This window comes from Streptomyces sp. MMG1533, from assembly GCF_001279775.1.
In the GTDB taxonomy this organism is placed as follows: Bacteria; Actinomycetota; Actinomycetes; order Streptomycetales; family Streptomycetaceae; genus Streptomyces.
In genome coordinates, this window is sequence record NZ_LGDG01000255.1 from 1 (window position 1) to 56,189 (window position 56,189).

General features: G+C 71.7%; 45 protein-coding genes. 11 read left to right on the forward strand and 34 right to left on the reverse strand.

Annotated elements, in window-relative coordinates; genetic code table 11:
- Nucleotides 1-1,095: serine/threonine-protein kinase (locus ADK57_RS37090; RefSeq protein ID WP_159050213.1), on the reverse strand; the 1,095-nt coding region annotated here is incomplete at its 3' end.
- Nucleotides 1,096-1,444: 349 nt separating this feature from the next.
- Here ADK57_RS37090 and ADK57_RS37095 point away from each other — a divergent pair.
- Nucleotides 1,445-3,430: a glycosyltransferase family 2 protein gene (locus ADK57_RS37095; RefSeq protein ID WP_078973550.1), complete on the forward strand. Its 1,986-nt coding sequence runs from the start codon at nucleotides 1,445-1,447 to the stop codon at nucleotides 3,428-3,430.
- A 104-nt stretch (nucleotides 3,431-3,534) separates the two neighbouring features.
- On the opposite strand, the gene ADK57_RS37100 is transcribed toward ADK57_RS37095, so the two are convergent.
- The 6 genes from ADK57_RS37100 to ADK57_RS37125 all read right to left on the reverse strand — a co-directional run bounded on the left by ADK57_RS37100 (nucleotide 3,535) and on the right by ADK57_RS37125 (nucleotide 15,597).
- Nucleotides 3,535-5,226, reverse strand: a complete 1,692-nt coding sequence (locus ADK57_RS37100; RefSeq protein WP_053754080.1) for a LamG domain-containing protein — start codon at nucleotides 5,224-5,226, stop codon at nucleotides 3,535-3,537.
- Nucleotides 5,227-5,310: 84 nt separating this feature from the next.
- Nucleotides 5,311-6,954, reverse strand: a complete 1,644-nt coding sequence (locus ADK57_RS37105) for a serine/threonine-protein kinase (RefSeq protein WP_078973548.1) — start codon at nucleotides 6,952-6,954, stop codon at nucleotides 5,311-5,313.
- 164 nt (nucleotides 6,955-7,118) lie between these two features.
- The gene (locus ADK57_RS37110; protein ID WP_053754082.1) at nucleotides 7,119-8,252 is read right to left on the reverse strand and encodes a serine/threonine-protein kinase; all 1,134 of its coding nucleotides are present in this window, start codon (nucleotides 8,250-8,252) and stop codon (nucleotides 7,119-7,121) included.
- A gap of 81 nt (nucleotides 8,253-8,333) precedes the next feature.
- A complete protein-coding gene (locus ADK57_RS37115) occupies nucleotides 8,334-10,031 on the reverse strand; it encodes a serine/threonine-protein kinase (protein WP_053754083.1) in 1,698 nt (565 codons plus the stop codon).
- 173 nt (nucleotides 10,032-10,204) lie between these two features.
- The gene (locus tag ADK57_RS37120; RefSeq protein ID WP_234390529.1) at nucleotides 10,205-13,219 is read right to left on the reverse strand and encodes a protein kinase; all 3,015 of its coding nucleotides are present in this window, start codon (nucleotides 13,217-13,219) and stop codon (nucleotides 10,205-10,207) included.
- A gap of 188 nt (nucleotides 13,220-13,407) precedes the next feature.
- Nucleotides 13,408-15,597, reverse strand: coding sequence for a serine/threonine-protein kinase (locus tag ADK57_RS37125; protein WP_053754085.1), 2,190 nt, complete (start codon nucleotides 15,595-15,597; stop codon nucleotides 13,408-13,410).
- Nucleotides 15,598-15,767: 170 nt separating this feature from the next.
- On the opposite strand from ADK57_RS37125, the gene ADK57_RS37130 reads away from it, so the two are divergent.
- On the forward strand, nucleotides 15,768-16,811 hold the full coding sequence (locus ADK57_RS37130; RefSeq protein ID WP_053754086.1) for a serine hydrolase domain-containing protein: 1,044 nt from the start codon (nucleotides 15,768-15,770) through the stop codon (nucleotides 16,809-16,811).
- Between the two features lie 141 nt (nucleotides 16,812-16,952).
- Here the strand turns inward: ADK57_RS37130 and ADK57_RS37135 are convergent, their stop codons facing one another.
- On the reverse strand, nucleotides 16,953-18,659 hold the full coding sequence (locus ADK57_RS37135) for a glycerol-3-phosphate dehydrogenase/oxidase (RefSeq protein WP_078973549.1): 1,707 nt from the start codon (nucleotides 18,657-18,659) through the stop codon (nucleotides 16,953-16,955).
- Nucleotides 18,660-18,951: 292 nt separating this feature from the next.
- On the opposite strand from ADK57_RS37135, the gene ADK57_RS37140 reads away from it, so the two are divergent.
- On the forward strand, nucleotides 18,952-20,160 hold the full coding sequence (locus tag ADK57_RS37140) for a nucleotide sugar dehydrogenase (protein WP_053754088.1): 1,209 nt from the start codon (nucleotides 18,952-18,954) through the stop codon (nucleotides 20,158-20,160).
- 655 nt (nucleotides 20,161-20,815) lie between these two features.
- On the opposite strand, the gene ADK57_RS37145 is transcribed toward ADK57_RS37140, so the two are convergent.
- The 4 genes from ADK57_RS37145 to ADK57_RS37160 all read right to left on the reverse strand — a co-directional run bounded on the left by ADK57_RS37145 (nucleotide 20,816) and on the right by ADK57_RS37160 (nucleotide 25,206).
- Complete coding sequence (locus ADK57_RS37145; RefSeq protein ID WP_053754089.1) at nucleotides 20,816-21,940, reverse strand: GuaB3 family IMP dehydrogenase-related protein; 1,125 nt, start codon at nucleotides 21,938-21,940, stop codon at nucleotides 20,816-20,818.
- Nucleotides 21,941-22,056: 116 nt separating this feature from the next.
- Complete coding sequence (gene guaB, locus ADK57_RS37150) at nucleotides 22,057-23,565, reverse strand: IMP dehydrogenase (protein ID WP_053754090.1); 1,509 nt, start codon at nucleotides 23,563-23,565, stop codon at nucleotides 22,057-22,059.
- 175 nt (nucleotides 23,566-23,740) lie between these two features.
- Nucleotides 23,741-24,328: a sigma-70 family RNA polymerase sigma factor gene (locus ADK57_RS37155; protein WP_053754091.1), complete on the reverse strand. Its 588-nt coding sequence runs from the start codon at nucleotides 24,326-24,328 to the stop codon at nucleotides 23,741-23,743.
- A 266-nt stretch (nucleotides 24,329-24,594) separates the two neighbouring features.
- Nucleotides 24,595-25,206 carry a response regulator transcription factor gene (locus ADK57_RS37160; protein ID WP_003948568.1) on the reverse strand — a complete coding sequence of 204 codons (612 nt, stop codon included), beginning with the start codon at nucleotides 25,204-25,206 and terminating at the stop codon, nucleotides 24,595-24,597.
- Between the two features lie 381 nt (nucleotides 25,207-25,587).
- Here ADK57_RS37160 and ADK57_RS37165 point away from each other — a divergent pair, with 381 nt between their 5' ends.
- A complete protein-coding gene (locus tag ADK57_RS37165) occupies nucleotides 25,588-25,917 on the forward strand; it encodes a WhiB family transcriptional regulator (protein ID WP_053754092.1) in 330 nt (109 codons plus the stop codon).
- Nucleotides 25,918-25,998: 81 nt separating this feature from the next.
- Here ADK57_RS37165 and ADK57_RS37170 read toward each other — a convergent pair whose 3' ends face one another.
- Entirely contained in the window at nucleotides 25,999-26,895 is an 897-nt protein-coding gene (locus ADK57_RS37170; RefSeq protein ID WP_053754093.1) for a LysR family transcriptional regulator, read from the reverse strand.
- Nucleotides 26,896-26,975: 80 nt separating this feature from the next.
- Here ADK57_RS37170 and ADK57_RS37175 point away from each other — a divergent pair, with 80 nt between their 5' ends.
- Together ADK57_RS37175 and ADK57_RS37180 are read left to right on the forward strand one after the other, a co-directional pair.
- Entirely contained in the window at nucleotides 26,976-27,641 is a 666-nt protein-coding gene (locus ADK57_RS37175) for an MOSC domain-containing protein (RefSeq protein WP_053754094.1), read from the forward strand.
- A gap of 97 nt (nucleotides 27,642-27,738) precedes the next feature.
- Nucleotides 27,739-28,512 carry an SDR family NAD(P)-dependent oxidoreductase gene (locus tag ADK57_RS37180; RefSeq protein WP_053754095.1) on the forward strand — a complete coding sequence of 258 codons (774 nt, stop codon included), beginning with the start codon at nucleotides 27,739-27,741 and terminating at the stop codon, nucleotides 28,510-28,512.
- On the opposite strand, the gene ADK57_RS37185 is transcribed toward ADK57_RS37180, so the two are convergent.
- Nucleotides 28,475-31,861: a hypothetical protein gene (locus ADK57_RS37185; protein WP_053754096.1), complete on the reverse strand. Its 3,387-nt coding sequence runs from the start codon at nucleotides 31,859-31,861 to the stop codon at nucleotides 28,475-28,477. The two genes, ADK57_RS37180 and ADK57_RS37185, sit on opposite strands and share 38 nt — an antisense overlap.
- Before the next feature lie 95 nt (nucleotides 31,862-31,956).
- Between ADK57_RS37185 and ADK57_RS37190 the strand changes: the two genes are divergently transcribed.
- Nucleotides 31,957-32,652, forward strand: a complete 696-nt coding sequence (locus tag ADK57_RS37190; protein WP_053754097.1) for an ester cyclase — start codon at nucleotides 31,957-31,959, stop codon at nucleotides 32,650-32,652.
- Nucleotides 32,653-32,714: 62 nt separating this feature from the next.
- Here the strand turns inward: ADK57_RS37190 and groL are convergent, their stop codons facing one another.
- The 4 genes from groL to ADK57_RS37210 form a co-directional block, all read right to left on the reverse strand.
- Nucleotides 32,715-34,337, reverse strand: coding sequence for a chaperonin GroEL (groL, locus tag ADK57_RS37195; protein WP_053754098.1), 1,623 nt, complete (start codon nucleotides 34,335-34,337; stop codon nucleotides 32,715-32,717).
- 130 nt (nucleotides 34,338-34,467) lie between these two features.
- A complete protein-coding gene (groES, locus tag ADK57_RS37200; protein ID WP_003998759.1) occupies nucleotides 34,468-34,776 on the reverse strand; it encodes a co-chaperone GroES in 309 nt (102 codons plus the stop codon).
- 198 nt (nucleotides 34,777-34,974) lie between these two features.
- On the reverse strand, nucleotides 34,975-35,829 hold the full coding sequence (locus ADK57_RS37205; RefSeq protein WP_053754099.1) for a polysaccharide deacetylase family protein: 855 nt from the start codon (nucleotides 35,827-35,829) through the stop codon (nucleotides 34,975-34,977).
- The gene (locus ADK57_RS37210) at nucleotides 35,826-36,767 is read right to left on the reverse strand and encodes a polysaccharide deacetylase family protein (RefSeq protein WP_199830769.1); all 942 of its coding nucleotides are present in this window, start codon (nucleotides 36,765-36,767) and stop codon (nucleotides 35,826-35,828) included. Before ADK57_RS37210 ends, ADK57_RS37205 begins: the two co-directional genes overlap by 4 nt.
- Nucleotides 36,768-36,857: 90 nt before the next feature.
- On the opposite strand from ADK57_RS37210, the gene ADK57_RS37215 reads away from it, so the two are divergent.
- Complete coding sequence (locus ADK57_RS37215; RefSeq protein ID WP_053754100.1) at nucleotides 36,858-38,030, forward strand: class I SAM-dependent methyltransferase; 1,173 nt, start codon at nucleotides 36,858-36,860, stop codon at nucleotides 38,028-38,030.
- On the opposite strand, the gene ADK57_RS37220 is transcribed toward ADK57_RS37215, so the two are convergent.
- Genes ADK57_RS37220 through ADK57_RS37230 form a run of 3 tightly spaced genes read right to left on the reverse strand, consistent with a single transcriptional unit; the run spans nucleotide 38,031 to nucleotide 41,236 of the window.
- Nucleotides 38,031-39,290, reverse strand: a complete 1,260-nt coding sequence (locus ADK57_RS37220; RefSeq protein WP_053754101.1) for an RNA polymerase sigma factor — start codon at nucleotides 39,288-39,290, stop codon at nucleotides 38,031-38,033. It abuts the gene before it with no gap.
- A 56-nt stretch (nucleotides 39,291-39,346) separates the two neighbouring features.
- Complete coding sequence (locus ADK57_RS37225; protein ID WP_053754102.1) at nucleotides 39,347-39,703, reverse strand: YciI family protein; 357 nt, start codon at nucleotides 39,701-39,703, stop codon at nucleotides 39,347-39,349.
- 45 nt (nucleotides 39,704-39,748) lie between these two features.
- Nucleotides 39,749-41,236, reverse strand: a complete 1,488-nt coding sequence (locus ADK57_RS37230) for an MFS transporter (protein ID WP_053754103.1) — start codon at nucleotides 41,234-41,236, stop codon at nucleotides 39,749-39,751.
- Between the two features lie 61 nt (nucleotides 41,237-41,297).
- Between ADK57_RS37230 and ADK57_RS37235 the strand changes: the two genes are divergently transcribed.
- The gene (locus tag ADK57_RS37235) at nucleotides 41,298-41,972 is read left to right on the forward strand and encodes a TetR/AcrR family transcriptional regulator (RefSeq protein ID WP_053754104.1); all 675 of its coding nucleotides are present in this window, start codon (nucleotides 41,298-41,300) and stop codon (nucleotides 41,970-41,972) included.
- Nucleotides 41,973-41,999: 27 nt separating this feature from the next.
- Here the strand turns inward: ADK57_RS37235 and ADK57_RS37240 are convergent, their stop codons facing one another.
- The 3 genes from ADK57_RS37240 to ADK57_RS37250 all read right to left on the reverse strand — a co-directional run bounded on the left by ADK57_RS37240 (nucleotide 42,000) and on the right by ADK57_RS37250 (nucleotide 45,664).
- A complete protein-coding gene (locus ADK57_RS37240) occupies nucleotides 42,000-43,055 on the reverse strand; it encodes an LCP family protein (RefSeq protein ID WP_053754105.1) in 1,056 nt (351 codons plus the stop codon).
- Between the two features lie 94 nt (nucleotides 43,056-43,149).
- Nucleotides 43,150-44,502 (reverse strand): endo-1,4-beta-xylanase, encoded by a 1,353-nt coding sequence (locus ADK57_RS37245; protein WP_053754106.1) that lies wholly within the window; start codon nucleotides 44,500-44,502, stop codon nucleotides 43,150-43,152.
- 91 nt (nucleotides 44,503-44,593) lie between these two features.
- Nucleotides 44,594-45,664: a LacI family DNA-binding transcriptional regulator gene (locus ADK57_RS37250; protein WP_053754107.1), complete on the reverse strand. Its 1,071-nt coding sequence runs from the start codon at nucleotides 45,662-45,664 to the stop codon at nucleotides 44,594-44,596.
- 122 nt (nucleotides 45,665-45,786) lie between these two features.
- Between ADK57_RS37250 and ADK57_RS37255 the strand changes: the two genes are divergently transcribed.
- Nucleotides 45,787-48,108, forward strand: coding sequence for a glycoside hydrolase family 3 N-terminal domain-containing protein (locus tag ADK57_RS37255; protein ID WP_053754108.1), 2,322 nt, complete (start codon nucleotides 45,787-45,789; stop codon nucleotides 48,106-48,108).
- Between the two features lie 87 nt (nucleotides 48,109-48,195).
- Here the strand turns inward: ADK57_RS37255 and ADK57_RS37260 are convergent, their stop codons facing one another.
- From ADK57_RS37260 to tsaB, 4 genes are read right to left on the reverse strand one after another with little or no spacing between them, the layout of a single operon-like run.
- Nucleotides 48,196-48,453: a hypothetical protein gene (locus ADK57_RS37260; RefSeq protein WP_053754109.1), complete on the reverse strand. Its 258-nt coding sequence runs from the start codon at nucleotides 48,451-48,453 to the stop codon at nucleotides 48,196-48,198.
- Nucleotides 48,450-49,541 carry a tRNA (adenosine(37)-N6)-threonylcarbamoyltransferase complex transferase subunit TsaD gene (gene tsaD / locus ADK57_RS37265; protein ID WP_053754110.1) on the reverse strand — a complete coding sequence of 364 codons (1,092 nt, stop codon included), beginning with the start codon at nucleotides 49,539-49,541 and terminating at the stop codon, nucleotides 48,450-48,452. Before tsaD ends, ADK57_RS37260 begins: the two co-directional genes overlap by 4 nt.
- Nucleotides 49,534-50,019, reverse strand: coding sequence for a ribosomal protein S18-alanine N-acetyltransferase (gene rimI, locus ADK57_RS37270; RefSeq protein ID WP_420711956.1), 486 nt, complete (start codon nucleotides 50,017-50,019; stop codon nucleotides 49,534-49,536). The genes tsaD and rimI overlap by 8 nt, the downstream gene beginning before the upstream one ends.
- A gap of 20 nt (nucleotides 50,020-50,039) precedes the next feature.
- The gene (tsaB, locus tag ADK57_RS37275) at nucleotides 50,040-50,696 is read right to left on the reverse strand and encodes a tRNA (adenosine(37)-N6)-threonylcarbamoyltransferase complex dimerization subunit type 1 TsaB (protein ID WP_053754112.1); all 657 of its coding nucleotides are present in this window, start codon (nucleotides 50,694-50,696) and stop codon (nucleotides 50,040-50,042) included.
- A gap of 123 nt (nucleotides 50,697-50,819) precedes the next feature.
- On the opposite strand from tsaB, the gene ADK57_RS37280 reads away from it, so the two are divergent.
- On the forward strand, nucleotides 50,820-51,371 hold the full coding sequence (locus ADK57_RS37280; RefSeq protein ID WP_053754113.1) for a hypothetical protein: 552 nt from the start codon (nucleotides 50,820-50,822) through the stop codon (nucleotides 51,369-51,371).
- 20 nt (nucleotides 51,372-51,391) lie between these two features.
- Here ADK57_RS37280 and ADK57_RS50675 read toward each other — a convergent pair whose 3' ends face one another.
- The 6 genes from ADK57_RS50675 to ADK57_RS37305 form a co-directional block, all read right to left on the reverse strand.
- Nucleotides 51,392-51,562, reverse strand: coding sequence for a hypothetical protein (locus ADK57_RS50675; RefSeq protein WP_199830770.1), 171 nt, complete (start codon nucleotides 51,560-51,562; stop codon nucleotides 51,392-51,394).
- Between the two features lie 139 nt (nucleotides 51,563-51,701).
- Entirely contained in the window at nucleotides 51,702-52,214 is a 513-nt protein-coding gene (gene tsaE / locus ADK57_RS37285; RefSeq protein WP_053754114.1) for a tRNA (adenosine(37)-N6)-threonylcarbamoyltransferase complex ATPase subunit type 1 TsaE, read from the reverse strand.
- Nucleotides 52,180-53,436, reverse strand: a complete 1,257-nt coding sequence (locus tag ADK57_RS37290) for an alpha/beta fold hydrolase (RefSeq protein ID WP_053754115.1) — start codon at nucleotides 53,434-53,436, stop codon at nucleotides 52,180-52,182. Before ADK57_RS37290 ends, tsaE begins: the two co-directional genes overlap by 35 nt.
- 116 nt (nucleotides 53,437-53,552) lie before the next feature.
- Nucleotides 53,553-54,722, reverse strand: a complete 1,170-nt coding sequence (gene alr, locus ADK57_RS37295; protein ID WP_053754116.1) for an alanine racemase — start codon at nucleotides 54,720-54,722, stop codon at nucleotides 53,553-53,555.
- 45 nt (nucleotides 54,723-54,767) lie between these two features.
- Nucleotides 54,768-55,655, reverse strand: a complete 888-nt coding sequence (locus ADK57_RS37300; protein ID WP_053754117.1) for a L,D-transpeptidase family protein — start codon at nucleotides 55,653-55,655, stop codon at nucleotides 54,768-54,770.
- 235 nt (nucleotides 55,656-55,890) lie between these two features.
- Nucleotides 55,891-56,189, reverse strand: a 299-nt coding sequence (locus ADK57_RS37305; protein WP_324612256.1) for an ADP-dependent NAD(P)H-hydrate dehydratase, incomplete at its 5' end; no start/stop codon positions are given.

Sequence of the window (56,189 nt, forward strand, 5' to 3'; positions counted from 1 at the left end):
CGATTCGAGTGCGGGTTCGGGGGATTCGGATGCGGGGGAAGCGGGTGCGGGTTCGAGTTCGGGGGATCCGGGTGCGGGGGATCCGGCTGCGGGTTCGGGTTCGGGTTCGGGAGATTCGGGTGCGCGTGGTTCGGGCTTCGGATCAGGCGGCCGTACGGCCTTCCCCAGCCGCGCCGTCCCGACGTCCTCCGCCAACTCCCTGAGCCCAGAGGCGTCCTGTTCGCCCTCCCCGGAGGGCCCCGGCACCGGCCACCCCTCCGCCACCGCCTCCAGCACCGCGGCGACCTCCGCAGCGCCCGGACGCCGCTCGGGGTCCTTCTCCAGCAGCCGTACGACGAGCGGCCCGAGCGGTCCGGCCTGCTTCGGCTCGGGGGTGTCGGCGGCGAGGATCGCGGCGAGGGTGGACTCCAGAGTCGTACGGCGGAAGGGGGACCAGCCCTCCACGGCGGCGTACAGCAGCACACCCAGGGACCACAGGTCGGAGGCGGGGCCGGCGGCGCCCCGGCCGGACATCCGCTCGGGCGCGATGAACTCCAGCGAGCCGACGAACTCCCCGCTGACGGTGAGGGATTCCTCGCCCTGGATGTGCGCGATGCCGAAGTCGGTGAGAACCACCCGGCGGTGCGGGCCGAGCAGGACGTTCGCGGGCTTGACGTCCCGGTGCACGATGCCGACGGAGTGCGCGGCGCGCAGGGCGCCGAGAACGGCGAGGCCGATACGGGCGGACTCGGCGGGTTCGACGGGCCCGCGCTGCAGCACTTCGTGCAGCGACTCGCCACGGACCAGCTCCATGACGATCCAGGGCAGTCCGTCCTCTTCCTCCACCACGACGTCATGGATGGAGACGGCGGAGGGATGGTCGACGCGGGCGGCGGCGCGAGCCTCGCGGTAGAGGCGGTGCGCGGCCCGCTGGTGGCTCTCGCTCTCGGGGTCCCAGGGCAACCGCGGTTGCTTGACGGCGACCTCCCGCTCGACCAGCTCGTCATGGGCCCGCCATACGGTGCCCATCCCGCCGGACCCGATCCGCTCGACCAGCCGGTAACGCCCGCCGACTATCCGGCCCTTGCCGCCTCCGGAGCCACCGTCGTTGCTCATGCCCCATGAGTACCGTGCGGGGCGGCTGCTTGTCGACGCGGCCCAGCCAGGCGCGGTGGGCGACGGGACTCACCGTGGGGCACGTCACCTCCCTCACCCTTCGCCCGCGGCGTTCCGGAACGCAATATGAGCGCAAACGCCGGACAAGTCGGGTGCCCCTCGTACGTGCTCCCCATCGTGTTCCGATCAAGGCGTTTCAACGCCTGAACACCGGACACTCATGGGTGGCACATGGTATCTTCACAACTCCTTTCGGCACCTTCCCCAGAGCAAACCGGGGCCGCGCAACGACAGTTGGGGCCGTCCATGAAGCCGGGGCGTGCCCCGTTCTGCCATGGAGAGCGTGACGATGGCCGACCCCACTGTTTCGGTGATCATCGCTGCCTACAACGCGATGCCTCATCTGACCCGCTGCATCACGTCCGTCGCCGAACAGACCATCGGCCGGGACGTGCTGGAGGTCATCGTCGTCCGCGACGGATCGACCGACGACACGGCGAAGGAACTCGACCGGCTGTCCGAGCTCCACCCGGGGCTGCTGCGGATGGTCCACCAGGAGAACTCCGGCGGCCCGTCGGCCCCTCGCAACAAGGGGCTCGACCACGCCCGGGGAGAGTACGTCCTCTTCCTCGACGCCGACGACGGCCACCTGGGGCCGGAGGCCCTGGAGCGCATGGTCGCGATGGCCGAGGAGAACGGCACGGACATCGTCCTGGGGAAGACGGTCGGCATCGGGGGGCGTGCGGCGCCCAAGTCGATGTTCCGGAAGAACCAGCCGAAGACGGATGTGTTCTCCTCTCGGGTGTACTGGACGCTCAACCCGATGAAGCTGATCCGCCGGAGCCTGGTGGAGCGGCTCGGACTGCGGTTCGCGACGGATCTGCGGTACGGCGAGGACCAGTTGTTCATGGGTCCGGCCTACATCAACGCGTCGGGCATATCCGTAGTCGCCGACTACGACTGCATCTACTGGGTCAGCCGCGACGACGGCAGCACGGCGACCGCGGACATGGAGTCCCGCGTGAAGTTCATCCCGCGCGTGGCCGACATGCTCCTCGAGAACGTGCCGCCCGGACCCGGCCGCGACCACCTGGCCCACCGGCACCTGACCGTCGAAGTGGGGTTCTTCCTCGAGCACCTGGTGCACGAGCCGCGCCCGGAACAGGAGAAGTTCCTCGCCCTCCTCGCCGAGGTGACCGCCTCCCTGTGGCACGAGGGGATGAACGATCACCTGTCGGCGGCGGCCCGGCTGCGACTGCATCTCGTACGGCACCGGATGCTGGACGAGGTGCTCGAACTGGTCCGCTTCCAGGAGAAGTCGGCGGCGAGCAACCTCTCGACACCGCTCCTCGTCGAGAACGGCCGCGCCTACGCCCGCTACCCCTTCCTCCGCGACCCCGCCCGCGCCGTCCCGGACAGCTGCTACGACGTCACGGACACGCTGAGCATCCGCCACCACGTCGGCCGGGCCGAACTGCGCGGCAGCACCCTGCGCCTGACGGGCCACGCCTACCTCCACGGCGTGGAGACCGAGGACGTCACCACCGAACTCGTCCTGCGCGAGCGCGACAGCAAGCAGGAGTTCCGGCTGCCCGTCACGCACACCGCGACGCCGGGCCTCGGTGCCGGTGAGGATGCGGGACGCCTCTCCTACGACCACGCCGGGTTCGACGCGAAGGTCGACACCGCCACCGCCCCCGACGGCATCCCGCTGACCGACGGCCTGTGGGACATCTCCCTCGCCGTCGGCGCCCAGGGCCTGTCGCGCGAGGTCCGCATCGGCAGCAAGCGGGCCGGCACCGTCTCCGCGGCGGCCCGCACCCGCGTCGTGGCCACGGCCGGTCGCCTCCGCGCGGTCACCCTCTACACCACCAAGCCGTACGGCAACCTCACACTCGACCTCGGCGAGCAGAAGCACAAGGTGACCTCGTGCCTGCGCCTCGACCCGGTCCGCTGGTCGGCGAGCTTCCCCACCGAACTGGTGATCAGCGGGCAGAGCAGGTTCGACGCGTACCCCGACGGCGACCTGACCGTCGCGCTCACCAGCGACACGGGTGTGACGGCCACCTTTCCCGCGGTACGCGCCCCGCACTCCGACCTCTTCACCGCCCGCGTCCAGGTCCCCGACCTGCCCCCCGGCCTGTGGACCGGCCAACTCCACCTGGCCGACTGGTCGGTGCCCCTTCCGGCCCTGCCGAAGAACTCCCCCACGGCCAAGTGGCGCCGCCGCGGCCTGCCCTGGTACGCGAAGCCGTCGCCGGGTGCGGACGAGCGGTTCGCGTTGCGGGTGGAGAAGACGGCGCTGGTGAAGGCGGTCACCGGCAAGCTGCGATGACGCGTGCGGCGGCGCGTCCTTGCCGGTGCGGCGGTGCGGCGGTGCGGTCCTCGTTCGGGCGGCACGGCACACCACTGGGCCGTGCCGCCCGACCGGCTTGGGCGTCAGACGTCGCTTCCGCCCAGTCTCAACATGGCGAGCTGCGTGCCGCTGACCACACCAGCGTACGTGTGGATCTCGTCGACCTCTCCTGCGAGGTGCTCCGTGCCGCCGTCCGCGGTGAGGGTGCGGCCGATCTGGAGGGCACCTGCCGGCGTCCAGGTGTCGGCGCCCGCCACGCTCGCGGTGTCGGCGGCGTACACGTCACCGACGTAGAGCCGCAGTTCGTCGGTCTTCTCGTCGTAGACCACGGCGAGGAACTGGTCGCCCGCGGGGGCGTTCAGATCGACGGGTGCGCTGACCGTCGTGGTCGGCGCGTCGGCCCGGTCCTCGTGGGCCACCACGGCCCGCCAGGTCTGCGAGGCCGCGACGTAGCTGAGAGTGAGCAGGTCGGTGTGCTCGCCCGGCTGGGACAGCACCGTCATGTCACGGGTGGCGGAGTCCTCGTCGAGGCGCACATGGGCGGCCACCGAGAAGCCGGCGTCGGTCGGGGTGACCGCGGTGGGCGTGGTGGCGTAGTCGCCGTCGCCGTCGAGGAGCAGGTCGCCGTTGCCCACCAGGGGGTACGCCGGCGTGCAGTCGGGGTCCCAGGTGCAGTCGTCGTCGACCGCGTAGACCGACGCGTCGCCCGCCAGGGTGAGCGGTGCGCCGCCCGCGTACGCCGGGCTCTTGCCGTCGGCCGCCGTCTCCAGGTCCCAGTAGCCCAGGCGCTGGGCGGCGCGATTCGCCGTGGCCGTGATCTCCCCGGGCACGAACACGCGGTCCCAGACGTTCACATCGGTGAGCAGCCCCTGCCAGTGGCCGCCGTGCCCGTCGGCGCCGAGGCGGAGCGTTCCGGCGCCGCCCGCCGCGACGGCGTCCTCGGCCGTGCCCGTGAGCACTCCGTCGACGTACAGCTTGGCCGTGTCCCGCTCGGCGTCGTACACACCGACGAGGTGCGCCCATTCGCCCGGCTCCGGGGCGCCGCCGCTGAGGCGGACCGTGCCGCCGTCCGCGGTCGGGAGCGTGAAGGACCAGACGGGGTCGCCCGTCGAGCCGTCCACCGTGCCCAGTGAGAAGCCCGCCTGGCTCACGGCGGTGGAACCGGCCGAGAGCTCGTCCGGCCGCACCCAGGCGTCGACCGAGAAGTTCTGCGCGGAGTCCACCGACGGGTCGAGGGCCGCGTACGCCTCCTCCGTGCCGTCGAAGGCGGCGGCCGAGGCGATGCCGGTGCCGGACGGGCCGGAGGCGCCGAGGGTGACGCCGGGTCCGGTGACCGCGCCGGACTGGTCGTCCGGGTCCCAGTGGGCCACGGCCGCGCGGCCGTCCTGGACCCGGACGTAGTGGGTCGTCCTGGCACTGACGTTGCCCGCGGCGTCGATCGCCTGGACCTGAAGGTAGGTGGGCCCCTCCTTCTCCGGCATCCAGCGCAGCGACACCGGGGCGCCGGGCTCGGGCGCCGTGAGGGTCTGCGGCAGGCCGCCGAGCCACTCGTAGCGGTAGGTCACCACGTCGTCGGACGCAGAGTCGATCAGGAACGTTCCGTAACTGCCCACTCCGTCGTGCCAGTTGTCGTCGTCCGGATACTCCTGCGACGTGACGACCGGAGCCTGCGGCGCCTCGTCGTCGGCCGCGGCGGCCGCACCGGCCGGCCCGGCGACGCCGAGTCCCACGGCGGCGCACACCATCGCGGCGCGCGCCCACACGTACTGGTTCAAGGTTCCCCCCAAGATTGGTCCCAGAGGAGAATGACCTTAACCGCCGCCACTGACAAGGGAATTGAGCTGCGTGACGGCTGCGCCTCAGAGCTTGTCGATCTCCAGGTTCGCGATCGCCGTCCTGGCCACCTCGCGCCCGCGCTCCGTGAAGTCGCCCTTGCCCGGGTAGCTGACGGAGAGCTTGTACATGTCACCGGCGGCGGTCTTGTAGTAGAAGATCCGCAGCTCGCGGGGGCGGGGGTTCTGGGTGTCGGTCGTGTCGTAGACGACCTTGTTCTCCGCGGCCTTCTTGCCCTGGTACGTCGTCTGCTCGGGCGTGGTCTTCGGCCCTTCGGGCATCTCGAGTTCGTAGCTGCCGCTCTCCTTGAACTCGGCGTCGTCGTCGTACATCTCGGCGGCCGCGGAGTCCGCGATGGTGTTGCTCGGGTCCTCGGCCTTCTTGTCGAGCCTGAGGCCGATGTAGATGGCACCGCTCTGGTCGGTGTACGTGACCCAGTGGCCCTTGTCGGTCTTCCGGTCGGGCCCGGACTCCTTGTACCCCTTGGGCACCGCCAGGGTCGCCGCGACGTCCTGGGCGGCAACCGTCTTCCAGCCGTCCGGCAGCGGCCCCGCGAACGGATCCGCGATCAGTACGTACGCCGCCACCGCCGCCGCGACGACCGCCGCGCCGAGGCCGAGCAGGGTCTTGCGGCCGAGGCGGATGCCGCCCGCCGTCGCGGGACCGCCGGTGACCTGGACGACCTGGGTGGGAGCGGCGGCCGGCGGGTTCGCGGTGCGTTCCAGCAGGTCGCGGACCTGGGCGGCGTTCGGCCGGCGGGCCGGGTCCTTCTGGAGCAGGCCGTTGATGGCCTCGGCGAGCGGACCCTGCGCCGAGGCGGGCGGCGCGGGTGCCGCGTTGAGGACGGACTGAAGGGTCGCCGGGGTGTTGCTGCGGCGGAACGGGGAGACGCCCTCCGTCGCCGCGTACAGGACCACGCCGAGGGACCACAGGTCGCTGGCCGGACCGGGGCGCTGGCCCAACACCCGCTCCGGCGCGATGTATTCGGGCGAACCGACGAAGCCCCCGGTGTCGGTCAGGTTGGTCTCGCCCTCGATCTGGGCGATGCCGAAGTCGGTGAGGACGACCCGGTCGTGCCGGCCGAGCAGGACGTTGTCCGGCTTGACGTCACGGTGCAGGATGCCGGCGGCGTGCGCGGCCTCCAGCGCGCCCAGCACTTCGAGGCCGATTCTCGCCGCGTCGCGGGCCCCGAGGGTGCCCTCCTGCAACGCGTCGCCCAGCGACCGGCCCTGCACCAGCTCCATCACGATCCACGGCTGGCCGTCCACGACCGCCACGTCGTGCACGTTCACGACAGCGGGGTGGTCGAGCCGGGCCGCGGCGCGGGCCTCCCTGCGCATGCGCTCGAAGGCGTTGGCTCGTTCGCGTTCGGGAAGGTGGTCCGGGATCCGCGGCTCCTTGACGGCGACCTCGCGGTCCACCGTCTCGTCCTTGGCCCGCCACACCGTGCCCATGCCGCCGTGCCCGAGCTTGGCGAGCAGCCGGTAACGACCGCCGATCAGCCGACCGGCGCCGGGATCCTGGACGGCCTGGGGCTGCGGCGGAACGACCTGAGTGGGCGCCGCGTAAGGGTTGTTGGGCTGCGGCACCGCCGCGCGCGGTTCCGGCGGTTGCAGACCGAAACTCGTTGGCTCGTCGGACCCGTAAGGGGCTCCCCCGTTGCTGCTCATGGGTCCATCCATATCGCGCCAGGTGCTTCCGCTTCCACCTCTGGCGCTTTCCGGTCACAGACCCGTGACTCAGGTTGTTACTTATCTCCCCTTTACCCCGTATTTCGTCCGGTGTTTCGTCCGGCGTCTCATCCGGTGTCTCATCCGGTGTTTCGTGCGGCGTCTCATCCGGTGTTTCGTCCGGTGGTGCCGGAGACAGAGGCGGGGACAGAGGTGGAGAGGCTGGGCGAGGGGGACGCACTCGGATGCGTCGCGCTGCTCGGCGTGCGAGGCGTGTCCCGCGTGCCGGAAGCGGTCTCCGGCGCCGAACTCGTGGGCACCACACCCCCGCCGCCGTCCCGGTCCATGAGCAGCGCCGCCGCGGACACGCCCGCTCCCGCCATCGCGGTGACCAGGAACGCGGTGACCAGAACGCTGCGCATGGAGTACCCGTGCCGCTCCCCCGCGCCCAGTCCTTCCGGCGTACGGCCCGTGTCCAGGAAGTCCCGCAGCATCCGCTCCGCCGCCCCCGCGTCGAGCCGCCGCCCGGGATCGCGTTCGAGCAGGCCCCGTACGACGGGCAGGATCGGCGCGGCCTGCGCGGGCGGCCGAATCTCCGCGGAGACGACCGCGTGCAGGATGCCGCCCAACGAGTCGCGCCGGAAGGGCGATTCGCCGCTCAGGGCGGTGCACAGCAGCGCGCCCAGCGACCACAGGTCGGACGCGGGCCCGGTCCCCGCCCCGGACATCCGCTCGGGCGCGGTGTACTCGGGCGAGCCGACGAACGACCCGGTCTCGGTGAGCGTGCTGGCACCGGCGACCTGGGCGACACCGAAGTCGGTGAGGACGACACGGCCGCGGCCCTCCTCCAACAGGACGTTCGCCGGCTTGATGTCACGGTGCAGAACCCCCGCCGCGTGCGCGGAGCGCAGCGCGCCCAGCAGCGCGATGCCGATCCTGGCGGCCTCCGCGACGTCGACCGGGCCGCGCTCCGCGATCCGGTCGGCGAGCGAGCCGCCGTCGATCAACTCCATGACGATGTATGGGCGTTCGTCGTCCTCGACCACGTCGTGGACGACGATGACGTGCGGGTGGCCCAGCTGCGCGACCGCACGCGCCTCGCGCAGGGTGCGTTCACGCTGCCGACGGGCCTCGTCCGCGGAGAGCGTGTCGTCCAGGGGGAGTTCCTTGACCGCCACCTGCCGGCCGAGCAGCCGGTCGGTCGCCCGCCAGACGACCCCCATGCCCCCGCGCCCGAGCCGCTCCTCGAGCCGGTAGCGGCCCGCGATCACACGGACGTTGTCCCCCTCGGTCCCCATGCGCCTCATGATGCCGCACCGGACGGATCCCTTCCGGGTCGGCGACCGGCCATTCCCCGTCGGGCACAAGCCAGGCGTGCGTCAGCCGCTCCCCGGCCGCCACCCCTGCAGCACCGCCGTGAACTGCTTGCGTGTCTTCGCCCAGCTCTTGGCCGGCGACGACATGTAGATGGCGTACTCGACGCCGTCCCGGGCCAGGTACGTCTCGTCGATGGCCCGGCGCGGCCCGGGGAACGGCGAGTCCTTGGCCTGCGCGGTCCACGTGTACTCCCACAGGGAGCCGTCGCGGTCGCGGTAGACGTTCTTCTCCAGCCTCACCCGGTAGTAGTCGGCCAGCCCATCGACCTGCTCCTCCAGGTCGATCTGGTGCAGGTGCGGGTCGCTGAAGTCCGGCGATGCGTCGACGGCGATACGGACGAAGTGCTCGCCGCCGTCGGGTGAGTAGTCGATCTGCTGGATGCCGTCCTTGTTGCTGAAGACCGACCGCTTCCAGCCCTTGGGCAGGGAGAGGCTGAACCCCGCGGGATCGTCGACGGGCACCCAGTTGTCCGGAACGGAGCTCGGCGGAGAGGCCGTGCCCGTGTCGCCGGTGTCCGTGGGGCCGGGCGCGGCGGACGTCCCGGCGCCGGACTCCTGCTGCCGCCCCTCATCCCATCGCTGCACGACCACGGCCGTACTCCCGCCGATGATCGCGGCGAGGGCGACGATGAGCGCGAGGGTGCGCAGCCGGCGGCGCTTGGGCGACGGCCGGGCGGCGGGGTGCGCCGGGCCGCCGACGACCGTCGGACCGGCCGCAGGAGGGTACGGCGTGCCGGTCGAAGCGGGGTACGGCGTGCCGGTGACCGGTGTGCTTGCCCCACCGTGCGCCCCGGTGGGGGCGCCGGTGTGGCCCCCCGTGCCGTACCCGTATCCCTGCCCCGCCCCCACGTGCTGCGTCTGAACGTACAGCTGCGCCGCGCTCGGCCGCCGCCCCTCCGCCGCCTCGGCGAGCATCTGCTCGGCCTCGGCCGCGCCGGGTCGTACGGCCGGGTCCTTGTGCAGCAGCGCGGTGATGACGGGCCCGAGCGGGCCGGCGTACCGCGCCTCGGTGGGCTCCTCGTCGACGACCGCCTGCATGGTGGTCAGGGGCGTGGTGCGGCGGAACGGCGACCTGCCCTCGACCGCCGTGTACAGCGTGGCGCCGAGCGCCCACAGGTCGGAGGAGGCACCCGGGTCGTGGCCGCGGATCCGCTCGGGGGCGAGGTAGTCGACCGAGCCGACGATCTCTCCCGTACGGGTGATGGCGGTGTCGCCCTCCACCTGCGCGATGCCGAAGTCGGTGAGCAGGACGCGGCCGTCCCGGCCGAGCAGGACGTTGCCGGGCTTCACGTCGCGGTGCAGGACGCCGGCGGAGTGCGCGGCGCGCAGCGCCCGCAGCACCCACAGTCCGATACGGGCGGCCTCCCGCGGTTCGACCCGGCCCTGTTCCTTGACCGCGTCGGCCAGCGAGTGGCCCTCGACCAGCTCCATCACGATCCAGGGCCGGCCGTCGTGGTCGAGCACGTCGTGCACGGTGACGACGGCGGAGTGGTTGATCCGGGCGGCCGCGCGCGCCTCCGCCCGGGTGCGGGCGAGGAGGACGGTCCGGTCGCTCTCGGACACGTAGAGCGCGGCGGTCAGCTCCTTGATCGCGACGGTCCTGTGCAGCACCTCGTCGTGGGCACGCCAAACCTGGCCCATGCCGCCCTTGCCTATCGGGTCGGCGAGCCGGTAGCGCCCCGCTAGGAGCTGGCCCTGCATCTGATTCACGTTGCCCCGCAATTGCTCTTGACAGGGTCAGACTAAGGACCGGCCCGCGCCTAAAGGAACCTGGGGGGCGTCACGGTGACCGCACTGTGACGGTTGTCGCTTCGGGAGACGAAAGTAAACCAACGGGCAAACGGAGACGTCCCCTCCGCCTCACGTGCTCCGGTTCAGCCGGTGGCCTGATACGTCTGTGCCGCCTGCTCGTAGAGCCGTGTCACCTCGTCCCGCTCAGCCTCCGGGCCGCGTACCTGCACCACGTGGTACTTCCCGTCGACCAGCATCGCGAGATTGCGCACGAACAGCTCACGCCCGTCGTCGCCGGTCCAGGTGAACTGCCCCTCGGCCATGGTCCGCCCGCCCACCTGGATCGTCTTCAGCCCGGTCGCGGTGGCCCAGCTGGAGTCCCGGTACGGCTGCAGCTCGGCCTCCTTCTCCCGCTGGTACACCATGGGATCGCTGCCGTCCTCGGCCGCGCTGTCCCGCCCAGGCACGACGATCAGCTCGAAGTTCCCGTGCGCGTACACGACCTGCCCGCGACCGTTCTCCGCCGTGCGCTCCCAGCCGTCGGCGACGGCGACCCGGAAGCCCGCCGTGTCCTTGCGCAGGGTGAAGCCGTCGGCGACCTCGGGCCCGTCGGTCTGCGTCTGCGTGGAACCGGCGGACGTCGAGGGACTGCCCTCGGACGACCCGGGCGAGGTCTGGTCGGGCCGCGGCTCGCTGCTCGCCTCCGGTGACTGCTCGGGTGCCTGGCTCGCCTCACCGGCGGACCCGGTCCGGTCCCCGGCGCCCTGGTCGTTCGGGTCCGCCTTCGGCATGAAGTACATGGCGTACGCGATCGCCCCGGCCAGCACGAGCAGGATCAGCAGAAGCAGGGTCCGCCCGAGCCTCCGCGGCGAACGGGCCTCCTCCCGTGCCCGCTTGTGCCGCCCGTGCGCACTCGTCGCGGGCAGCCCGGCGCGCCGCCTGCGCACCAGCTCGCCCCGACGGCGTACGACAGGCAGCCGGCTGGTGTCGGCGGGCGGCGCGGCGACGACGTGCGCGCCGGCCTCCGGCTCGGGCGCCGAACGCACCAACGAACGCAGCCAGCCGCGCAGCTCCTCGAAGTCCAGCCGCTCGGTCGGGTCCTGCCGCAGCAGCGACTCGACGACGGGCCTGAGCGGCCCGCACTCCTCGGCGAACGCGGGCGGCTCCGCACACACCAACTGCACCAGCTCGGCCGTCGACTCCTCCGGATACGGCGCATGCCCCTGTACCGCCCTGAACAGCAACGCCCCGAGCGCCCACAGGTCGGTCTGCGGCCCGATCGGCGCCGCCAACTGCCAGTTCTCATGCACGGGTCCGGCCTGCTCCGGCGCCCACCGCTCCGTCACCGGCCCCACCACGGCCATCCGCGCCTGCCGAGCCCGCTCAGCAGCCAACGCGGTGGCCGGCCCCCGCCGCAGGGGCGCGCCGGCGGCCGGATCGCCCCAACGGCCGGGCGGCGGAGCAGACGCACCGGGCAGCGGCGGAGTGGCGGCACCGGGCAGCGCGGGAGCGGGCGAGCCGTGAGAGCCCGGGGCCGGGACGCCGTAGGCCGACGGGGCCGGGACACCATGTGCGGTCACGCCACGACCCGCGGACGGAACACCCCCGGCGGGCGACGCGCCGACGCCGGGCGTCGCACCGGGCGACGCCGCGATCCCGCCGACCCCGCCACGAGGCGCGGCCCCATGCCAGGACGAGGCACTCACCCCATAGGGGTCGGCTATCTGGCCCGGCGCAACGCCCCCGGCCGGATCCTGCCCGCCGTTCGGCGCGGGGTACGGCGGCTGCTGGGCACCGTCGGCGGCGGGGTAGGTGGACGGCGGCGACTGCCCACCGTTCGCCGCGGGATACGGCGGCTGCTGGGCACCGTTGGCCGTGGGATACGGCGGCTCCGCCGAGCCGTTGGCGTGTGCTGCCGGGTCACCCTCGGGCGCGGGGCGAGCTCCGGGCAGTGCCGCCCGCCCGCTCTGCTGAGCCTCCTGGACCCGGGCAGCGGCCCGAGCCCCCGCGCGATACGCGGCGATCGCCCCGGCTCGCGCCGCCCTGACGTCCGTACCGCCGTCGGCGTCCCTGCGGGCGACCGCGGCCGAGGTTCCCGCCCCGTTCGCGTTCCCCGGCTCCGCTGCGGGAACCGGCAGTCCTCCGGCCTCCCGCGCCTCGATGGCGGCCCGCCGAGCAGCCTCGGGGTCGACACCACCGAAGCCACCGCTGCCACTGCCACTGCCACTGCCACCAGCAGCTCGATGGACACCAACGGCACCGCTGGAGCCATGCGCACCACCGGGCCCCGCAGCCACACCGGCTCCGCCGACTCCACGGGGCCGACCGGCATTACCGGCACCACCGCCACGACCAGGTTCGCCTACACCGCCGATGCCCCCGGCGGTCCCGGCACCGCCCACACGTCCAAATCCACCCGTGCCCCCAGGCCCACCAGCCGCCGGTGGCCCACCTGACCCACCAGGGCCCCCGGGCCCCGCCCCGTCACCGAACTCCCCGCCCCCGGCTCCCCATTCGGCCGCCTCGGCCGGCACCGGGTCGTACCCGCACAGCGCTTCCTCCGCCGCGCCGACCGCGAGCCCGGTCAGCATCACGCGGCCGTCGTCGCAGACGAGCACCGTGCGGGCGGTGATGTTCCGGTGCACCCAGCCGTGCGCGTGCAGCACCCGCAGCGCCATGAGGACGTCGGAGGCGACCTCGGCCGCCCGGTACGGCGTGAGCGGCTTCTCCGCGAGCAGCGCCGCCAGCGGCCGCGCGGGCACCAACTCGCTGACTATCCACAGCGAACCGCCGTCGGCGAACACGTCGAAGACCTGGTCGAGCCGAGGGTGATCGGGAATCCGGGCCGCCGCCTGCGCGGCCTCGACGGCCCGCCGCACGGCCGGATCAGCCGGCCGCCGCGCCGCCGCACCCGCCGGAGCACGCCGCGCCCCCCGCTCCCGGGCCGCCCGCGGTTCCCGCGCCGTGAACCCGTCCGGCAGCCCTTCCGCGTCGAGCACCTCAGCCTCGACGACCTCGGGCAACGGCACCTGCCTGACCAGGACTTCCTGCCCGCTGTAGGTGTCGAAGGCGCGGGTCTCGGTGAGTTCGTACTCGTCGGAGGGCGGCAGCGGCAGGCGGTAGCGGTCGGCGAGTACCCGTCCCGCATAGTCGTCCACGTTGCCTCCCCCGGCCGCCCGGTTGGTCAATTCCGTTCGCCTCGCGGCCCGTTCTGTGTGCATACCTGGATGCGTACGGTCCGCAAGCACTCACGATACGTGCCGGAGGCAACTCGCAAAGAGGGGATGCCAGATCTCACGCCTCAAACAGAAAACCGAACAAGGTGTCGATCACACCTCGCGTCGCCTTACGACTTCGGTTCGAACGTGTCCGCCAGCGTCTTCCACGTGTCCTTGCGCAGCGTGCTGTCCCACTTCGCGTCTTTCGCCGTGTACATCAGGGCATATCCGAGATGGCTGTTGACGACGAAGCCGCGGTCGATCGTCCGGTACTTCGTGCCGCCCTCCGAGTAGGTGAACTCCCAGTCGGCCGTGTTCCAGCTGCGGTAGTCCACCTTCTCTATGCGGATCCTCTTGTACTGAGAGCGCGTCATGTAGCTCTCCTGGCTCTCCCAGTCCGCCACGGGGTCGCCCTTCGGCGTGGAGGTCCAGGCCACGAGCAGCTTCTGCCCGTCGGGCCCGGCGAAACGGTCTCCCGCCGCCCCCGTCGACTGGTACTTCCACCCTTCGGGCAGCCCTATCGAGTACCCCTGGCTCCCCTTGTACGTCGTCTCCGCCGCGTTGCCGTCACCGGAACCGGAAGAGCCGTCGTCCGAGCCACTGCCGCCGGACGCACTCGCGTCGGCGCTCGGCGTGTTCCCGGACCCCGAACCCGTTGCCGCGGACTCGGTCGCCGAGCCGTCCGTACGCGTACCGCCGCTCTCGTCCTCCTTGGTGTCGGCACTCGCGCTCGCACTGGCCGACACCTTGCTGCCACCGCTCTTGGCCCCGTCCGAGCCCCCGTCGTCACCGAAGGTGAGGGCCAGCACGGTGCCGATCACGGCGAGCGCCACGACCACCGCGATGATCACCAGCGTCCGCCGCGGCACCACATCGGTGAGCGGCGCCCTCGGCACGGGCCGCGGCGGAAGATCCGGTGGCGTCATCACGGGCCACCCGGAACTACGCCCGTCCGTCGACGCGTTGGCACCCGCGCCTCCCGCGGCCGCAGCGGTTCCCTGTGCACCCGCACCCCGGTCACGAGGCCCGGGCACCCCGGCGGAAGCCGGGCCCGATCCCGCGGCCCCACTCGACGCGGCCTTCCCCGAGACGCCGGCCCTACCGGCACCCGACGCACCCGTACCGCCCCCGGCCCCGGAGTCCGCGGTACGGCCACCCGCTCCGGATCCCGACGTACCCGACGCACCACCACCGGATCCAGAGGCAGCCGTACCGCTGCCACCCGAGCCCGAAGTGGCCGTACCCTCACCGGACTTGGTCCGGGACGCGGCCGCGGAAGAAGCCGCGGCACCCGCCGCACCGGCGGCCTTCCGCACGGACCGCAAGGCCCCGCGCAACCGCTCGCCGGCCTCCTCGCCCCGCTTGCCCCGGTCCGCCCGCTCATCGGGCTGCGGGGGCAGCGGCACGACCTTCGTCGCGTCCGGCTCCGGCTCCGGCTCGGACTTCTTCGGCTCGGGCGCGTGGATCACGGCGTTGAGCATCGCCCGCGCGCCCGCGACGTCGAGCCGCTTGGCGGGATCCTTGTTGAGCAGGCCGTAGATGACGTCCTTCAGCGGCCCGGCGTTCTTCGGCTCCTCCAGTGGCTCGGTCATCACCGCGGTCAGGGTCGCGATCGCCGACCCCTTGTCGTACGGCGGCGCTCCCTCGACCGACGCGTACAGCAGCCCGCCCAGCGACCAGAGGTCGGCCGCCGGTCCCGGCTTGTGCCCGCGGGCCCGCTCCGGGGAGATGTAGGAGGGCGCGCCGACGAGCATGCCGGTCGAGGTGATGGACGGGTCGCCCTCGACCTGGGCGATGCCGAAGTCGGTGAGCACGACCCGGCCGTCCTCGGAGATCAGCACGTTCGACGGCTTCACGTCACGGTGCAGGATGCCCTCGCGGTGCGCGGACCGCAGCACGTCGAGGATCGCCAGACCGACCTCCGCCGCGCGCCCGGGCTCCAGGAGACCGTCCTCCCGGATGACCTCGGCGAGCGACTTGCCCTCGACGAGCTCCATCACGATCCACGGCCGGTCGTCCTCGTCGACCACGTCGAAGACCGTCACCGCGCTGTTGTTGCGGATCCGCGCGATCGCCTTGGCCTCGCGCAGCGTGCGCGTGATCAGCCGCCGCTTCTCGTCCTCGTCGATGTTGGACGGGAACCGCAGTTCCTTGACGGCCACCGTCCGGCCCAGGGTCTCGTCCTCGGCACGCCACACCGTGCCCATGCCGCCGCGACCGAGTACACCTCCCAGCCGGTACCGCCCTGCGAGGAGACGCTCGTGGTTGTCCTGACGAGTCTCCTGACGGGATGTCCCCGCCCGCTCCGCCTCCGACATGCGTCCCCTCATACAACCCGCCCTGACAGAGCCTCCATTGTCCCTCACCCGACAAGTGCCTGACGCCCAGGGTGCCCCTGACGGCACCGGCAGCCCTCCGCACGGGGTCCCGGTGAAGCTCCTGTTCCGCCGCCCTGCATGATGGGCTCCGACGAGGGAGGACCCGCTTGATGCCACCGCTTCGGACGCTGTCGGCCGTGGCCGTGTGCCTGGCGCTCCTCGCCCTGGCCCCGGCCGCTTCCTCGGCACCCACCGTCCCGCCCACGGACGGGGTCCTTCCGCTGCTGGTCAAACGGGGTGGCACCCCGGCCGCGGCCCTGCTGGCCCGCGAGGAAACCGGCACCCGGTATGTCCAGAGCGGTCAGGGCATCGCCCGTGCCGAGCACTTCCGCGCCGGCAGCATCACGAAGACCTTCATCGCGACGGTCGTCCTGCAGCTGGCCGCCGAACACCGCCTGAAACTGTCCGACACCGTGGAGCAGCACCTGCCCGGCCTGGTGCGGGGAGCCGGCAACGACGGCCGCGCGCTGACCCTGCGCGCCCTGCTCACCCACACCAGCGGCCTGTACGACTTCACCGCGGACACCGGCGGCGACGTCCCCGTCACCCCTCTTCAAGCCGTGCGCATCGCACTCACCCACCCCCTGGCCGACCCCGGCCGCTTCTCCTACTCGAACACCAACTACGTCCTGCTCGGCATGGTCGTCGAGCAGGTCACCGGCCACTCGTACGCCACCGAGGCCGAGCGCCGCGTCATCGCTCCGCTGGGTCTGACGGGCACCTCCTTCCCCGGCTCCCGCACGACTCTCCCCTCCCCGCACGGCCGCGCCTACGCGGCCGACGGAACCGACGTCACCGAACTCGACCCGCGGGTGGCCGGCGCCGCGGGCGAGCTGGTGACCACGCTCGCCGACCTGGACCGCTTCTACGCCGCCCTGCTCGGCGGCCGGCTCCTGCCCCCGCGCCGGCTGCGCGAGATGCTCGACACCCGCACCGCACACGGCTCGTACGGCATGGGTCTGTTCCCGGTGAAGCTGCCGTGCGGCACGACGGTGTGGGGGCACAACGGCCGCATCACCGGCAGCTACGTGCGCACCGCAGCCACGGTGGGCGGCCGCCGCGTCCTCACATTCCGCGTGAACACGACGGCGATTGCAGATCCCGGCCTCGAACCCCGGTTGCTCGCCGCCGAGTTCTGCCCCCGCACCTCGTAGAACGGCCGGGTTTCGAACGAAGATCCCGGCTCGCGACACTCGTTCGAGTGACGTTCGGCCACCTGCCGCCGACGCTCGGCCACCCCACCCGGAAAGCCGGAAGCCCGAGGCCGGAAGCCGGAAGCCGGAAGCCGGAAAGCCCTACAACGGCACGATGTCCGGCGCACCCAACCGCGCCGCGTCCGCCGTCAGGTCATCCGGCTGCCGCTGCGACTCCCGCTCCGCCTCCACCCGCTTCTCGTAGTGCTCGACCTCGCGCTCGATGTGGTCCTTGTCCCAGCCGAGCACCGGCGCCATCAGCTCGGCGGCCTCGCGAGCGCTGCGGGTGCCCCGGTCGAAGGTCTCGATGGAGATGCGGGTGCGCCGGGTCAGCACGTCGTCCAGATGCCGCGCCCCTTCGTGCGAGGCGGCGTACACGATCTCGGCGCGCAGATAGTCGTCGGCCGCCTGCAGGGGCTCGCCGAGCGAGGTGTCCGAGGCGATGAGGTCGAGCACCTCCTCGGCCATCGCGCCGTACCGGTTCAGCAGGTGTTCCACGCGCACCACGTGCAGGCCGGTCCGCGCGGCGATCCGCGCTCGCGCGTTCCACAACGCCCGATATCCCTCGGCGCCGAGAAGCGGGACGTCCTCGGTGACACACTCGGCGACCCGCGTGTCGAGTCCGTGCACCGCCTCGTCCACCGCGTCCTTGGCCATCACCCGGTACGTCGTGTACTTGCCGCCGGCCACCACGACGAGCCCCGGCGCCGGATGCGCCACGGTGTGCTCGCGCGACAGCTTGCTGGTGGCGTCCGACTCGCCGGCCAGCAGGGGCCTCAGGCCCGCGTACACACCCTGGACGTCGTCCCTGGTCAGCGGTACCGAGAGCACCGAGTTGACGCGCTCGAGGAGATAGTCGATGTCGGCGCTGGACGCCGCCGGGTGCGCCTTGTCGAGGTCCCAGTCGGTGTCCGTCGTACCGATGATCCAATGGCGGCCCCACGGGATGACGAACAGAACGGACTTCTCGGTGCGCAGGATCAGGCCGCTCGACGAGGTGATCCGGTCCTTGGGCACGACGAGGTGGATGCCCTTGGACGCCCGGACGTGGAACTGCCCGCGCTCGCCCACCATCGCCTGGGTGTCGTCGGTCCACACACCGGTCGCGTTCACGATCTGCTTGGCGCGGACCTCGTACTCCCCGCCCGCCTCGACGTCCTGCACCCGGGCGCCGACCACGCGCTCGCCCTCGCGCAGAAAGCCGGTCACCCGCGCGCGGTTGGCGACCTTCGCCCCGTACGCAGCCGACGTACGCACCAAAGTCGCCACGAAGCGGGCGTCGTCCATCTGGGCGTCGTAGTACTGCAACGCCCCCACCAGCGCGTCCTTCTTCAAGGCGGGCGCCACCCGCAGGGCGTGACGGCGGCTCAGGTGCCGGTGCAGGGGCAGACCCCGGCCGCGCCCTCGAGCCATCGACATGCCGTCATAGAGGGCGACACCCGACCCGGCGTACAGGCGCTCCCAGCCCCTGTGCTGAAGCGGGTACAGGAACGGCACCGGCTTCACCAGATGCGGCGCCAGTCGCTCCAGCAGCAGGCCCCGCTCCTTCAGCGCCTCGCGCACGAGGGCGAAGTCGAGCATCTCGAGATAACGCAGACCGCCGTGGATCAGCTTGCTGGACCTGCTCGACGTGCCCGACGCCCAGTCACGCGCCTCGACCAGGCCCACGGACAGGCCACGGGTCACGGCGTCGAGCGCGGTGCCCGCGCCGACCACTCCCGCGCCCACCACCAGCACGTCCAACTCACGCTCGGCCATTGATGCGAGTGACTCGGCGCGTTGCGCCGGGCCCAGTGTCGCTGTCCTCACCGCTGCCTCCCGCTGTCGGTCGTGGCGGTTCACCCCTGAGGAGTGGCCCGGTTCGTATCCCCCATGCCCAAATTCTGACCGGCTTGCCCAAGTCCAGCCACCAGTGGCCCCCAGCCTGTGGACAACTTTCACGGACGCACGGAACAACGCTCACGGACCAACACAAAGACACACGTAATCAATCCCGTAAATCGGTCATATTTACTCCTAGTCTGACATTGCGCTCGCCCATCCTGTCCACAGGGCTTGCGCACCTGTCCCGCTTCGGTTACTGGGAAGGACGGCCCACGCCATGCCCGCAGATCTCGCCGTCATCGGACTCGGCCCCTACGGACTGCCCCTGGCCCAGGCCGCCGTCGCCGCCGGCATCCCCACGCTCGGCTACCGCACCGGCCCCGAGCCGGGTTCCCTCAGCCCCGCCGAACTGCGCCGGATGCTCTCGGGGGGCTTCCGGCCGACCAGCTCCCCCGCCGAACTCGGCCGGGTGCGCACCGCGGTCATCTGCGCCCCCACCCCACGGGGCGCGGACGGCGGGCTCGACCTCGGCCAGGTGGAGGCGGCCGCCCGCACCCTGGCGGCACACCTGCGCCCGCACACCACGGTCATCCTGGAGTCACCCGTCCAGCCGGGCACCACGGAGGACTTCCTGCGCCCCCTCCTCGAAGAGGGCTCCGGGCTGCGCGCGGGCCGCGACTTCCACCTCGCCTACTCCCCCAGCCGTGTCGACCCGGGCAATCGCGACTTCACCCCCGCCGGCACCCCCAAGGTGATCGGCGGCCTCAGCCCCGCCTGCACCGAGTCCGCCGCCGCCTTCTACGGCCGTCTCACCGACAAGGTGGTACGCGCGCGTGGACTACGCGAAGCGGAGACCGTGCAGCTCCTGGAGACGAACTACCGGCACGTCAACATCGCCCTCGTCAACGAAATGGCCGTCCTGTGCCACGACTTGGGCGTCGACCTCTGGGACGTCATCCGCTGCGCGGAGACCAAGCCGTTCGGCTTCCAGGCCTTCCGGCCCGGCCCCGGCGTCGGCGGCCACGCAGTCCCCCAGGACCTGACCGGTCACGCCGGCCGCACCCTGCGCATGGTCGAACTCGCCCAGCAGGTCAACCACCAGATGCCGCGTTACGTCATCCAGCGCGCCGCCACCCTCCTCAACGAGCACGGCAAGTCCGCGCGCGGCGCCCGCGTCCTCCTCCTCGGCGTCACCTACAAGCCCGACCTCGCCGACCAGCAGTCCGCCCCCGCCCAGGAGATCGCGACCCGCCTGATGGAGCTCGGCGCCTCCGTCAGCTACCACGACCCGCACATCCCGTCCTGGAACGTCCTGGGCCGCCCGGTCCCCCGCGCGGACTCCCTCTACGAGGCCGCTGCCGACGCCGACCTCACGATCCTCCTCCAGAACCACCGCACGTACGACCTCCAGGGCCTGTCGGTGAAGGCCCAGCTGCTGCTGGACACGCGGGGGGCCACGCCTACGGGGGCGGCGCATCGGTTGTGAAGGGGGGCGCGCGGTACGGCACCGGGCTCCTGAGCTGGTGGCGCGGGGCTCTCTCGCATCGGTAACGTACGAGAGCGGAGCCCGTCGACCCGGCGGCGGGGTCCCAAATCCGGTGCCGCGCCGCTCCATGGCGGATCCGGTACCGTACAAAAGGCGGAGCCCACCGCAGCGGGTACTGCGGCAGGCTCCTGACGGGTTACGGGTGTCCGCCCCCATTCTGGTTGGGGGCGGCCGCTCACCGTCCGTGAATCCGCAAGATCCACCTCCTCCGGTACTTCACCATCCGCAGACGGATCCGGTCCCAGCGGGTGGGCTTGCGGTGGCGACCCATAGGCGCCCCCTTCCACGACGCCACCCATTGACCCGGTAGGCGGCACGTTGGAACTCGGGCCGGGCCCCGAGGGCCGGGGTCCGGAACCTTGTCCTTGGAAGGGGGCACCCCACAGAACTGGGGCGCCGACGAGAACGCTACCGCCGCGACCCCGCTGACCAGCCCGAATTCACCCCGAAGGCAACCGTGCGCCCGCACCCCGCGTCACGCGCCCCCGCAGGCCCCCCGGACACGCAAAGGGACCGGTCACCTCACCCAGGTGAGACAACCGGCCCCTTCACGTACAACGGGGACTACGGAAACGGACTACGGGGACTACGCGAACTACCGCCGATGCACCGAGTCCGCCACCGTCACCTCGACGCGCTGGAACTCCTTCAGCTCGCTGTACCCGGTCGTGGCCATCGCCCGCCGCAGCGCCCCGAAGAAGTTCATCGAGCCGTCCGGCGTGTGGGACGGGCCGGTGAGGACCTCCTCGATGGTGCCGACCGTGCCGAGGTCGACCTTCTTGCCGCGCGGCAGCTCCTCGTTGACGGCCTCCATGCCCCAGTGGTGGCCCTTGCCGGGCGCGTCCGTGGCGCGGGCCAGCGGCGAGCCCATCATCACCGCGTCGGCGCCGCAGGCGATCGCCTTGGGCAGGTCGCCGGACCAGCCGACGCCGCCGTCGGCGATCACGTGCACGTACCGGCCGCCGGACTCGTCCATGTAGTCACGGCGGGCAGCCGCCACGTCGGCGACGGCCGTCGCCATCGGGACCTGGATGCCGAGCACATTGCGCGTGGTGTGCGCCGCGCCGCCGCCGAAGCCGACCAGGACGCCGGCCGCGCCGGTGCGCATCAGGTGCAGGGCCGCGGTGTACGTGGCGCAGCCGCCGACGATCACCGGGACGTCGAGCTCGTAGATGAACTGCTTCAGGTTCAGCGGCTCGTGCGAGCCGGAGACGTGCTCCGCCGAGACCGTCGTACCGCGGATGACGAAGATGTCGACGCCCGCGTCCACGACCGCCTTGGAGAACTGGGCGGTGCGCTGCGGGGAGAGCGCGGCGGCGGTGACCACGCCCGAGTCGCGCACCTCCTTGAGGCGCTGCCCGATCAGCTCCTCCTTGATGGGAGCGGCGTAGATCTCCTGGAGGCGGCGGGTCGCGTTGTCCACGTCCAGCTGGGCGATCTCGTCCAGCAGCGGCTGCGGGTCCTCGTGCCGCGTCCACAGGCCCTCGAGGTTCAGCACGCCGAGGCCGCCGAGCTCGCCGATGCGGATCGCGGTGGCCGGGGAGACGACCGAGTCCATGGGGGCGGCCAAGAAGGGCAGCTCGAAACGGTAGGCGTCGATCTGCCAGGCGATCGAGACCTCCTTCGGGTCCCGCGTACGGCGGCTGGGGACGACGGCGATGTCGTCGAAGGCGTACGCCCGGCGGCCGCGCTTGCCGCGCCCGATCTCGATCTCAGTCACGTGTGTGGCCTTTCCCTGATGCGTTTCAGCGTCTTCCAGTATCGCCGACGGGCACGACAAGGGCGGCCCCGGATGCTCCGGGGCCGCCCTCGGTACGTCTCACGCGCGCGTGGCCGTCACTTGCTACGGCTGTAGTTCGGTGCCTCGACCGTCATCTGGATGTCGTGCGGGTGGCTCTCCTTGAGGCCCGCCGAGGTGATCCGGACGAACCGGCCGTTGTCCTGGAGGTCGGGGACGGTCCGGCCGCCGACGTAGAACATCGACTGCCGCAGGCCGCCGACCAGCTGGTGGACGACCGAGGAGAGGGGGCCGCGGTAGGGCACCTGGCCCTCGATGCCCTCGGGGACGAGCTGCTCGTCGGAGGCGACACCCTCCTGGAAGTAGCGGTCCTTGGAGAAGGACTTGCGGTCGCCGCGGGACTGCATGGCGCCCAGGGAGCCCATGCCGCGGTACGACTTGAACTGCTTGCCGTTGATGAACATCAGCTCGCCCGGCGACTCCTCGCAGCCCGCGAGCAGCGAGCCGAGCATCACCGTGTCGGCACCCGCGACCAGGGCCTTGGCGATGTCGCCGGAGTACTGGAGGCCGCCGTCGCCGATGACCGGGACACCGGCCTCCTTGGCGGCCAGCGAAGCCTCGTAGATGGCGGTGACCTGGGGGACGCCGATGCCGGCGACCACCCGGGTCGTACAGATGGAGCCGGGGCCGACGCCGACCTTGATGCCGTCGACACCGGCGTCGATGAGGGCCTTGGCGCCGTCACGGGTGGCGATGTTGCCGCCGATGACGTCGACGCCCGAGGAGTTCGACTTGATCTTGGCGACCATGTCGCCGACCAGGCGGGAGTGGCCGTGCGCGGTGTCGACGACGATGAAGTCGACGCCCGCCTCGATCAGGGCCTGGGCACGCTCGAAGGCGTCACCGGCCACGCCGACCGCGGCGCCGACGAGGAGACGGCCCTCGCCGTCCTTCGCTGCGTGCGGGTACTTCTCCGCCTTGACGAAGTCCTTGACCGTGATCAGACCCTTGAGGACGCCCTCGTCGTCGACCAGCGGAAGCTTCTCGATCTTGTGCTTGCGCAGCAGCTCCATGGCCTCGACGCCGGAGATGCCGACCTTGCCGGTGACCAGCGGCATCGGCGTCATGACCTCACGGACCCGGCGGGTGCGGTCGGTCTCGAAGGCCATGTCACGGTTGGTGACGATGCCGAGCAGCTTCTTGCCCGGGTCGGTGACCGGCACGCCGCTGATGCGGAACTTCGCGCACAGCGCGTCGGCCTCGGCGAGCGTGGCGTCCGGGTGGACCGTGATCGGGTCGGCCACCATGCCGGACTCGGAGCGCTTCACCAGGTCGACCTGGTTGGCCTGGTCCTCGATGGAGAGGTTGCGGTGCAGAACGCCGACGCCGCCCTGGCGGGCCATCGCGATCGCCATGCGCGACTCGGTGACCTTGTCCATGGCGGCGGACAGGAGCGGGATGTTGACCCGCACGTTCTTGGAGACGTACGAGGCGGTGTCGATCTCGTCGGGTGCCATGTCCGACGGGCCCGGCAGCAGCAGCACGTCGTCGTAGGTCAGCCCGAGTGTCGCGAATTTTCCGGGCACTCCGTCGACGTTGGCAGTCATGACACCTTCCCCAAATGGCCTTGATCGGTGCGGATGTCCATGCTAACGGGAAGCGCAGCTCCCGAATTCCACGGTTCCGGGTGACTCCGGGCTTCGTAGGTTCGTACGGAATCCGGCGGACGCCTGTTCATGTCCGGCGGACGCCCGTTCATCCGGGGCGGCGCCCGGGGGAGCGCTACTGCTCGGCCAGCGCCCGCAGCCTGCTCAGTGCCCGGTGCTGGGCCACCCGGACCGCTCCGGGTGACATTCCCAACATCTGGCCGGTCTCCTCGGCCGTGAGACCCACCGCGATCCGCAGCAGCAGCAGCTCCCGCTGGTTCTCGGGCAGGTTGGCCAGGAGCTTCTTCGCCCATTCGGCGTCGCTGCTGAGCAACGCCCGCTCCTCCGGGCCGAGCGAGTCGTCCGGCCGTTCCGGCATCTCGTCCGAGGGGACGGCCGTCGAGCCGGGGTGCCGCATCGCCGCCCGCTGCAGGTCGGCGACCTTGTGCGCGGCGATGGCGAAGACGAACGCCTCGAAGGGGCGGCCGGTGTCCCGGTAGCGCGGCAGGGCGAGGAGCACCGCCACGCAGACCTCCTGGGCGAGGTCCTCGACGAAGTGCCGGGCGTCGCCCGGAAGACGGGACAGACGGGTGCGGCAGTAGCGCAGCGCCAGGGGGTGGACATGGGCGAGCAGGTCGTGTGTGGCCTGCTCATCCCCGTCGACGGCGCGATGCACGAGCCCGCCGATCGCCCCTGGGGCAGTGCCCGCCTCGTCGTCGCGCATCGGTCCATGGTGCCTTGGCGGCCTCCGATGCGTGGCATCGCCCTGGTCGTTGTGCACCGAAGCGTTATGAGCAGGTGCGCCGGAACTCATCCCTTGCGCCCTCCCCTCCCGCTCGATCGACTCGTCCCCGAGGAACTCCACACCCTCAAGGATGCGGCATCCGCGGCGAAACGAGCAGCGGGCACCCGGCGGGCCCTTTTGCCACCCCCGCCCACCTTGCGGTAGGCGGGGATTTCCGTACCCCCGCTACAACCCACGCGTAGGACCTAGCGCACCAGGCCCCATCGGAACCCGAGCGCCACGGCGTGCGCGCGGTCCGAGGCGCCGAGCTTCTTGAACAGCCGTCGGGCGTGCGTTTTGACGGTGTCCTCCGAGAGGAACAGCTCACGGCCGATCTCGGCGTTCGAGCGGCCGTGGCTCATGCCTTCGAGGACCTGGATCTCGCGCGCGGTGAGCGTCGGCGCGGCGCCCATCTCCGCGGAGCGCAGCCGGCGCGGGGCCAGCCGCCAGGTCGGGTCGGCGAGGGCCTGCGTGACGGTGGCGCGCAGTTCGGCGCGCGAGGCGTCCTTGTGCAGGTAGCCGCGGGCGCCGGCGGCGACCGCGAGCGCCACGCCGTCGAGGTCCTCGGCGACGGTGAGCATGATGATGCGCGCACCGGGATCGGCGGACAGCAGCCGCCGGACGGTCTCGACGCCGCCCAGACCGGGCATGCGTACGTCCATCAGAATCAGGTCCGAGCGGTCGGCGCCCCAGCGGCGGAGGACTTCCTCGCCGTTGGCCGCGGTCGTCACGCGCTCCACGCCGGGCACGGTCGCGACCGCGCGGCGGAGCGCCTCTCGGGCAAGCGGGGAGTCGTCGCAGACGAGGACGGATGTCATGGCCGCCCTCCGCAGCTGATGCACGTCACCTTGAGCCTCCAGGCTGGTACGAAATCGTCACCTGTGCGGTCGACCGTCTCGGACGCCTGCCCGAGCCCTTGTTGTTTCAACCGCCTCCGCACTCTCAACGACGGTCACTCGAAAGAGTTACGGGGCCGTGTGCCATCTTCGGCACTCTACGTGAGGGCGCGGACACGGTGCAGACATGCGTGGCGGACCCACAACGTTTCATCACAAGCCATGCCCCATTCAGACCCTTTTCTTCCCATTTCACGGTGTCTGAGGCTAGATTCGCAATGAGTCATATTTTCATCTCCTTAGATCGTAGATGTACGGTCGTGGACACCGTATCCGCCCAGAACGGCTACAAGGGGTCACGCAATGGCAGATTTCTCCCGCCTTCCCGGACCGAACGCGGACCTGTGGGACTGGCAGCTCCTGGCCGCCTGTCGCGGGGTGGACAGCTCGCTCTTCTTTCATCCGGAGGGCGAGCGCGGTGCGGCCCGGAGTGCTCGCGAGAACTCGGCCAAGGAGGTCTGCATGAGGTGCCCGGTCCGCGCACAGTGCGCGGCGCACGCGCTGGCGGTGAGAGAGCCGTACGGCGTCTGGGGCGGACTGACCGAGGACGAGCGCGAAGAGCTCATGGGGCGGGCGCGCCACCGGCTGGTGTCGGCGTCGGCGGCCACCGGGGACGGCCCATCGGGCAACTGAACTGAAGGAACGTTTCTTCTAAATGGGCACGCGCACGCGTGCCCCTACTTTTGCCCCGAGGTATCTCCCCAGGAGCGCGCGTCACCGCCTCGCAGCACGCGCCAGCTGGTCCAGCGTCGCCGCCACCGCCGGCACCAGGGCCAGGTCGGGCAGCGTGAGCGCGACGATCTCCCGCCGGACCGCCGGCTCCAGCGTCACCGTCCGCGCACCCCGTGGCCGTACGGACTCGACGGCGAGCTGCGGCAGGACCGCGACGCCCAGACCGGCGCCCACCAGGCCGACCACCGCCGGATAGTCGTCGGTCGCGAAGTCGATGCGGGGCGTGAAGCCGGCGCTCTCGCACACCTCGACGAGCTGGCCGCGGCAGCGCGGGCAGCCCGCGATCCATGGTTCCCGGGCGAGTTCGCCGATGGCCACCGACTCCGCGCGCGCGAGCCGGTGCCGTTCGGGTACGAGGGCGACGAGCCGGTCGGTCAGCAGCGGCCGTACGACGAGGTCGTCCCACTCCTCGGCGCCCGCCGCCCCCTCGTACCGGAAGGCGAGTGCCACGTCGCAGTCGCCCTCGCGCAACAGACCGACGGACTGCGGTGGTTCGGCCTCCTCCAGGGAGACGCGGGTGCCGGGGTGTTCGGCGCGCAGGGCGGCGAGGGCCGTCGGTACGAGGGTGGAGCTGCCGCTGGGAAAGGAGACGAGCCGGACCCGCCCGGCCCGCAGCCCCGCGATGGCGGCGACCTCCTCCTCGGCCGCGGTGAGCCCGGCGAGGATCCCGGCGGCGTGCCGCACGAGCGCTTCACCGGCCTGGGTCAGGCGCATCTCGCGTCCGCTGCGAATGAGCAGCGGCGTGCCGACGGACGCCTCCAGGGCCTTCATCTGCTGGCTGACGGCGGGCTGGGTGCAGCCCAGTTCGCGCCCCGCCGCCGAGAAGGAGCCGGTGGCGGCGACGGCGCGCAGCACGCGGAGATGACGGGCCTCGATCACTCGACGAGCATAAGCGGAGCTTGGGGGCTCCGCAGAAAACTCCGTCGACACTTTGGGGCGCGGTCGCCTACCGTGCGCGCATGAAACTTCTCTCGGTGAATCTGGGCCGCGCGAAGGCCGTGCCGTACACGGACCAGCCGGAAGGACTGACCGGCATCGACAAAAAGCCGACCAGTGGGCCGGTGAAGGTGTCGGCGCCCGGACCGAAGGGGGTCGGGGCGAGCGGGCTCGCCGGAGACACGGTGTGCGACACACGGCATCACGGCGGCGATGACCAGGCCGTGTACGCGGTGGCCCGCGAGGACCTGGACGACTGGGAGCGGGAACTGGGGCGCACGCTGGCGAACGGCGCCTTCGGCGAGAACCTCACGACGGAGGGCGTCGACGTCTCCGGCGCGCTGATCGGTGAGCGCTGGCGCGTCGGGTCCGTGGTGCTGGAAGTCAGCAGTGGGCGGATCCCGTGCCTCACCTTCCAGGGCCATGTGGGTGAGCAGCGGTGGGTGAAGCGATTCACGCAGAAGGGAGCGTCGGGGGCGTACCTACGGGTGATCCAGCCGGGCGAGATCCGTGCCGGGGACCGCATGGAGATCGTCCACCGGCCCGACCACGACGTGACGGTGGCCCTGGTGTTCCGGGCGATCACGACCGAGCGGCACCTGCAGCCGCGGCTGCTGGCGGCGGGAGAGGCGCTGCACTCGGAAGTGCAGGAGTGGGCGCGGCAGTACGTGGCCAAGCACGGAGCCTGACGAGCGCGCACGGGGCCGGCGTTCGCCGGGTCTTCACGCACCGGGAGGCCCTGTGCAGAGAGCGGACGCGCTCAGTCCGGGTCATTAACCTTGCGCCATGACAACGGCTCTCATCACGGGTTCCACCGCGGGCATCGGCGCCGCCTTCGCGCGACGGCTGGCGGCGGACGGGCACAACCTCGTCCTCGTCGCCCGCGACACCAAGCGGCTGCGGGAACAGGCGACCGAACTGCACGACCGGCACGGCGTCGAGGCGGAGGTCCTCACCGCCGACCTGGCCACCGACGGCGGCATCGAGGCGGTCGCCGCCCGGCTGGCCGACCGCAGGAACCCCGTCGACCTGCTGATCAACAACGCGGGCTTCGGCAACAAGGGCCGCTATCTCGACGTGTCCATGGCCGACGAGCTGACGATGCTCAAGGTGCACTGCGAGGCGGTGCTGCGACTGACGTCGGCGGCGACCGAGGCGATGCGCGAGCGTGGCCGAGGCGGTGTCGTCAACGTCGCCTCGGTCGCGGCCTTCGTGCCGCGCGGGACGTACGGCGCGTCCAAGGCGTGGGTCGTGCAGTTCACTCAGGGGGCGGCGCGGGATCTCGCGGGGAGCGGGGTGCGGTTGATGGCGCTGTGTCCCGGCTTCGTGCGCACCGAGTTCCACCAGCGGGCCGGGATGGGGACGGACAACATTCCGGGGTGGATGTGGCTCGATGCGGACAAGCTGGTGGCGACGGCGCTCAACGATCTGGCGCGGGGGAAGTCGTTGTCGATTCCGGATCCGCGGTACAAGGCGTTGATGGGGATGGTGAAGGTGGTGCCTCGGGGGTTGCTCGGGGGGCTCAGTTCGAGGACGGGGCGGAAGTACGGGCCGCAGTAGGACCGCGCAGGGCCTCCACGACCCAGGCGACGGCACGCGGTTCCAGGCGTACGACGGCCGGGAAGGCATTGAGCCACGAACCCTCGCCGAGGAGGAGACGCACGGCGAGTTCGCGGCCGACGGCCGGGGCCACGACGGGGGCGAGGGCCACGGCCGCGGACGGGCTGACCCGATGCGGGCCGTCGTCGAGTCGGGCCAGCCGTGCGGCGCGGGTGTGCCGGCCGGCGGCGGCGAGGCACGCGATCAGGGTGTCCCTGGCTTCTTCGGGCAGCTTGTCGACCAGTTCCTCGGCGTAGTCGTACCAACCTGTCTCGACCAGCGCCGCGATCACCTCCTGCGGGGAGTGACGCCCGTCCGTCACGATCTCCTCGGCTGTCCGCAGCGCGATCCGTGCCGAGCCGTCGTCGCCCACGGCTCGCCACGCACGGTAGAGACGTGTGGACGCCAGGGCGACCTCCGAGGCGACGTCCCTGGGCTTGACGTCCATCGCCTCCTGGAGGCCGTGGAGCAGTTGCCGGGCCTGTTCCTTCTCCCCCGTGCCGGCCATCGCCTCCGCGACGGCCGCGAAGGCCGCGGTCCGCATGTGCGGACCCTCGATGTCCTCGGCGGCCTCGGACGCCTTCCGGATCCGGCCTGCCCCGGCCAGTTTCCAGGCCGTCTCCGCACGAAGCAGGTCGACCAGTTGTCGGTCGCGCGCCACCAGCGACATCAAGACCTTGGCGTCGCCGTACTGCGCGGCCTCGGCCAGGCCGCGCAGGATCGCCCGCCACGCCTCCTCGCACTGGTACGGCTCGAAGGCCGTGAGGAGCAGCGCCTCGGCTCGCCGCAACTCGCCCGCCGCGGCCAGCCGTTCGGCGACCCGGTCGGTGACGGAGTCGTAGTCGAGCCTGGCGTTGTCGGAGGCGTCCGCCGTGGGACGGGGCGGCAGGACCTGCTCGATGCCTTCCAGAACCGTGCGGGCCGCCGACACGTACCCGGCGCCGCAGAGATCCTCGGCGACATCCGCGAGTTCCCAGGCCTCGTTACTCGTCGGGATCTCGTCACGCATGGTGGCTTCGAGGCGGGCGATGAGACTCGTGGCCTCCTGGAGATGCCCGGCCCTCGCGTGGACCACCGCACCGCGGATCAGGGCGTCCGTGGCTGCCCATGGACTCGCCAGGCCCGCCGCGGCGGTCTCGGCCGCGTCGTACTGCCCTGTCGCGGCCAGTGCCTCGACAACCGCCAGGGCGACATCCGTGCGGGCGCCGCTCGATGCCGGGATGTGTGCGGCGCGCGCCTTCGCCTCCGCGATCCGGCCGCGGCGCACCAGCGCGCGGGCCAGCTCCGCTTCCGCGTCGCCCCGGAGCCACTTGTTGTCGATCCTCCGCGCCGACGCCTCGGCTCGGTCGAGTTCCCCCTTCCCGACGAACAGCGTGACCACGAGTCTGCTCAGGTTCGGGTCCGAGGGCCGCTCCGCGAGGGCGGCACCGACCAGTGCCTCGGCTCTGGCGAACTCACCGGCCCGGCTCAGCATCCTCACCACCGGCGAAGCGATGTCTTCGGCGAGGACGAGCCCTTGGACCTCGTCGAACAAGGCGTCCGCCCCGGCATGTTCGCCGGCGTGCGCCAGGGCCAGCGCAACGCGGGCCAGCGCGGTGGCGCGCCGCGAGCCGCTCGTCTCCGAGCGGGCCAGCTCCTCCGCCTGTGCGGCCCGCCCGGTGTCCGCCCAGAAACCCACCACGTCGACGACCAGATCGGTCTTGCTGTCCCGCACCTCCGCGACGATGCGATCGGCCAGCCGGTCCGCACGGTGACGAGCCTCCGGACCGCAGGCGACAAGGGCCCGGAGTACGGCCGCCAGGGCCTCCGGTCCGTCCTGGAGGTTGGTGCCGTACAGCTGCGTCTCCGCGTCGGCGAGGGTTTCGAGGGCCTGTCGACGTTCGCCGCGCGCCAGCAGGGCCCGGGCTACTTCGGCCAGTGCGCCCACGCGCCGCCGGGAGTACGGCACGGCGTGCGCGAGCGCCACCGCCTTCTCCGTCTGCCCCAGCTCGGCCCATGCCCGGCACAACGTCGCCGAGATGCGCGTGTTGCGGTCACGCAGCCTCGTCCGTCGCAGCGCGAGCCGCAACAGGGCCATCAGATCGGCGGGCGCGTCCCCGGCCACCCGCTCCCCCGCATCCCGTATCTCCGTCAGCGCCGCCGCGTCCGAGCCCGTGACCTCCAGCATCCGGTCATGACGCGCCTCGTCGACGGCCAGCTCCACCAGCCGGTGCGCGTCTCCGGCCGCACGCGCCAGACGGAAGTACCCGTTCAGCAGGTACTCCGGCGTGTCCTCGGGCCAGCCGCGTTCCCGCCACTCCTCGGCCCAGGAGTGCAACTCGGCCCGGTAGCGGTCGAGTTCGGGGCCGCCGAGCATCTGCCCGGCCTGGACCTGGAGTTCTTCGTGAGCGAGGAGGTACACCCGCACGCGCATGCCGAAGGTCCGCCCGGCCCGGGTCCGCAGCACATCCCGCACCCGGTACGGCACCGCCCCGGTCAGCGCGGCGAGATCCTCGGCCGTCAGTCCGCCGCCCGCGGCCGTCACCAGGGCCAGCAGGTCGTACTCCAGGCCGCCGGCCTCGATCAGCTCCTTCAGTTCGCGTTCCGCCTCGGCGCGGATCGCCTCGGCGTACGGGGAGTGCGGCAGCGTGCGGACGATCGCCGGGTCGCGCAGGGGATGGTCCGCCGGTACGTCACCGGGCAGCGGGGGGTTGAGGCGGCCCGCGATCAGGACGCGCATTCCGTACCGCGGGTGGGCCGGCAGCAGGCTGGCGATGCTGTGCGCCTCGGGGCCGGTCGTGACGCCCCGGTCCTCGTCCAGGCCGTCGACCAGCAGGACGAGTCGTTCGCCGCGCTGCTCGCACGCGTGGGCCGCCGCGCCGTACAGATACAGGAGATGGGCCTCGCGGGTGGACTCGGTCAGGTGGGCGGGCAGGGGCTCGCCGGCCAGTTCCGCCAGCTGTTCCAGGACGACGTCGACGTACGCCGTCACGTCGTTCTGCGCGCCCAGACGGGCCGTCACGAAGAACGGGACCATCCGTGCGCCGGGGGGCGGGTGCAGTGCGAACCAGGACATCAGGGCCGTCTTGCCCGCCCACGCCTCCGCGCGCCACCAGGCGTACGGCGGGCCGGAGTCGGCGGAGCAGAAGGCCGTCAGGTCGGCCGACTCCCGCTCACGGCCGACCAGTTCGGGCGGGGCGATCCTGCGGACCTGCTCCCAGTACGCCGAGCGCACCGGCGGGGCGAGCAGGACGCTGTTGTGGTCGCCGGTGACGGCCACCTCGATGTCCCGCCCCGCGGCCACCGACCGCTGCTTCCCCCACCGGCGCATGGCGTCATGATGCCAAACGCACAGGAGGCGCCGGGGCGTCCCGGTGGGAGAATGGTGCTGTTCAGCCGGGTCCAGGGGGGCCGGGAGGTGACGTCATGACCTTCGTACAGCTCATTGACTGCAGGACCAGTCGGTTCGACGAGATGAACCGGCTGATGGACGCGTGGGTCGAGCAGACCCGGGGGAAGCGGACCGCGACGCATGCGGTGGTCGGGAAGGACCTTTCGGACGCGTCGCACTTCGTCGAGATCGTGGAGTTTCCGTCGTACGAAGAAGCGATGCGGAACTCCAATCTGCCCGAGACCGAACGGATCTTCCGGGAGCTGGTCGCCCTGTGTGACGGGATGCCGACGTTCACCGACCTGGACGTGGTGCGCGACGAGCAGCTCAACCGTGGGGTGGCGCGGGAGTTCTTCGAGGAGGCCGGGCGGGGCGAGGCTCAGGCGCTGTTCGGGCGGTTCACGGACGACTACGTGGACCATGACCCGGCCAATCCGCAGGACCTCGGTCTGCAGGGCGCGCGGGAGGAGTACGCCGGGTGGCGGCAGGCCTTCGAGTTCTCCTTCCGGGTGGACGACCAGGTCGCCGAAGGGGACCGGGTGTGCACGCGGTGGTCTTGGGCCGGGCGGCAGACGGGCGAGTTCCTGGGGATCCCGGCCACCGGCCAGGAGGTCGCCATGACGGGCACGACCTGGCACCGGTTCCGGGACGGGAGGATCTGCGAGGGGTGGTGGCAGTACGACCGGGCGGGGCTGCTGGAGCAGCTGGGGGCAGTCGCCGAGACCCCGTGACCCGCGAAGGGGAAAGCCCCCGCTCCCGGAAGGGAGCGGGGGCTTCTTCGCGAGTGCGTGCCTCAGTGGGAGTGGCCGTGGCCGTGGCCGGCGGCCGGCTCCTCCTCTTCCTTCTTCTCGACGACCAGGGTCTCGGTCGTGAGGAGGAGGGAGGCGATGGAGGCGGCGTTCTCCAGGGCGGAGCGGGTGACCTTGACCGGGTCGATGACGCCCTGCTTGACCAGGTCGCCGTACTCGCCGGTGGCGGCGTTGAAGCCCTGGCCCTTGTCGAGCTCGGCGACCTTGGAGGTGATGACGTAGCCCTCCAGGCCGGCGTTCTCGGCGATCCAGCGCAGCGGCTCGACGGCGGCCTTGCGGACGACGGCGACACCGGTGGCCTCGTCGCCGGTCTTGCCGAGGTTGCCCTCGAGGACCTTGACGGCGTGGACGAGCGCGGAGCCACCACCGGAGACGATGCCCTCCTCGACCGCGGCGCGGGTCGCGGAGATGGCGTCCTCCAGACGGTGCTTCTTCTCCTTCAGCTCCACCTCGGTGGCGGCGCCGACCTTGATCACGCACACGCCGCCGGCCAGCTTCGCGAGGCGCTCCTGGAGCTTCTCGCGGTCCCAGTCGGAGTCCGTGTTCTCGATCTCGGCCTTGATCTGGGCGATGCGGCCCGTGACGTCCCCGGACTTGCCGGCGCCGTCGACGACGGTCGTGTCGTCCTTGGTGACCGTGATGCGGCGGGCGGAGCCCAGCACGTCCAGGCCGACCTGGTCGAGCTTGAGGCCGACCTCCTCGGAGATGACCGTGGCGCCGGTGAGGACCGCCATGTCCTGCAGCATCGCCTTGCGGCGGTCACCGAAGCCGGGGGCCTTGACCGCGACCGCGTTGAAGGTGCCGCGGATCTTGTTCACGACCAGGGTCGACAGGGCCTCGCCCTCGACGTCCTCGGCGATGATCAGCAGCGGCTTGGAGGCACCCGCCTGGATGACCTTCTCCAGCAGCGGCAGCAGGTCCTGGATGGAGGAGATCTTGCCCTGGTTGATGAGGATGTACGGGTCCTCGAGGACGGCCTCCATGCGCTCCTGGTCCGTCACGAAGTACGGCGACAGGTAGCCCTTGTCGAAGGCCATGCCCTCGGTGAAGTCCAGCTCCAGACCGAAGGTGTTGGACTCCTCGACGGTGATGACACCGTCCTTGCCGACCTTGTCCATCGCCTCGGCGATGAGCTCGCCGACCTGCGTGTCCTGGGCGGACAGACCGGCCACGGCGGCGATGTCGGACTTCTCGTCGATCGGGCGAGCGGTCGCGAGGAGCTCGTCGGAGACGGCCTTGACCGCGGCGTCGATGCCCTTCTTCAGGGCGGCCGGGGAGGCACCCGCGGCGACGTTCTTCAGGCCCTCGCGTACGAGCGCCTGGGCGAGCACGGTGGCGGTGGTGGTGCCGTCACCCGCGATGTCGTTGGTCTTGGTCGCCACCTCCTTCACCAGCTGGGCACCGAGGTTCTCGTACGGGTCCTCGACCTCGACCTCGCGGGCGATGGTGACGCCGTCGTTGGTGATGGTGGGGGCGCCGAACTTCTTGTCGATGACGACGTTGCGGCCCTTGGGGCCGATCGTCACCTTGACCGTGTCGGCGAGCTTGTTGACGCCGCGCTCGAGGGCGCGACGGGCGTCCTCGTCGAACTTCAGGATCTTCGCCATGGGAGCGTGAGCCCTCTCGGAAATCTAGGTGAAATTAGCCGCGCCCCCGGCGCCCGGCTCACTAGTGATCGCGGGGGGCCAGGGGCGCAGCTCAAGCAATGTGCTTCGCGGTGAAGCGAAGCGAGGTGAATTACTTCTCGATGATCGCGAGCACGTCGCGAGCCGAGAGGACGAGGTACTCCTCGCCGTTGTACTTCACTTCGGTGCCGCCGTACTTGCTGTACAGCACGATGTCGCCGGTCTTGACGTCGAGCGGAAGACGCTCGCCGTTCTCGAAGCGGCCCGGGCCCACGGCCAGGACGACGCCCTCCTGGGGCTTCTCCTTGGCGGTGTCCGGAATGACCAGGCCAGAGGCGGTGGTCTGCTCGGCGTCGAGCGGCTGGACCACGATGCGGTCCTCGAGCGGCTTGATGGCAACCTTGGAGCTGGTGGTCGTCACGATCCGACCTCCCCCTTCGGAGATCTCACGGGGTTAACTGTCTGAGGTGGCGACCAGGTCGATCCGTCGTCGCGGGTGCCGGACCTGCCCGTCGCGTAGTTGGCACTCTCCAGTGGGGAGTGCCAGAGCCGAGACTATGACTGTGGTTAGCACTCGGTCAAGCGGAGTGCCAATGCCGTGCGGCGTGGCGGCGAGTTTTCAGTCGGCGACCTGGATGTAGTCCTCCAGCCTTCCCACCGTCAGCCCACTCTCCTGGATCTCCCGCAGCAGTCGTGTCGTCCGTTCCGTGAGCGTGTCACCGGTCGGCCCGCCCGAGGGCACCGAGACGATGTCGCCCGGCAGCAGACGGCTCTCGCCCTCGGTGAAGGTCAGCTCGCCGTTCTCCGCCGCGGCCCGCCACAGGACGACCGCCGCGAGGCCGCAGTCGGCTGCGGCGCGCAGGGTGGTGGTGTCGTACGTGCCGTAGGGCGGGCGGAAGAGGCGGGGGCGGATGCCGAAGCGGGAGCGGAGTTTGTCCTGCTGCCCGCAGATCTCGGCGCGTTGACCGGCGTACGGCAGTCCGCGTAGCGCGGAATGGTCGAGGGTGTGGTTCTGGATGCTCGCGCCGACCGACTGAAGGCGCGCGAAGTGGCCGTACCCCGGTCCGACGACGCTGTCCGTGAGGAACATGCTGACCGGAAGCCGCAGTTCACGCACCAGGTCGACGAACCGCGGGTCCTTCTCGGCGCCGTCGTCGTAGGTGAGGAAGACGACCCGGTCGGGGGTTCGGACGTGGTCGAGGACGGGCGGGAGACCCGGGCGCGCCGCGGGGCGCCGGGCGGCCGGCTTCGGGGCCGGGGGCAGCGGGGCCGTGAGCCCCCAGCGGCGGTACGGCCGTTCGCCCACGCCTTCCGGGCCGTACGACCCCGCCCCCTCGGCCGCCCCGCTCGGCCCGTGCGATCCCACCCGTTCGGCCGCCTTCTTGCCCAGCCGTTCGATGGGGTCGACGGACTGGGCGCAGCCGGTGAGGAGGGCGGCCGCCAGGGCGCCGGACGCCAGTGTCCGCCACCTCACAGGTAGTCCTCCAGGCGGGCCACGGCGTACCCCTCGGCCGTGACCTTGTTCAGGAAGCGGCGGACCATGTCGGGCATCGTGCCCTTCCAGTGCGCCCGGCCCCGGAAATGACTGAGGACGATGTCGCCGGGGTGGATCTCCCGGTCCCACTCGCGGTACTCCCAGCGGTCGACGAAGACCTCCTCGTTCCACAGGGGCGCGTACTTGATGCCGCAGGACCTGGCGGCGTGCAGGGTGTCCTCGTTGTAGCTGCCGAAGGGCGGGCGGAAGAGGGTGGGGCGCTTGCCGTAGCGCTTCTCGATCATGTCCTGCATGCCGCAGATCTCACGCTTCTGGCGGGCGTACGACAGCCCGGGCAGGTAGGGGTGACGGAGGGTGTGGTTGTTGAGAACGACACCACCGGTCTGCATCTTCTCGAAGTAGCCGTAGTCGTCCTTCACCAGGAAACCGCTGAGGAAGGCGGTGTACGGGACCTTCAGCTCGCTCATCATCCGCAGGAACGCCGGGTCCTTCTCGGCGCCGTCGTCGATGGTGAGGAAGACGACCTTCTGCTTGGTGGGGACGGTGGTGAAGACCGGCGGGAGGCCGTCGTGGCCGTCCACCTCGAAGCCCTTGCGAGTGGTGATCTCCGGCTTCCCGGCAGGGGGGCGCGGGGGCAGGAGCGGGACCTTCTTCAGGCCCCAGCGTTTCGCCGCCGCCACCCTGGCCTTGTGCGCGGCGCGCAGCTTGGCGGCGTGCCGCTCCTTCGCCCGTTGCCGGTCGGCCTTCGCGCGTTGCCGGTCGGCCTTCGCTTGTTGCTGGCCGGCGGCGGGCGGTACGTCGGAGCCGTCACCGCCCTGCGCACAGCCGGAGACCAGGGCGGTCACGGCGAGCACGGCGATGCCGCTCCTCACCGTCACAAATGATCGACTTTTATCATTTTGTCCTACCACTCGCATGGTGCCGGATCCTCGCAGGAGGCCCCGGGGAACCCGGGGCGACACCTCCACCGGAGGCACACCATCCACCGACTGGCCCACAATGAACCGGTGAACGACCTCGCCCTCCTCCTCACCCCCGAGGGCCGCGCCCTCCTCGACGCGGTGCGCGGCACCGCCCCCGCCGACGAACTCGCCGTCGCCACCCGGCTGCGCCGCGAGCACCCCGCCGAACTGGTGTCGGCGGCGCTCGGACAGGCACGGCTGCGGCAGCGGGCGGTGGCGAAGTTCGGGGCACAGGACGCCGGACGGATGTTCTTCACGCCGAACGGGGTCGAGCAGTCGACCCGGGCGAGCGTGGCGTCGTACCGGGCGGGGCGGCTGAAGGAGCTGGGCGTGACCTCCGTGGCCGACCTGTGCTGCGGGATCGGCGGGGACGCCATCGCGCTCGCGCGGGCCGGGATCCGGGTCCTCGCCGTCGACCGGGATCCGGCGACGGCGGCGGTGGCGGTGGCGAACGCCGACGCGCTCGGGCTCGCCGACCTCATCGAGGTGCGGGAGGCGGACGTGACGGAGGTGGAAACCGCCGGCTACGACGCCGTGTTCGTCGACCCGGCGCGGCGCTCCGCCAGGCGCGGCCGGATCTTCGACCCCGAGGCCTACTCACCCCCGCTGTCCTGGGCCGTCCAGGCCGCCCGTACGGCGTCCCGCGCCGCCGCGTTGAAGGTCGCCCCCGGCATCCCCCACGAGGCCGTTCCCGCCGAGGCCGAGGCCGAGTGGATCTCCGACGGCGGGGACGTGAAGGAGGCGGTGCTGTGGTTCGGCACCGCGCCCGGAGCGGTACGCGCGACCCTGCTGCCGGGCCCGCGGACGCTCCTCGGCCGGGGTCTGCCGAATCCCCGGGTCCGCCCCGTCGGCCGGTACCTGTACGAGCCCGACGGCGCCGTCATCCGCGCCCATCTGGTCGCCGAGGTCGCCGAGGAACTCGACGGCGGCCTGGTCGACGCCACGATCGCCTACGTCACCTCCGACGAACTGCGACCGACGCCCTACGCCTCCGCGTACGAGATCACCGACCGACTCCCCTTCAACGTGAAGAAGTTGAAGGCCCTGCTGCGGGAGCTCGAGGTCGGCATCCTGACCGTGAAGAAGCGGGGTTCGGCGGTCGAGCCGGAGGAACTGCGCCGCAAGGCGCTCCCCAAGCAGCACGGGCCGAACTCGGCGACCGTGTTCCTGACGCGGGTCGCGGGGGCGCCGACGATGCTCCTCGGGCAGCCCGCCTGATCAGGAAGCCTCAGCCTCCGCCGCCCGCCTCAGCAGCAGCTCACGTTCCCGTGTGTTGTGCGTCAGCTCCGCCGCCCGTACGAACTCCGCCTGCGCCTCGGCCGTACGGCCGAGGCGCAGGAGCAGATCGCCCCGCACGCTCGGCAGCAGGTGGTAGTCCCGCAGGACGGGTTCGGCGGCGAGGGCGTCGACGATCCGCAGCCCCTGCTCCGGGCCTTCGGCCATCGACACGGCGACCGCCCGGTTGAGTTCGACGACCGGGGAGGGAGCGCGGGTGGCGAGCAGGGCGTACAGGGCGGCGATGGTCGGCCAGTCGGTCTCGTCGTAGGAGTACGCCATCGCGTGACAGGCGGCGATGGCGGCCTGGAGGGCGTACGGGCCCGGGGCGCCGGTGGCGTCGGCGCGGCCGAGGGCGGTGATGCCACGGGCGATGAGCATGCGGTTCCAGCGGCGGCGGTTCTGGTCCTTGAGGAGGACGGGCTCGCCGGACGGGCCGGTGCGGGCCGCGGATCGGGACGTCTGGAACTCCAGCAGGGCGGTCAGGCCGTGGACTTCCGGTTCCTTGGGCATCAGGGCGGACAGGACGCGGGCCAGGCGCAGGGCGTCCTCGCACAGGCCCGGGCGCAGCCAGTCGTCGCCGGCCGTGGCGGCGTAACCCTCGTTGAAAATCAGGTAGATGACATCGAGGACGGAGCCGAGGCGGGCCTCGCGGTCGGGGCCGTACGGGACCTCGAAGGCGATGTTCCTGGTGGCCAGCGTGCGCTTCGCGCGCACGATGCGCTGGGCGACCGTCGGTTCCGGGACGAGGAACGCACGGGCGATCTCTGCCGTGGTCAGACCGCCGAGCAGGCGCAGGGTGAGAGCCGTGCGCGCCTCGGCGGACAGGACCGGGTGGCAGGCGGTGAAGACCAGGCGGAGCAGGTCGTCGTCGATGTCCTCGGGGTCGGTGGGCTCCTCCGGCGGCGCCGCGTCCGACAGGTCCCGGCCGATCTCGGCGAGCTTGCGGGCGTAGTTCTCCCGGCGGCGGATCAGGTCGACGGCGCGGTGCCGGGCGCTGGCCATGAGCCAGGCGCCCGGGTTGTCGGGGACGCCGTCGCGCGGCCACTGCTCCAGCGCGGCGACCAGCGCGTCCTGGGCCAGCTCCTCGGCGATGCCGACGTCCCGGACGATGCGCGCGACGCCGGCGATGATCCGGGGCGACTCGATCCGGAAGACGGTCTCTACGGCTCCGCGCGGGTCGGCGGTGGGCTGTGGTGTCACAGCCCACCATCAGACACCCGCGGAGGCGTACCGCCAAGGAGCGACCGGGGCCGTCCCTAGCCCTCGGCGATCTCCCGCACCTCGCACGTCACCGTCCAGTGCTCCTCGTGCACCTTCAGGAACCGCTTGGTCCACTCGATCGCCTCGGCCTTGTCCTTGGCCTGGATGATCGCGTAGCCGCCGACCACCTCCTTGGACTCCGTGAACGGTCCGTCCGTGACGGACAGCTGCCCGCCCTCCCAACGCACCCGGTTGCCCTGCGCGGTCGGCGTCAGCCCCGCGGTGTCCAGCAGCACCCCGGCCTTCGTCATCTCCTCGATCAGCTCACCCATCCGCTGCATCAGTTCGGGGCTGGGACCCTCGGCGGGCGCGGTGGACTCGTCGATCTGGACCAGGGAGAGATAGCGCGGCATGGTGCCCGCCTCCTCGTGTCGTGGGGCCGGACTGTTTCCGGCCTCTCACCCCTGCGTCGATCGGGAGACCCCCGGATCGACAGGCTCGACGGATTTCCTCGAAGTTTCTTCCGCCGCTTGCCCGCCGGGCCGTGTTTCCGCAGGCGGGGTGCCCTTCCGGTACAGCAGACCGGCCGCGACCGCCGCGACCGCCAGCAGGCCGGCGGCCACCCAGTAGGCGGCCGAGAACCCGTCGACGAGCCCCTGGGTTCCCTCCCCGCCCGCCCCTGCCGCGACCGTCACCAGCACCCCGAGCCCGATCGCCCCGCCCACCTGCCGCGAACTGTTGAGCAATCCGGACGCCATTCCGGACTCCTCCGGTGCGACGCCCGTCGTGGCCGCCGTGCCCAGCGGTACGAAGCACATGCCGATGCCGACGCTCGCGACCACCGACGGCCCGAGGATCGACAGCAGGAACCCGCCGTCCACCGCCACCGCGGCCGCGAACCAGGCGATCCCGGCGGCCCCGAGCAGCCCGCCGGCCGGCAGCAGCGTCCCGGAGCCGACCCGCCCCACCGTCCGGGCGGCGATCACCGAGCCGGCCACGACGCCCACGCAGAACGGCAGGAAGGCGCTTCCGGCGGCGGTGGGGCCGTAGTCGAGGACCTGCTGCATGTAGAGCGAGGTGAAGTAGAACGCGGCGAACTGGCCCGCCGACATCAGCAGTGCGAAGACGTTCGCCGCGAGCACCGGACCCTGGGCGAGGAGTCCGAGCCGCAGCAGGGGCTGCCGCACGCGCTTCTCCGTCGCGGCGAACAAGGCGAGCAGGACGGCCGCGGCGCCCAGCACCCCCGTCGTCCGCCAGTCCGTCCAGCCGTACGTCTGCGTCCGCACCAGGCCGAGGACGAGCAGCGAGGTCCCCGCGGTGACGAGCAGCGCGCCGACGGCGTCGAGGCGCGGGCGGGAGGACACCGCGAGCCTCTGATCGGCGGGCACGGCAGAGCGTACGACCGCCAGGACCGCGACCACCACCGGCACGTTGACCAGCATGACCGACCGCCAGCCGGCCCAGTCGGTGAGCAGCCCGCCCGCGAGCACCCCGACGGCCCCGCCCGCCGCACCGGAGGCGCCCCACAGCCCGAGGGCGCGTGAACGGGCCGTACCCGCCGGGTAGTTGACGGTGATGAGAGCGAGCGCGACCGGCGCGAGTGCGGCGGCGCCCGCGCCCTGCACGGCCCGCGCCGCGATCAGCTGGCCCGGCGCCCGGGCGAGTCCGCCGGCCATGCTCGCGAGGCCGAAGACGACGAAGCCCGCCACCAGGATCCGCCGCCGGCCGATGACGTCGGCGAGCCGTCCGCCGAGCATGAGCAGTCCGCCGAAGGTGAGGGCGTACGCGTTGACGACCCAGGTCAGGGACTCGGCGTCGAAGCCGAGGCCGCGGCCGATGTCGGGCAGCGCGACATTGACGACGGACATGTCGAGGGAGACGAGGAACTGCACGGTGAGCAGCACCGGCAGTAACCAACGAGAGGTGTGCGTACGGGAGTTCACCATACGAGGCAGATTAATATACGCGTACAGAAACTGACCAGAGGCATCGCGGGACAATGCCCGGGTGACAGAGAACGCGAGCCCTGGTCGCAAACGAGCCGTCGGCCGCCCGCCGCGCATAGCCGCGGAACAGATCGTGGACGTGGCGCGGCGCATCATCGAGGAGGAGGGTGTCGAGGCGGTCTCCATGCGCCGCGTCGCCAAGGAGGTCGGCGCGACCCCGATGGCGCTCTACCACCACGTGCGCGACAAGGACGAGTTGCTGCTGCTCACGCTGCGCGGCATGGCCGCGACCTTCCCGCGCCCGTCCCTGCCCGCCGACCCACGCGACCGCGTCCTCGCCACCGCCGTCCACATGCACGCGATCCTCAGCGAGGTGGTGTGGGTCATCGACGTCCTGAGCCTGGGTGACCTCACGGACAAGGAAGCCCTGTGGATGCCCGAGGAGATCATCGACTCGGCCATCGCCTGCGGCCTGACACCCACACAGGCACTCCACGCCTACCGCACCATCTGGTACGTCGTCTACGGCGCCCTCGTCTTCCAGCGCGCGGACTCCCGCCGCGCCGCCGACCCCGACCGCCGCCCGTTCTTCCCCACGTTCCTCACCGAGGAGGACGCGGCCCGGTTCCCCCGCATGGTCGCCCTGGCGGAGGACTGGGAAGGCCTGCAGGGGACGTACGACATGGCCGAGCAGTTGGCGGCGGTGGTGGACGGGCTGCTGGGCAAGCGGAGTTAGCCTTCCCGGCTACTCGGCGCTGAGCGCTCAGCGCAGCGACTCCCACAGCTCGCTCGCCTCGGGCTCGTCCGCCACCACCCGGTTCGGGTTCGAGGGTGCCGTCACCACCGGCATCGTCACCGTCGTCACCTGGTCCGCCGACAGGCCCTTCAGGCTCTCGCCGAGGCGCATCAGTTCGGTCAGGGAGTCGAGGCCGGTGTCCGTGGTGAGGCTGCCGGTGACCGCGTCGGCGACCCGGTACAGCTTGGCGGGGTCGGTCAGCAGGTTCGTCGAGGAGATCTGTTCCAGCAGCGCCTTCACCAGCTTCTGCTGGAGGCCTATGCGGCCCAGGTCGCTGCCGTCGCCTATGCCGTGCCGGGTGCGGGCGAGCGCGAGGGCCTGCTCGCCGTCGAGGTCGTGGGTGCCGGCCTTCAGCTTCAGGTGGCTGTCGTCGTCATCGATGTCCTCGTCCGTGGTGACGGTGACCCCGCCGAGCGCGTCGACCAGGTTCGCGAAGCCGGCGAAGTCGATCTCGATGTAGTGGTCCATGCGGACGTCGGTGATCGATTCGACCGTCTTGACCGCGCACACCGGCCCGCCCACCGAGTAGGCGCTGTTGAACATCGAGTTGTACGCCACCGCCGTCGACCCCCCGGACGACAGCGGGCAGGACGGCCGGGTGACGAGTGTGTCGCGCGGGATGCTGACCACGGTCGCCTTCGTACGGCCCGCGTCGAGGTGCACCACCATCGCCGTGTCGGACCGGGCGCCGGAACTGTCGCCGCCGCCGAGCGCCTGGTTCTCCTCGCCGGTGCGCGAGTCCGAGCCGAGGACCAGGATGTTGAGGGCCCCGGTGGGCAGCGGGGAGGCGGAGGCCGACACGGAACCGGACGGGGTCGGCGTCGTCACCGCCGGACGGTCGTCGCCGAGCGCGTTGTTGATGTCGACGCTCTTGATGTTGCCGTTGAGGTGCCAGTAGGCCCAGCCCGCCGCGGCGGTGCCCAGCACCAGTGCGCCCGCGAGTGTGAGGCCGGCGGCCTTGAGCGCTCTCGACCGCCGGCCTCTCCGTCTGCCCTCGTCGCCGTTCTCTTCATGTCCGGTCACGGGGAGGAACGTAAGTGCGGATTATTAGGAGAATGTTAGGGACGGGGGCAGGAGGCGGTTTTCTTCGGAAAATCTCACCATTCTCAGCCCCCGCTCACCCCAGTGTCACCACCGGCACCGGGTTGCTCCCGCTCCACGACGCGTTGAACCCGAAGGTCACCGACCCGCCGTCCGCCACCGTCCCGTTGTAGGAGGCGTTCGAGCAGCTGACCGCCGTCCCGGACTGGGTGCAGGTCGCGTTCCATGCCTGCGTGATCTGCTGCCCCGCGCCGTACGTCCAGCCGACCTTCCACGACGACAGCGCGGCCCCCGAGCAGGCGATCCTCACCTGTCCCGTGAAGCCGGTGTTCCACTGACTGGTCACGCTGTACGTCGCCGTGCAGGCGCCCGTCGGCGGTGTCGTGGTCCCGCCCAGCGCCTCCGCGATCGCGTCGTACGCCGGTTTCGGCGCGAAGTTCTCGTCGTACGGCGTCGCCGCGCCCTGCCCGGGGAAGGTGTCCGGGATCCAGGAGTCGGAGTCGGTGAAGCCCCAGACGGTGACACCGGCGCAGCGCGCCACCGCCACGCAGGCGCCGACGACCGCCTTGTAGTCGGCGGCCTGCTGGGTCAGCTTCGCGCTGTCCGACGGCAGCTGCATCCGGATGTCCAGCTCGGTGATCGCCACGTCCACGCCGAGGTCGGCGAAGCGCTGGATGTTCTGCTGGAGGGTGGACGGCACCTGGCCGAGGATGAGGTGGGCCTGCAGCCCGACCCCGTCGATCGGGACGCCGCGCTCCTTCAGGGACTTGACCAGGTTGTACAGGGCGGTGCTCTTCGCGTTGACGCCCTCGACGTTGTAGTCGTTGATGTACAGCTTGGCGGCCGGGTCGGCGGCGCGGGCCGCGGTCAGGGCCTGGGCGATGTAGTCGGCGCCGAGGCCGTTGTACCAGAGGGTCTGCCTGTAGGTGCCGTCCTCGTTGAACGGCTCGTTGACGACGTCCCAGGTGGCCAGCCGCCCCTTGTAGCGGCCGACCTCCAGCGCGATGTGGTCGTTCATCAGCTGGCTCAGCTGGGCCGCGGTCCAGGTGCCGTTCGTCAGCCAGCTCGGGTTCTGGCTGTGCCAGACCAGGGTGTGGCCGCGCACCTGCTGCCCGCCCGCCTCGGCGAAGGCGACGATCTGATCGGCCTCGGCCCAGTTGAAGGTGCCCCGGGTCGGCTCGACCGAGCCCCACTTCATGGCGTTGCCGGGGGTGAGTGCGTTGAACTCGCGGGCGGCGATCTCGCCGTAGGTCCCGGTGAGCTTGGACCCGGTGACCGCCGTGCCCATGACCTTGCCCTTGGCGTCGGCCAGGTCGCGCAGGGGTGCGTCGGCGGCGTGCGCCGCGGGGGCCGTGACCAGCAGCGCGCCGAGCATCGCGATGCCGCTGAGGAGTGCCGTGAGGGGTAAGCCCGTTCTCAGAGATCTCATTGCGGGTGCCTCCGAAAGTTTCGGTCGTGCAACCGATTGGCTTCGGAGCAGTGTGAGGGGCCTCACCCCACCCGTCAATGCAGAAACACGCCTAGCTCGGCGGCGCCCCCGTGCTCGCCCGCACCACCAGGCTGGTCGCCAGCTCCACCCGCGTCGCGGCCGGGGTCCCCTCCGCCCGCCCGAGGTCCAGCACCAGCTTGGCGGCCGCCTCGGCCATCTCCGTGAGCGGCTGTCGTACGGTCGTCAGCGGCGGCCCCACCCAGGGCGCCACCGGCAGATCGTCGAAGCCCACCACGCTCAGGTCCTCCGGGATCCTGAGCCCCAGCTCGCGCGCGGCCTCGTACAGCCCGAGCGCCTGGAGGTCGTTGCCGGCGAAGACGGCGGTGGGGCGGTCCGGGCGGCGCAGCAGTTCCAGGCCGCGCCGGTAGCCGGCCTCGTGGTGGAAGTCGCCGGCCGCGATCAGCTCGGGGTCGACCGGCAGTCCGGCGGTCTCCAGGGCCGCCCGGTAGCCGTCGATGCGGGCGCGGCTGCACATCATCCGGGACGGTCCGCTGATCGCGCCGATCCGGGTGTGGCCGAGCTCGACCAGATGCCGGGTGGCGGCGAGGCCGCCCTGCCAGTTGGTGGCGCCGATCGAGGGCACGTCGGCACCCGGGTCGCCCGCCGGGTCCATCACCACGAACGGGATGGAGCGGCTGTTCAGCAGGGCGCGCTGGGACTCGTCGAGCCCGGACAGCACGAGGATCACGCCGTGCGGGCGGCGGGCGGCGACCTGGTCGGCCCAGGTCCGCCCCGGGGTCAGCCGCCCCGCACTCTCACTCAGCACCACGCTCAGCCCGGCGTCCCGCGCCACGTTCTCCACACCCCGGATGACCTCCATCGCCCAGGCGCTCTCCAGCTCGTGGAAGACCAGGTCGATCAGGGGCGACCGGCTCGCCTCTGCGCGCCGGCGCCGGTAGCCGTGCGCGCGCAGGAGATCCTCCACGCGGCTGCGGGTCGCCGGGGCGACATCGGCACGTCCGTTGAGGACCTTCGAAACTGTCGGCGCCGAAACGCCGGCCTCTCGGGCGATCTCGGCCAGCGTCGCGGTCTGCGCGGACCGTCCTGTCGACGGCTCTGTCCTCTGCGTTGTCCGGGTTTCAGCGGGCTCCGGGGGTGTCATGGCGGCGATCGTATCCCTGCGCGACCTCTTGACGAACCCCTCTCACCGCCCTAGGTTCCCAAAACATTCGACTTACGTCTCGAAACATTCGCGAGAGGGCCATCGACCCCGACAGGAGTTTCATGACCACCGCCCCCTGGCGTGACCCCGCCCTGCCCGCCGCCGCCCGCGTCGACGACCTCCTCTCCCGGATGACCCTGGAGGAGAAGACCGCCCAGCTCTACGGCGTCTGGGTGGGCGCCACCACGACGGACGGCGGCGAGGTCGCCCCCCTCCAGCGCGAAATGACCGCCGGCTCCTCCGTCTACGACTGGGACGAGCTGATCACCCACGGCCTCGGCCAGCTCACCCGCCCCTTCGGCACGGCCCCGGTGGACCCGGCGCTGGGCGCGCAGGCACTGGCCCGCGCCCAGCGTCGTATCGCCGAGGCCGGGCGCTTCGGCATCCCCGCCCTCGCCCACGAGGAGTGCCTGGCCGGCTTCACGGCCTGGCAGGCCACCGCCTATCCCGTCCCGCTGGCCTGGGGCGCCACCTTCGATCCCGCGCTCGTCGAGGAGATGGCCCGCCGCATCGGCCAGGACCTCCGCTCGGTCGGCATCCACCAGGGCCTCGCCCCGGTCCTGGACGTCGTACGGGATCCCCGCTGGGGCCGCGTCGAGGAGACCGTCGGCGAGGACCCGTACCTGGTCGGCACGGTCGGTGCCGCCTACGTCCGCGGCCTCGAATCGGCCGGGATCGTCGCCACGCTCAAGCACTTCGCGGGGTACGCCTCCTCGGCGGGCGCCCGCAACCAGGCCCCCGTGCGAGCGGGGGTCCGCGAGTTCGCCGACGTGGTCCTCCCGCCGTTCGAGATGGCGCTGCGGGAGGGCGGCGCCCGCTCGGTGATGGCCGCGTACACGGACACGGACGGCGTCCCCGCCTCGGCCGACCCCGGCCTGCTGACCGAACTCCTGCGCGAGAACTGGGACTTCACCGGCACGGTGGTCTCCGACTACTTCGGCATCGGCTTCCTGCAGACCCAGCACCGGGTGGCGGGCACCGAGGCGGAGGCGGCGCAGGTGGCCCTCCAGGCAGGCATCGACGTGGAACTGCCGTCCCTCAAGTGCTACGGCAAACCGCTCCTGGAGGCGGTACGGGCGGGACAGGTCCCGCAGTCCCTGATCGACCGGGCGGCCCGCCGCGTCCTGCTCCAGAAGTGCGAACTGGGCCTCCTGGACGAGGACTGGACCCCGGAGCCGACCGGCCGCATCAACCTCGACTCGGCGGCGAACCGCGCGCTGGCCCGGCGCCTGGCCGAGGAGTCGGTGGTCCTGCTGGACAACCCGGACGGCCTGCTCCCGCTGGCCCCGGACACGCGCATCGCGGTGGTCGGCCCGAGGGCGGCGGACGCGTTGGCGATGCTCGGCTGCTACTCGTTCCCCTCCCACGTCCTCACGCACCACCCCGAGGTGCCCATGGGCATCGACATCCCCACCCTCCTGGACTCGCTGCGGACCGAACTCCCGGACGCGAAGGTGACGTTCGCGCAGGGCTGCGGCGTCTCGGAGCCGGACACCTCGGGCTTCGAGGAGGCGGTGGCCAGGACGGCCGAGGCGGACGTCTGCGTGGCGGTACTGGGCGACCGGGCGGGCCTGTTCGGCCGGGGCACGTCGGGTGAGGGCTGCGACGCCACGGACCTCCGACTGCCCGGTGTCCAGGCAGAGTTGCTGGACACCCTGGTGGCGACCGGTGTCCCGGTCGTCCTCGTCCTCCTCACCGGCCGCCCCTACGCGCTGGGCCGCTGGGACGGCCGGCTCGCCGCCGTCGTCCAGGCGTTCTTCCCGGGGGAGGAGGGCGGCCCCGCGGTGGCGGGCGTGCTGTCGGGCCGCGTCAACCCGTCGGGCCGCCTGCCGGTGAGCGTCCCGCGCGTCCCCGGAGGCCAGCCGTGGACGTACCTGCAGCCGCCGCTGGGGCTGCGGGTGGAGGTGAGCAACCTGGATCCGACGCCGTTGTACGCCTTCGGGCACGGGCGCTCATACACGGAGTTCGTGTGGGAGGACTTCGAGGGCGGCCCGGCGGCGGAGGTGGACACCGACGGTACGTACGACGTGTCGGTCACGGTCCGCAACGCGGGCGACCGGGCCGGCGCCGAGGTCGTCCAGCTGTACCTGCACGATCCGGTGGCGAGCGTCACGCGTCCGGACGTGCGGCTGATCGGCTACCGGCGGCTGTCCCTCGAACCCGGCGAATCAGCCTGCGTCACCTTCCACTTCCACACGGATCTTTCGGCCTTCACCGACCGCTCCGGCCGAAGGGTGGTCGAACCGGGCGCGCTGGAACTGCGGTTGGCGGTGTCCAGCGCGGACGTACGGCACACGGCCCGGCTGTCCCTCACGGGACCGGTGAGGGTCCTGGGTCCGGACCGTCGGCTGCGCTGTGAGGCGGAGGTGTCGGAAGTGGGGTGACCCGGACAGCGGGAGGGAGCACGGGACCACGGGGAGCACAGGGACCACGGGGAGCACGGGGGATGCGATGCTCCCCCTGCTCCCGGGTCAGCCCGCGTCCACCGACTCGAACCGCCAGCGATGCACCGCCCGGGTGACCAACTCCCCGTCGGGTTCCGGCAGTTCGGGCAGTTCGGCGTCGTAGGACGCCTCCCACCAGGTGATGACCAGCACCCGGTCCTGGGGAGCCCGCAAGGTCTCCCGCCGCAACGGCACCTCGGCCAACTCCTGCGCCCGCGCCCAGGCCAGCAACTCCTCGCCCCGCCCTTCGACCGCCCGCGCCTCCCACATCAACGCGACCGTCACGAGTACAGGTTCTCCTTGCCGGCCTCGTGGACGTGGACGTCGTCGTGCCCGGGGACATGAGGCTCCGTCACCGGCAGCGAGGAGTCCGCCGACAGGTCCCAGCTCGACGCGGCCCGGCCCCGCGCCACCATCTCCGCACCCAGCGCCGCCACCATCGCCCCGTTGTCCGTGCACAGCTTGGGCCGCGGCACCCGCAGCCGGATCCCGGCCGCCTCGCAGCGCTCCTGGGCCAGCACCCGCAGCCGGGAGTTGGCCGCGACGCCGCCGCCGATCATCAGGTGGTCGACGCCCTCGTCGCGGCAGGCTTTGACCGCCTTCCGCGTCAGCACGTCCACGACCGCCTCCTGGAAGGACGCCGCCACGTCCCGCACCGGCACCTCCTCCCCCGCCGCCCGCTTCGCCTCGATCCAGCGGGCCACGGCCGTCTTCAGCCCGGAGAAGGAGAAGTCGTACGCCGGGTCGCGCGGCCCGGTCAGACCACGCGGGAACGCGATGGCCGACGGGTCGCCCTCCGTCGCGTACCGGTCGATGACCGGACCGCCCGGGAAGCCGAGGTTCAGCACGCGCGCGATCTTGTCGAAGGCCTCGCCGGCCGCGTCGTCGATGGTCGCGCCCATGGGCCGTACGTCGGAGGTGATGTCCGAGGAGAGCAGCAGGGACGAGTGGCCGCCGCTCACCAGCAGCGCCATCGTCGGCTCCGGCAGCGCCCCGTGCTCCAGCTGGTCCACACAGATGTGCGAGGCGAGATGGTTGACGCCGTACAACGGCTTGCCGAGCGCGTAGGCGTACGCCTTCGCCGCCGAGACCCCGACGAGCAGGGCACCGGCGAGCCCCGGACCGGCCGTCACGGCGATGCCGTCCAGGTCCTTCGGCGAGACCCCCGCTTCCTTCAGCGCGCGGTCGATGGTCGGCACCATCGCCTCCAGGTGCGCCCGGGAGGCCACCTCCGGCACGACCCCGCCGAAACGGGCGTGCTCGTCGACGCTGGACGCGATGGCGTCGGCCAGCAGGGTGGTGCCCCGGACGATGCCGACGCCGGTCTCGTCACAGGAGGTCTCGATGCCGAGGACGAGCGGTTCGTCAGCCATGGATCTCGGTTCCTTGCAGGGAAGTTGAAGGATCGGTCAGTTTCATCACCAGGGCGTCCACGTTGCCCGGCTGGTAGTAGCCGCGCCGGAAGCCGATGGGCTCGAAGCCGAAGCGCTGGTAGAGCTTCTGGGCGCGGATGTTGTCGACCCGGCACTCCAGCATCACCTCGGCGCACTCGAAAGCGGTCGCGGCCCGCAGCAGCTCGGCCAGCAGCCGTCCGCCGAGGCCGGTGCCCTGGTGGTCGCGGGCGACGGCGATCGTCTGCACGTCGGCCAGGTCCCCGGAGGAGGCCAGTCCCGCGTACCCGACGAGCCGCCCGCCGGCGTCCTCGGCGACCACGTACCGCCGTGTGGCCTCGGGGCCCCTGGAGTGGGCCAGCTCCGACCAGAACATCCCCCTCGACCAGGCGTCCTCGGGGAAGAGGTCCCGCTCCAGTTCGAGAACGGGGTCGATGTCCCACCAGCGCATCTCGCGCATTCGAGGAGTCACGATGCGGGTCACTTGGGGGTGACCACCTTGTAGTTCTTGGGGACCTGGGCATCGGGTCGGCGCAGGTACAGGGGCCGGGGAGCGGGGAGTTCCTCGCCCGCGGCCAGCTTCTCCGCGGCCAACGACGCGAGCGCGGCGGCCGACACGTGCTCGGGTTCGTGCGCGACCGGGAAGGTGTCCGGGTACAGCAGCGCGCCCGCGCCGACGGCCGGCAGCCCGGCCACCCGGTCGGCGATGTCGGCGGGCCGGTCGACGGCGGGGTCGGTGAGGCGGGTGCGGGAGTCGGCGTACTTCGCCCAGTAGACCTCCTTGCGCCGGGCGTCGGTCGCCACGACGAAGGGGCCCTTCTCGATGTCGGCCGCGTAGGCGAGGCCGTCGAGAGTGCACACGCCGTGCACGGGCACGCCGAGTGCGAGCCCGAAGGTGTCCGCGGTCATCAGGCCGACGCGCAGCCCGGTGTACGGGCCGGGACCGATGCCGACGACGACACCGGTGACGGCGTCCAGCTTGAGGCCGGCCTCGGCGAGCAGACGGTCGACGGCCGGCAGCAGCAGCTCCCCGTGCCGGCGGGCGTCCACCTGGCTCGACGAGGCGATGACGTCCGTGCCGTCGTGCAGCGCGACGGTGACGGCGGGGGTGGCGGTATCCAGAGCGAGCAAGAGCACGCAAACAGCCTACGGCTCCTGCGCCGCAGGCACGGCCGTCCAGGTCGGGCGGTCGCCTGCTGCTACCGTCGCGGCAAAGCGGGACGTACCGCACGAGCTACACGAGGCATGAGGTGGACGACGGTGGCAAGCAGCAGCTCGGGAATCGTGGCCGGGCTCACCGCGGCGGCCCTGGCGACCGTCGGCTTCCTCGCCTACCGGGCCTCGGCGAGCGTCCCCGCCGACCTCGCCGGGGCGCACACCGGCTCGCCCGCGGCGGCCGCCTCGAAGACACCCCGGGACAGGACGAACCCCGCCGCGCTGCCCGGCGGCTCCGGTGCGGGTCAACGGGTCGTGTACTCGCTGAACGAAAACCGGGTGTGGCTGGTCGGCCCGCGCAACAAGGTCCACCGCACCTTCAAGGTCAGCCCGGGCACCGTCGACCCGGCCCCGGGCACCTACGCGGTCACGTCCCGCTCGAACAAGGTCACCGGCACCGACGGCACCCCCGTCGAGCACGTCGTGCGCTTCACCAATGTGAAAGGCGTGCCCGTGGGCTTCAGTGCGGCGGTGGACGCCTCCGCGCCGGCGCCCAAGCCGACGGCCAAGGCGGGCGGCGTCCGGGAGTCCCGGGCGGACGGCGACGCGATGTGGCAGTTCGCGACGATCGGCGAGAAGGTCGTCGTCATCCGCTAGGGCCTGTCCGCTCAGCGCACTCAGGCGGCTTCGCGGTGCTCCGAACGTGGCCGAAGCGTCCCGGGATCCGGCAGCCGGGGCGGCGTGGACACCGCGTGCGCGGCGGCGCAGGACGCCAGCAGGTCGCGCATGGACACCCCGGCGACGACCGGGTGGGACCGCGGCTCCGGCTTGTTCTCGGTAGCCGACATGGACGCCTCCTGAAGTTCGGGGGCGGGCGTAGTTAGGTACACCTAACTACGAACTGGATACCATGTGACCACGCACAAGACGTCGAGCGCAACATCTTGCCGACGCCTTGTCGGAACCTTCATCGATCTCAGCTGCCGTTCACGTCGACAGCACGCTCAGATCCACCGTCGCCCACCGCTCACCCAGCCCGGTCAGCGTCACGTGCCGCACCTCGTCCGTCGTATCTCCGACGGCCCGGTGGATGACGACCTCCAGCCGGTCGTCGGTCAGCTCCTCGACCTTGCCCTCGCCCCACTCCACGACGATCACGGACTCGGGCAGCGAGACGTCGAGGTCGAGGTCCTCCATCTCGTCGAGGCCGCCGCCCAGGCGGTACGCGTCGACGTGGACCAGCGGCGGTCCGCCCCCGAGGGAGGGATGCACACGGGCGATCACGAAGGTCGGGGACGTCACGGCCCCCCGGACCCCGAGCCCCTCGCCGAGCCCCCGGGTCAGCGTCGTCTTGCCCGCGCCCAGCTCCCCGGTGAGCATCACGAGGTCGCCCGCGCTCAGTAGCTTGGCGAGGCGGCGCCCCAGCTCACGCATCTGGTCGGGGGAGGTGACGGTCAGCTCGGTGTCAGCCGGGTCGCGCGGCGGTGCTGGTGCTTCCATAGCCACCCACGGTAGCTCCTGCGGGTACGGCACCGGCCCGGGTGAGCAGGTCGGCGAGGCGGTCGGTGACCACCTCCGGGTGTTCCAGCATGACCAGGTGCCCGGCGTCCGGGACGAGCACCAGCTCGGCGTCCGGCAGCAGGTCCGCGATGGCCTCGCTGTGCTCGCTGGGCGTGACGAGGTCCCCCACCCCGGCCAGCACGAGCACCGGCAGGTCCGCGAAGTGGGCGATGGCCTCGGTCTTGTCGTGGTCGTTGAACGCCGGGTAGTACTCGGCGACCACGTCGATCGGCGTGCCCTCGATCATGCGCTCGGCGAACCGGGCGATGGCCGGGTCGACGTCCCGGGACGCGAACGAGTACCGCTTGATGACCCCGGCGAACAGGTCGGCGGTGGCCCGGCGCCCCTTCTCCACCAGGGCGGCCTGCTGCCCCAGCGCCTTCAGCACGCCGGGCAGCACCCGCCGTACGGCGTTCACGCCCGCGACGGGCAGCCCGAAGTTCACCTCGCCGAGCCGGCCCGACGACGTGCCGACCAGCGCCACCGCCACCACCCGGTCACGGATCAGCTCGGGGTACTGATCGGCCAGGGCCATGACGGTCATGCCGCCCATGGAGTGCCCGACCAGCACGATCGGCCCGTCCGGCGCGGCGGCGTCGATGACGGCCTTCAGGTCGCGGCCGAGCTGCTCGATGCTGACCGGCACGCCGTCCTGTATCTGGGCCACGCCCCGCGCGGACCGGCCGTGGCTGCGCTGGTCCCAGTGCACGGTCCGTACGACGCCCCGCAGGGCGGCACGCTGGAAGTGCCAGGAGTCCTGGCTGAGGCAGTAGCCGTGGCTGAAGACGACGGTGACGGGCGCGGGCGCCTTGCGGCCGAAGAGCCGCCGGCGCCGGGGCCCGAGCGAGGCGGCTGCGGTGTCCGGGTCGACGTCGTCGACCTCGTAGTACAGCTCGGTGCCGTCATCGGCGTACGCCTTGCCGGGCAAGCCGCGCAACGAGCCGTACGGCCCGGTCGAGTCCAGCGCGAGCCGCGCCTTCTTCCGCATCCCGCGGCCGACGGTGAGCCGCTCTATGGCGACTCCGGCCGCGGCGCCCGCGGCGACCACCCCTATGGCGGCGCCCGCGATGCCGGTCGCCCGGCGCCAGCCGGCGGACGCCCCCGTGGCGGAGGCGACGGCCGCGGCGGCGTCCGCGACGGCCTCCGCACTGCTCTCGCTCACTACCGCTCCTCTTCGCCGGACTGCTGGTTCGCTGGGTCGGGTGACACAGGTGGTGCCGGATGGTGCCGGGTTTGCTGGGTGGTGCCGGGCTTGCTGTTCTTCCGCGCTCTTGCGGGTTACCCCGCTTGTTCCTCATTCACATAGACGCGGGGAACGCGCGTTCCGATCCGGGTGACGATTTCGTAGGCGATGGTCCCCGCGGCCTGTGCCCAGTCCTCTGCGGTGGGCTCACCGCGGTCGCCGGGCCCGAAGAGCACGGCCTCCGCCCCCGGTTCCGGCTCGTCGCCCCCCAGGTCGACGACGAACTGGTCCATCGCGACCCGCCCGGCGACCGTCCGCCATTTGCCGCCGACCAGCACCGGACCGGTCCCGGAGGCGTGCCGCGGAATGCCGTCCGCGTAGCCGACGGGCACGAGTCCGAGGGTGGTCGCGCCCGGCGTGACGTAGTGATGTCCGTAGCTGACGCCGTGGCCCCCCGGCACCTGCTTCACGAGCGCGACGGACGCCGACAGCGTCATCACCGGCCGCAGCCCGAAGTCGGCCGGGCTGCCCAGCTCGGGGCTCGGCGAGATTCCGTAGATCGCGATTCCGGTCCGTACGAGGTCGAAGTGGGCCTCGGGAAGCGTGAGCGTGGCCGGCGAGTTGGCGATGTGCCGCACCTCGGGCCGCACCCCCTGGCCTTCCGCGTACGTCACCATCTCCCGGAACCGGGTGAGCTGGGCGGCGATGGAGGGGTGCCCGGGTTCGTCGGCGCAGGCGAAGTGCGACCACAGCCCGGTGACCCGGACAAGCCCCTCGCGCTCGGCCTGCAGCGCCGCCCCGACGAGTTCGGCCCAGTCCTCACCGGGCTGACAGCCGTTGCGCCCCAGCCCGGTGTCGGCCTTGAGCTGCACGCGCGCGGGAGTACCGGCGTCACGAGCCGCCTCGGTGACTTCCCGGAGGGCCCACATCCCGCTGACGGACACGTCGAGATCGGCCTCGACGGCCGCCCGCCAGGGCCCGCCGGGTGTCCAGAGCCAGCACATGATGCGGCCGTTCAGCCCGGCGGCCCGCAGCGCGAGGGCCTCCTCGGGCGTGGCCGTACCCAGCCAGGTGGCTCCCGCCTCCACCGCCGCGCGGGCACACGGCACCGCCCCGTGCCCGTAACCGTCGGACTTCACCACGGCCATGACGGCCGCCCCCGCCGCACGGGCGCGCAGGGCCCGCACATTGGCCCGCAGCGCGGCCAGGTCGATCTCGGCGCGGGCGCGCAGCGGTGCGGTCGGGGCAGGTGCTGTCTCAGTCATCGCGCCCCCAGTGTCTCAGAGGGGTCCGACAGGGCCGCCGGACGCCTACGTCCCCGGCCTCCGCCCCCACACGTACACCCGGTCGTCCTTCTTCAGCACACTCCACAGCGCGCGGGCGTCGCTCAGACGCAGGTTGACGCAGCCCATGGAGCCGACCGTGGTGAAGATGCTGCCGTAGACGGCGTGGAACGCCTGTCCGCCGCTGAAGAACTGGGAGTACGGCATGGGCTGGTTGTAGAGCGTCGACACATGGTTCTTGTGCCGCCAGTAGACCGTGTGCCACCCGGCCCGGGTCCGGTACCCGGCCCGCCCGCTGCGCATGGGCACGGGCCCGTACACGACCTTCTCCCCCTTCTGCACCCAGGTCAGCTGCCGAGTGAGATCGACACAGGCGACCCGATACGACCGCACCGGACACTTCTTCGCGGCGTTCGGGTTCTTCTCAGCGGAGATGAGCTGCATCCGCGCCCAGGTGACGGCCCCGGCGAACCCGATGGCGGGCTTGATCTTCTGCTTCACCTGAAACGCCCGAATCGCCTTGCAGTCCCCCGCCGACTGCTTCCCGTCCACCTTCCGCTTCAGCCACCGCTCGACCTGCCGCTGATACGGCCCGGTCAACTTGCTGCACGTCACCCGCGCGACGGCGTCGCCCAGCGGCACGAGCTCCACCAGCTCGTACGTCCCCGCCGCCGCATCCCGCGGCTCCACCGCGTCCTCCTCCGCACCGGGCTGGTACACCCTCGGCGGCAACGCCTGATCCGGCGTGTCGATCTGCCACGGCTGATAAGGCCCCGGGGGAATCCCGGGGACGAGCTCGGCCTCCGGCCCGGGGGCCGGGAGTGCCGGGTCGGCGGCGGCGGTGCCGACGGGGAGGGCGGTGGCTGCGGCAAGAAGTACGGCGAGACATCGAGGCGCGATACGTCTGCTGATCATGCGATCAGACAAACGCGGAGACGAACCACAGAGAGGCTGCCGCGCGGCGAGGTCACCCACATTGCCGAGCATCGCTCAGCCCGTCCGGCGTTTGAGGACGAGGCCGTTCAGGCCGAAAGCGGGGGTCTGGGGGCGCAGCCCCCAGGGACGGGACGGGTAGGGGCGGCGGGGGCGAAATACCCCGAGGGCACCCCCACTCCCCCGCACCCCGCACACCCAAACACCCCGCCCCGATTCACTCCCGTACGACATCCCGCCAGGCCCGAGGCACCGCCGCCGCCACATCATGCGCCCCCACCGGCGCCCCGTCCGCCGCGAACCTCCCCGCCAGCCCATGCAGATACGCCCCCACACTCCCCGCGTCCAACGCCGAAAGCCCCGCCGCCAGCAACGACCCCGCCAGCCCCGACAGCACATCCCCACTACCGGCCGTGGCCAGCCAGGACGTCCCCGTCGCATTCACCCGCACCGCCCCACCCCCGGCGTCGGCCACCAACGTCGTCGACCCCTTCAGCAGCACGGTCGCCCCATACC

Coding starts and splice junctions, on each gene's coding strand:
- ADK57_RS37095 (WP_078973550.1), top strand. CDS start 1,445: ATGGCCGACCCCACTGTTTCGGTGATCATCGCTGCCTACAACGCGATG.
- ADK57_RS37105 (WP_078973548.1), bottom strand. CDS start 6,954: ATGAGCAGCAACGGGGGAGCCCCTTACGGGTCCGACGAGCCAACGAGT.
- ADK57_RS37110 (WP_053754082.1), bottom strand. CDS start 8,252: ATGGGGACCGAGGGGGACAACGTCCGTGTGATCGCGGGCCGCTACCGG.
- ADK57_RS37115 (WP_053754083.1), bottom strand. CDS start 10,031: ATGCAGGGCCAGCTCCTAGCGGGGCGCTACCGGCTCGCCGACCCGATA.
- ADK57_RS37125 (WP_053754085.1), bottom strand. CDS start 15,597: ATGTCGGAGGCGGAGCGGGCGGGGACATCCCGTCAGGAGACTCGTCAG.
- ADK57_RS37130 (WP_053754086.1), top strand. CDS start 15,768: ATGCCACCGCTTCGGACGCTGTCGGCCGTGGCCGTGTGCCTGGCGCTC.
- ADK57_RS37140 (WP_053754088.1), top strand. CDS start 18,952: ATGCCCGCAGATCTCGCCGTCATCGGACTCGGCCCCTACGGACTGCCC.
- guaB (WP_053754090.1), bottom strand. CDS start 23,565: ATGACTGCCAACGTCGACGGAGTGCCCGGAAAATTCGCGACACTCGGG.
- ADK57_RS37155 (WP_053754091.1), bottom strand. CDS start 24,328: ATGCGCGACGACGAGGCGGGCACTGCCCCAGGGGCGATCGGCGGGCTC.
- ADK57_RS37160 (WP_003948568.1), bottom strand. CDS start 25,206: ATGACATCCGTCCTCGTCTGCGACGACTCCCCGCTTGCCCGAGAGGCG.
- ADK57_RS37165 (WP_053754092.1), top strand. CDS start 25,588: ATGGCAGATTTCTCCCGCCTTCCCGGACCGAACGCGGACCTGTGGGAC.
- ADK57_RS37175 (WP_053754094.1), top strand. CDS start 26,976: ATGAAACTTCTCTCGGTGAATCTGGGCCGCGCGAAGGCCGTGCCGTAC.
- ADK57_RS37180 (WP_053754095.1), top strand. CDS start 27,739: ATGACAACGGCTCTCATCACGGGTTCCACCGCGGGCATCGGCGCCGCC.
- ADK57_RS37185 (WP_053754096.1), bottom strand. CDS start 31,861: ATGCGCCGGTGGGGGAAGCAGCGGTCGGTGGCCGCGGGGCGGGACATC.
- ADK57_RS37190 (WP_053754097.1), top strand. CDS start 31,957: ATGACCTTCGTACAGCTCATTGACTGCAGGACCAGTCGGTTCGACGAG.
- groL (WP_053754098.1), bottom strand. CDS start 34,337: ATGGCGAAGATCCTGAAGTTCGACGAGGACGCCCGTCGCGCCCTCGAG.
- ADK57_RS37210 (WP_199830769.1), bottom strand. CDS start 36,767: ATGCGAGTGGTAGGACAAAATGATAAAAGTCGATCATTTGTGACGGTG.
- ADK57_RS37225 (WP_053754102.1), bottom strand. CDS start 39,703: ATGCCGCGCTATCTCTCCCTGGTCCAGATCGACGAGTCCACCGCGCCC.
- ADK57_RS37230 (WP_053754103.1), bottom strand. CDS start 41,236: ATGGTGAACTCCCGTACGCACACCTCTCGTTGGTTACTGCCGGTGCTG.
- ADK57_RS37245 (WP_053754106.1), bottom strand. CDS start 44,502: ATGAGATCTCTGAGAACGGGCTTACCCCTCACGGCACTCCTCAGCGGC.
- ADK57_RS37250 (WP_053754107.1), bottom strand. CDS start 45,664: ATGACACCCCCGGAGCCCGCTGAAACCCGGACAACGCAGAGGACAGAG.
- ADK57_RS37255 (WP_053754108.1), top strand. CDS start 45,787: ATGACCACCGCCCCCTGGCGTGACCCCGCCCTGCCCGCCGCCGCCCGC.
- tsaD (WP_053754110.1), bottom strand. CDS start 49,541: ATGGCTGACGAACCGCTCGTCCTCGGCATCGAGACCTCCTGTGACGAG.
- rimI (WP_420711956.1), bottom strand. CDS start 50,019: ATGCGCGAGATGCGCTGGTGGGACATCGACCCCGTTCTCGAACTGGAG.
- ADK57_RS50675 (WP_199830770.1), bottom strand. CDS start 51,562: ATGTCGGCTACCGAGAACAAGCCGGAGCCGCGGTCCCACCCGGTCGTC.
- tsaE (WP_053754114.1), bottom strand. CDS start 52,214: ATGGAAGCACCAGCACCGCCGCGCGACCCGGCTGACACCGAGCTGACC.
- alr (WP_053754116.1), bottom strand. CDS start 54,722: ATGACTGAGACAGCACCTGCCCCGACCGCACCGCTGCGCGCCCGCGCC.
- ADK57_RS37300 (WP_053754117.1), bottom strand. CDS start 55,655: ATGATCAGCAGACGTATCGCGCCTCGATGTCTCGCCGTACTTCTTGCC.